The organism is Helicobacter rodentium ATCC 700285, from assembly GCF_000687535.1.
Lineage (GTDB): Bacteria > Campylobacterota > Campylobacteria > Campylobacterales > Helicobacteraceae > Helicobacter_D > Helicobacter_D rodentium.
In genome coordinates this window covers 1-57,671 of sequence record NZ_JHWC01000001.1, presented here as the reverse complement: position 1 = coordinate 57,671, position 57,671 = coordinate 1, and the positions used below count along the sequence as shown (strand labels likewise).

The following is a 57,671-nucleotide window of genomic DNA, read 5'->3' as shown; positions in this document are numbered from 1 at the left end:
CTGCTCCGATTAAACAAATCTCTACAAATGCAGGTTTTGATGATGGCGTAGTTGTGAATAATGTAGAGAAAGATTCCAATGCAAATCACGGATTTGACGCTTCTAATGGCACTTATGTGGATATGTTTGAAGCTGGAATCATTGACCCGCTAAAAGTTGCAAGAATCGCATTGCAAAACGCTGTGTCTGTTTCTAGTCTATTGCTTACAACAGAAGCAACAGTGCACGAAATCAAAGAAGATAAACCCGCAATGCCAGATATGAGCGGTATGGGCGGAATGGGAGGTATGGGCGGAATGATGTAATTTCGCTCCTCTTTAGGGATTCTTTAAGGAATCCTTAAAGGCTCTCTCCTTTTAATTTGTGTAATTTTATCCCTCTTGTATTAAATTGATAAAATAATGATTAGAATTTTAAGCCCACTCTTTTTCTTGTTTGCTTTATTAAATGCTGACGATGTAGTATTGGAAAGAGTTTTTAAAGATTTTAATATTAAGGGAACTTTGGTTATTGCAACGCTTAAGAGCGACAAATTATATGTTTATAACCAAAAAAGAGCAAATATGCGATTCTGTGCCGCTTCAACTTTTAAAATACCCCATACTTTAATTGCGTTGAATGAAAATATTGTTATATCAAAAAACGATAGGATAAAATGGGACGGAATCGTAAGGGGATATGCGCTTTGGGACAAGAATCAAACATTGCAATCCGCAATTCAAACAAGCTGTGTTTGGTGTTATCAGAAATTTTCACAAAAAATCTCCAAAGAAAAGTATGTCAGTTATCTTTCAAAATTTAACTATGGAAACAAAAGGGTGGGGAAAGATAAATCTGCTTTTTGGCTGAATGATGATTTGAAAATATCCGCCTTTGAACAGATAGAATTTTTAAAAAAGTTTTATAGTGAAAATCTCCCAATCCCTAAAAGCAATATTGACATAGTTAAGGATATGCTAATTATAGAGAAAAATGAACTTTTCACGCTTAGGGCTAAGAGTGGTTGGAATGGAATCCTTGGTTGGTATGTAGGTTATGTGGAAACAAGCAAGGAAGTTTATTTCTTTGCCTTAAATGCGGATGTTAAAAAAGAGGGGTTGCATTTAAGAAAAGAGATTGTTTATCAAGCATTAAAGTCTAAGAATATTTTATAAAACAAAGTGACCTCTTTATATTTTTTATATGTTTGGATACTTTTCTTTTAGATGCTTTATGCCATTGTTTTTTAAACACGCAGGGCAAGTTTTAGCCACTTATCAAAAGCTTTTATGGTAAAATTCCAAAAATTTAAAGGAAATATGATGTCTAATACACAAGATTTATGGAATCTCACCGCACTATTTAAAAATAAAGAATCCTTGCAAAATGCGATTGCAGAGAGTATAGAGAAAGCAAAAGCCTTTGAGGAAAGCTATAAAGATAAAATTGCTAGTCTGACGCCTACAAACTTTTACCAAAGTCTGCAAAACTATGAAAAGATTTGCGAGGAGCTTTCGCGCGTGATGACTTATGCCTTTCTTTGTTTTGCTTCCAATACCAAAGAGGGGGCATTTTATGCAGAATGTGAAATGCAAATCAATAAGGCACAAGAATCGCTTTTGTTTTTTGATTTGGAGTTTAATGCGCTAGATTCAGCATTGCAAGAGTGCTTTATCCAAAATGCCAAAGAATATCGGTATTATTTGGAGCTTTTAAGCAAGGATTCTAAGCACCAATTAAGCTTACAAGAGGAAACTATTTTGCTAAAAATGCAACCTGTGGGTGTGGATAGCTTCAAACGGCTTTTTGATGAGCATTTAAGCCATTTGCGTTTTAATATTTCTTTGAATGGCGCACAAAAGGAAGTAGGGGAGGAGGAAGTCTTAAGCCTCTTGTATGATAAGGAAAGAGAAGTGCGCAAAATGGCGCAAGAATCCTTAAGTGCAGGATTAAGGCAGAATCTTGATTTATTAACTTATGTTTATAATGTCGTGCGCAAAGATTTAAAAATCACCACGCAGCTAAGAAAATACGCAAACTTGGAGGAATCCCGACATTTAGATAACCAAACTACACAAAAAAGTGTGGATTCTATGGTGAATACGATTAATGCAAATGTTGGAATCGTGGAGGAGTATTACACCCTAAAGGCGAAAATTTTGGGCTTAGAAACGCTTTATGATTACGACCGCTATGCGCCTTTACCTTGCAAGGAGGAGGTGGAATTTAATTATCAAGATTCCAAAGCAATCGTCTTGAAAACCTTTGAGGATTTTTCACCCAAGTTTTATGCAATCGCACAACGCGCCTTCAAAGAGGGTTGGGTGGATTCTCACCCAAGAGAAAACAAACGCGGCGGGGCTTTTAGCCATAGCGCAGTGCCGAGTGCTCACCCTTATTTAATGCTTAATCACACCAATCGCAGACGCGATGTCTTTACGATGGCGCACGAATTGGGGCATACGATTCATCAAACTCTTTCTTATAGGGTTGGGTATCTCAATGCCGATACGCCTTTAACAACCGCAGAAACCGCTTCAGTGTTTGCGGAAATGCTATTGTTTGAGAAAATGAAAGAAAATCTAAGCAAGGAACAAAAAATTGAGCTTTATGCAGGGAAGCTAGAAGATGTGTTTGCGACACTTTTTAGGCAAAATGTCTTTACGAATTTTGAACGTTTGGTGCATCAAAAAGAGGGTGAATTAAGTAGCGAGGAGCTTAGCAATCTTTGGCAGGAGGAGAATCAAAAGATGTTTGGCAAAAGCGTAGTTTTGACGCCGAATTATCGCCTTTGGTGGTCGTATATTCCACATTTTATTCACACGCCTTTTTATTGCTATGCGTATAGCTATGGGCAACTTTTGGTTTTTGCGCTTTTTGGAGTTTATCGCCACAATAAAGCAGATTTTGTGGCAAAATACGAGGAGTTTTTAAGTCTTGGCGGTAGCAAGTCTCCCAAAGAGTTGGTGGGGATTTTTGGCTTAGATATTGAGAGTGATGATTTTTGGAATATTGGTATGAATGAAGTGCGGCTGTTACTAGAGGGCTTAAAGGGGCTTTTATAAGGAGGAGAAATGGAAGTTTTGCTGAAGGATAAGAAGTTTAGAGAATTATTGCAAGGGCATTGTTACGCTATCTTAGAATACTTAATTCACAAAAAAATTAATTTTTCTATTGTGTGTAATGTATCCCGTGTTAAATTTGAACCCGAGCTTCCGGATTCTATTAGGGGTTCTTTTAGTGATTTGACATTGTTTATCTTGGCGGGTTATACTTTTGAGAGTTTGGAGTTAGATTCTAAAAACTTATATTTTGAAGCAGGATTTGGCGAGGAGAATTTGGGCAGTTTTGTAACAACACCTCTAAATTCTATTGTGCAAATTTTATTACCCAATGATGAGGATTTACGTGCAGATTTTTGCGTCTATATAAATCTTTTAGCAACTTTTATGGGGGCAGAATCTAGTAAGGAATATGAAGAAGAGGGGATTCATAGTTCAATGAAAGCACTTTTAGCCAATCCAAAAAATAAAAGGTTTAAAAAATAATTTGCTATACTTCAAAATTTAGCATTTGAGTAATGGAGAAAAAATGGATAAAAAGATTAATTTAGAGTTATTCCGATTTGATATAAAAACAGACTATCTACCTTATTTTGCAAAATTAATTGTAAAAATCAATCCGCAAAAGTCATTATTGGATTTGCTTAAAATCATTCAAGAAAATGTAATGGAATATGGTTATAATGCCTATGGGTTCAAAATTAATGGTGTAGTAGTCTTTGATTTTGCTTTAAAAATTGAGGATTTGGTTAAGAATTTTGGTTCTGATTGGAAAATAGAGCCGCTGAATCCACATCTTGCACTAAAGGATTTAATCATCAATGTTGAGCCATTTTTGCAAAAAATAGAATCACTAAGAGAGGTTGGGCTTGATGAGTTAGCACAAGATGAAGTGCAAAGCGTCCTAAAGGATATAGAATTTAGAGGATTGGAATCTTTAGAAATAGAAACACAAAAGATTAAAAATGTCTTTTTACTTTCTTTTTTGCCTTTTGCTTATGCTACGCCTTTGAGCGTTGAGAATCCAGAATATTTGGGTGAAGCTTATTTTATTTTAGCAGCTTCTTTGTATGCAAAACATAAAACACAAAATATTTTAGAGGCAGTATGTGATTTAAAGAATGGAATCTTGAATGCACAAAGTTTGCAAACTTATTTGTTTCCTCAAAATGCAAAGTTTGATAGATGCATCAATGAATTAAAGATGATTATTTTTGAAATGAGTGAAAATCCAGAGATTCAATCTTTTAAATCAAAATTACTCAAAAAAGCTAATTTTTAAGGAGAGAAAGTGGAATCGCTTATCTTATTGCATAATAACTTATATCCGAAGTCTTCATATATTTTAATGCAAAACATTCAAGAGCTTTTGCAGAAATTACAAGTCCCTGTGGAAAAATCCTATAATCTCACATTGGAGGAGAAATTTTTACCTTTTATGGAGAGGGTAAAATATTATAAAAAATTATTTCTTTTGTTTTTGGAAGCGGAGAATCATAAAATCTTAGTGTGCGATTCTCAAAGTTTGTTAGAAATTGGACGATTTTTTCAAACCCTTTATGAGGAAACAGAATTAAGAGAGATTCTCTTAAAAGAGTGTGGAGCAGAAGTAGATATTCTATCCTTAGAAAATCGTTTTATTTTTGCCCCAGAAATTATCTTTAATGCACTCAAAACATTCAATTTTAAAAGACGTTGGGAAGGATTCAGATGTGCTTTTTTGATAGATAGAAAGCTTGAAAAATTAGTAATAGAATCCCAAATTATTCCAACATTAGAGGATATAACAGGTTTAAAAATCCTGCCATTTTTTAAAGAAAGTTATGCGTATTTGCTGCAAACCAATCCGCAATTAGCCTACAAAATGGGTGGAATGGATTATTATGAAATGATGGATAGCGGTGTGGATTTTATTTTAACCCCAAATATTGGAAACTTTGAATTAATGGATAGACATATCAAAAACTTGCAAGATTCTATGGGCAGGGATACTGCAGAGATTCCGTTGTTATTTATCCCACAAGTGATTTTAGCCTTATTCAATGAAACGACAAAAGATACCTTGCGTTTTGGAGAGCATATTATTTTACCTAGAATGCTTTAAGGATTAAAATGGTTATAGCACTAAAAGTGATTGTTTCACTTGTCATTGCGATGGCTTGGTATAAACTAACCTCAAACCAAGAAACTTCCATTTTCTTTTTTGTGTTAATGTTGATTATATTTTTTATCCGCCCTATCGCTTATCAAAGCCCAACCGAACGCGAAGAGTATTTAGAAAAATTTAAACGCTCCAAAGAGCGTCAAATGAATTTGGAAAGAATGCGCCGTGATGAAAAGAAAAAATCCGCAGAAGAGAAAAAAAAGAGAATGGGTGTGAAAGATGAGTAACAAAAAGCAATTAATGTTGCTTCAAACAACTACCACGCGATCAAATGCTACTCTATTAATTCAAGTTGCTTTGGAATCCAGACTTTGCGCTTGTGTCCAAGAAACCAATATCCAAAGCCATTATTTTTGGCATAATGCACAGAATCCAAAATTATTAGAAATTTGCAATGAAGAAGAGATTTTGCTTACTTTTAAAGTGTTTGAGAAAGATTTTAAAAGTTTGCGTAGGCTTATTTTGCAAAATCATAACTATGAGATTCCAGAAATTATTGGAATTAAACTTTCTAAAGTTTTGAAATCCTATAAAAAGTGGTGTGAAGAAATAAAAGTTAAATAATAATTTGGTGGAGCTGTGGGGAATCAAACCCCAGTCCAAAACTCAAATCTGCAATAATTGATTTACATACTTGCTTGGATTTTAAATCTTTCTTTATTAAAGAGAACTTCCAAAAACACTTTAACAAAGGCAACCTAAATCTTAACCTTGCGTTTGGTAGCACAAAGCGCATCTAGCTAGAATGATGTTCTTAAGAGAGTAGCTAGAATCCTAACTAAGAACAGCTCCAAAAGCTAATTAAACTTACGCAACTTTAGCGTAAGCAGGAGCGTAATTCGCGTTGTTTGCGTTTATATTTATGAACCAGTTTTACGACTTAGCACAAGTCGGTATGCAACTAAAGAAATTCAAATCCTGTCGAAATTCTAATCAGCCCCAAAAATTAAAGGTTTGGATTATACCATAAAAAAAGAAAATATAGTAAAATTAGCTAAAAATTTTAATGGAATGAAAATGAGCATACAAAACACAATAAAATCTATGACAACAACACAGATTCTCAAAAAAAAGGGCGTGGAAAAAATCACAATGCTTACCGCTTACGATGCGTTAATGGCAAAAATCTTTGATGGTGAAGTGGATATGATTTTGGTGGGCGATAGTTTGCAGATGAGTTTTTTTGGAGAGAGCGACACGCTAGGTGCGACTTTAGAACAGATGATTTACCACACAAAAGCCGTGTGCAGGGGTGCAAAAAGTAGTTTAATCGTCTGCGATATGCCTTTTGGTAGCACGACAACACCAGAAATTGCATTGAAATCCGCAATCCAAATCTATAAGGAAACCAAAGCACAAGCCATAAAGTTAGAAGTTGGATTTGAGGGGCTTCAAAGCATTCAAATGCTAGTAGAAAATGGAATTGCAGTAATGGCGCACATTGGATTAAAACCGCAGTTTGTCCGCAGTGAGGGAGGATACAAGGTGCAGGGAAAAACGCAAGAAAGTGTGGAATCGCTCATAAAACTCGCAAAAGACATTGAACAAAAGGGTGCATTTAGTATTTTGCTAGAGGGGGTGAGGGCAGAGGCGGCTAAAGCAATTACGCAAAGCGTTGGGATTCCGGTGATTGGAATCGGGAGTGGAGCAGATGTAGATGGGCAGGTGCTAGTGTGGAGTGATGCTTTTGGATTCTTTGAGGAATTTAAGCCCAAATTCGTGCGTCAATATTTAAAGGGTGTGGAGCTTTTGCGTCAGGGTGTGCGTCAATATGTTAAAGATGTCAAAAGTGGTGCTTTTCCAAATGAACAGGAAAGTTATTAGGGGGAGATTTGGAACGCATTGTAGAGATTGAAAAATTAACCCTAGAGAAAGAAGAGGACATTAGGCTTCGCCCAACTTGTTGGGACGATTATATCGGGCAAGAGAAGCTAAAGAAAAATTTGCAAGTCTTTATTGCAGCAGCAAAAAAGCGCGGAGATGTGTTAGACCACCTTTTGCTTTTTGGTCCCCCCGGTCTTGGCAAGACAACTTTAGCGCATATTATTAGTGCGGAAATGCAAACTTCTATTAAGGTAACCGCTGCGCCGATGATTGAAAAAGCAGGAGATTTAGCAGCGATTCTAACCAATTTAAACGACGGAGAGATTTTATTTATTGACGAGATTCATCGTTTAAGCCCAGCCATTGAGGAGATTCTGTATCCAGCAATGGAGGATTTTAGGCTAGATATTATTATCGGGAGCGGACCTGCTGCACAGACGGTCAAAATTGACTTACCGCGCTTTACGCTCATTGGGGCGACAACACGCGCGGGAATGATTAGCAACCCTTTGCGGGATAGGTTTGGAATGCAGTTTCGTATGCAGTTTTATGAGCAAGAGGAGTTAGCGCGTATTGTGAAAATCGCTTCTGTGAAGCTACAAAAGGAATGTTCCGATGAGGGCGCATTAGAGATTGCTAAACGCTCACGCGGAACGCCAAGAATTGCTTTAAGATTGCTCAAGCGCGTGAGGGATTTTGCGGAGGTTGCAGAGGAAGCAATGATTACAAAAGAGCGCACACAATACGCCTTGAATGAATTGGGCGTGAATGAACACGGGTTTGATGAGTTAGATTTGCGATTCTTAAAAATTATTTGTGAGAATCGCGGACGCCCGATTGGACTTAGCACACTTGCTGCGGCGATGAGTGAAGATGAGGGGACGATTGAAGATGTGATTGAGCCTTATTTGCTTGTCAATGGCTACCTAGAGCGCACTGCAAGAGGCAGAATCGCAACACAAAAAACTTACGAATTATTTTCCTTTCGGGAAATTGGGAGTTTGTTTTAGGGATATTGTTTGAAAGGAACGCACTGCGGTTTCTATTTTGCAAAAATTAAATCAAACGATGGAATCTTAAGAATAAGATTGGGTTATGGATTGCCACGAGATTCTAACAATTCTCTCGTAATGAGAAGCAGCAAAACCTTTGCTAGTTTTTGTGATTCTAACTCTTTGACAAATATTTCCTAAAAAGTAGAAACCCATAACAATAAAAATCAATCCTTCATTTTAAAGATGCTTTTATTATCCACCCACAAACTAATAAACCAAAAAGTAGCACAGCAGACTGAAACAAACCATTTCCATAATCAGCAGCAGTCATAATAGTATCTCCTTTTAAAAAGCAAAAATTCCTTGCTTAAATAAGTAATTTAAAATACATAAACCAAAAAAGCACAATTAGCAAAATAAATAGGAATAATTTTTTACCCATTTGCACAACTTGTAAAACCCAATGAGACAATATTTAACGAAATTTTCATTTCTACTCCTTTGTAATAACTTATCATAATAAGTTGAATGTGATTCTACAATGAATAAAACTTAATTTAACTTATTATAAGGTGGTTTAGTTGCCACTTGAGGCTGAAGAGATTAAAGAAATTTATAAACAAATTGGTGCAAATGTTGCAAAAATAAGAAAGCAAAAACATTATTCGCAACTTAAGCTTTCCCTAGCCATAGGGCACAACTCCGTTAGTCTTGTGTCTTTTGCGGAAATTGGGCTTAAAGGATCGCATTTTAATATTGAACATCTTTTGCAAATTGCCAAAGTTTTAGAGGTGGATATTTGTGAGTTTTTTGATGGAATTTCGTTTGATAAAATAGAAGATAAAAAATAAATTACGATTCCATTAGGAATCGTAAGGTGATTTTAGTCTAGCAAAAATAACTCCAAAGGATATTTTTTACCTAAGTCTTTCAAATCCAAATATGCACGCACTTTTAAAAGCTCATTTTGAGGATATGTATTTAAACGCTCTTTAGCCTCATCAATCATTTCTAATTCCAAAAGCACATAAAAGTATGCCATTTCGGCTAACTCATCTTTGTCGGCAAGATACTCAAACAAGCTAACCCAACTTGCAGGTTCATAGCATTCTTTTAGCTTTTGCGCCAAAAGCAAATAATCCCCTTTGCTATATCCTACTTCTGCGCAAAGCTGAGCTATTTCATCGTTGCTGAAATCCATTTTTTTAGAATAGCACATTCCAAGCATTTCACTAGCTAATTCTTTGTTAAATTTTATTTCGCCAATGAATTGCTTAATGGTTTTAATTTCTTCTTGGTTAAGCAGTTTCTTAAAAGCTTCGCGCTTACACTCTTCATCATAGCTTGATTTTTTAAGCACTTCTACAGCAAACTTTTCATCGCTTTGGATTTGATTGAAAATATTTTTACGCATAAAGGTGGATTTTTCATTGGGGTTAAACTTTTTAAGATTTACATATTTGCCCCTTTTCAAATCGCCTAGTAATTCAATGAGCTCATCTAGTCTCGTTTCGCCACTTTTAAGGGCAATTCCATCTTTTACATCTAAAGTAAGATTGCTTAAGAGAATGGATAAACTTTTGTATCTATTCATTGTGGGTTGCTTTATCGGTGTATCTTTGCTTAAAAGCTGATTTTCTATTTGTTCTAAAAGTATTTTATAATCTCGTTTATATTTTGTGCGTTTGCGCCACATACGATAAGAGCCGCTAATCTCTAAAACGCCCACAATGATAAAAAAAACCACAACGGGTATAACAAACCATACCGCAACAGGAAGCGTGATGGTTTGTGTGCTAAATGGAATTGCAAACGCATAACTTTCCCCGCTAAGACTATAAATATAAAGCCCTAAAAGCACAATAAAGACGAATAATGCGCCAATGTAATATTTAAATTTCATTTTTGTTCCTTTGAATCTTTTTCAATAATTTGTCTGCATACTATACAATATTTTGCATGTGGTTTTGCTTTTAAACGTTGAATGCCAATTTCCTCATTGCACATTTCACAGATTCCATAAACACCCCCATCAATTTTTTCTAATGCGTTTTCAATATATTCTAATTCCAAATGATGCCTTTTAAAAATGGAGCTATCCAATACATTTCGCATTTGCATTGCCGCGTAATCTGTCTCGTTGATGTGACTGCTTTGGATATGTTCCATTGTTTGCTTGTGTATAGAGTTATTATCTAAAATTGCCTTTTTTTTAGTCAATAAAATAGATTTAAAGCTCTCTAACTCACTTTGACGCATTTCTTTCTATTCTCCTATTTGTGGTATGGGTGATTATGAATCAAGCAAAGCGCACGATAAATTTGTTCGCTTAATACAATTTTTGCAATTTTATGGCTAAAAGTAAGGGGTGAAAGGGAAATTTGCGTATGGCAATCTTGAGTGAATTTTTCTTCTAAACCATACGCTCCGCCAATAAAAAATGCGATATTAGCTTGATTTTTCAAGATATTTGCAAATTCAAAGGAATCCACTCTCCTAGCACTTGGGCTTAATGCAATTCTGTATTGATTGGGTTTAAAGGTTTTAAGAAATTCTTTTGTGTAAGATTTTTGCGCCTCCATTGCTTCTTGCTTTTGGCTTGAGTGGATTGCTTTGCAAAAGAGATTGATGAAATCTAGGTTCGCTCCAAATTGAGCGCACAATGCAATAAACTCTTTACAGAGTTGCTCACTTAGGTCTTTGTGGTTTTTAGCAATATAATATACAACAATTTTAATCATAGCAATAAACGATCTTTAATATTCTACTTTAAGGTATTGCAGAGCTTTGGCAATTGTTTGTTTGATGTCTTTGCGCTGCACAATCATATCAATCAATCCGTGTTCTAGCAGAAATTCTGCAGTTTGGAATCCTTGTGGTAAGTCTGTGCCAATCGTTTGCTTTATCACTCTAGCCCCAGCAAATCCAATTATCGCGCCCGGTTCTGCCATAATCAAATCACCCAGAAAAGCAAAAGAAGCACTGACTCCACCCATTGTTGGGTCGCTTAAAACAGAAATAAAAGGCAAATGCGCATCATTTAGAATATTTAGCGCAGCAGAGGTTTTTGCCATTTGCATTAGAGAATAGGTGGATTCCTGCATTCTAGCTCCACCGCTTGCGCTGACAATCACAAGTCCTTGTTTGTTTTGTATTGCGCGATGGATTGCGCGGACAATTTTCTCGCCTTCCACAGAGGCGAATGAGCCACCCATAAAATTGAAATCAAACAGAACGATTTGTGCGCCAATGCCATTGATTGTGCATTCTCCGCTTACAACAGAACTTGGACGTCCGCATTTTTTTGCATATTCTTCCACGCGTTTTTTGTAGCTTTTTTTATCCACAAAGTCTAATGGGTCGTTTGGTGCTAAGTCTTTGTCAAACTCTATAAAGCTTCCTTCATCGCACATTAAAGCAATTCTATCTTGCAATCCTATACGCATATGAAAGTTGCATTTTGGACAAGTGTAATGCTGTGCAACTACTTCTTTATAATACATTAACGCATTACAGCTTGGGCATTTTATCCAATGACTTGGTGCTTCTTTTGGCAATGCTCTTTCATCCTTTTTGAAGTTTTTGAAAAAATCTGCAAAACCCATTATGTTTTCCTTAAGTCCAGCTTCCACATTTACATAAAAGTGGAGGGTGTCGTGAGCTTTAAAGTGATAAATTTTGTAAAAATAAGCTCAAATTGTATAAAATTATGTGTTAATTTATACTAAAAGATAGAAAAATATGCAGATTTTCACGAAAGATTCAAGTGTAACCCTCTATAATGCAAGTTTCTGCGAAACCTATCATAATGCACAAGATGGCGCATTGCAAGAAACTTTACACAAACATATCCTCCCAGCCCTTTCTTTAAAAATGCAAGAACCTATTTTATCAGTGCTTGATATTTGTTTTGGGCTTGGATTTAACACCCTGTGTTTAGTGCATACTGCGCGTTCATTGAGATTCAAGGGAAAGATTTTTATTTATTCTCCAGAGTTGGATTTCAATCTTTTGCCAAAACTTCTAAAGCACCCTTATCCTAAAGAATTAGAAAATGAATTGACAATTTTAGAATCCCTAGTTATGCGCCATTATTACAAAGAACAAGATTTGGAGATTGTTTTGTATTTGGGGAATGCGAGAGAGATTTTAAAGTGTTTTCTTGCGAGAGATTCTAAGGACACTCCACACGGAATCGCACAGAATCCAATGTGTTTTAATATTATTTTTCAAGATGCCTTTAGCCCACTTAAGAATCGCACTTTATGGACTTATGAATATTTTAAAACCTTGTATGCACTAAGTAGCGAAGAGGTAATTATCACGACATATAGTCATCATTCTTGTATGTTATATTCCGCTTATTTAGCGGGATTTTACGCTTTTAAACTTCACCAAAAAGATGTGCGGGATTCTATTGTTTTAACCAAAAATGCAAAATTACCAAATATGGAGCTAGATAATGTGGTAAATATTACTGCTATCAATATTGCACACAAAATCAAAACAAATCCAAAACTTTGGGGGTTGTATGATGTATAAAACTTTTATGTTTTGTTTGTATTTTTTAATTTTTAAATAGATTCTCAAGATTTATTATAAAATACAATGAGGCAAAAAGAAAAAGGATAAGGTTTGGAATAAGATTTAAAGCCAGAGCCAAAAGCAAGAAAAGGGATTGACAAGCTTTTATTGTTAGCGGGATTTGAGTTAAAAGATTTTAAGGATTGTGCGGAATCTTGAGGGGGGGGGGTGTAATGTATTGTTAAAGGGAATTTATCTTAGGTAGAAGGCACAAGCGGATTGTATGCTTTTTGTATCAAACAAAGCGTGTGAAATTTATTTCACGGATTCACGCGAACTAAACCCGTGCTCAAGGAGGATTTTTGCCTTTCATGCATAAAAGAGATTTTGGATAGACTTAGCCCCAATTCTTTGCACAAGAGAATTTGGCACCTTTCACCACTAAGCAAAAAAGATTCTAAAAATCTAAGGGTTTGCCAAAAAGATGCCATAGAGGGCTTAGAAAAACTTTTGAAACAAAACAAAGAGTATTAATCCAAATGGCAATAGGTGTGAGCGAAGCCTTTACTATTTGCAATTTTGCTTATCGTCTCCTAAGCATAGTAAAGACAAAGCGCATTTTGTCGCTTATGAATAGAAACAATCTTGGCGAACAATCCAAAAAAAGGATTTGATAATTTCACTCTAGGCATAGATAAGGCAGATTCCTTTGGGATTCTTTGCATTTTTTCATATTCTTTTAAAAGCACATTCAAATTGCCCTCTGGTGTCTCTATATTTGCTAAAATACAAAGCTCTTTGAGGTAATTAAAAAGGTTATAGCTTGTAGCCTTTCTGATAAGCGTGAAATTTCCCCTTTTGTAAGTATAAATTTGTGGATTATTTTTAAATACCACCTTAAGATTTTCATTTTCAAAAGAGCAGGATTTGATCTCTTTGGTTTTATCTTTTCCTTTAAGGAGAATAAAATATTTTTGCGTCATAACTACCCCATTCAATGAAATAGGGTTGGTTAGGCAAGGTGGAAGTTACCAATGAGAAAACAGGAGAAATTAAAATCATTAATGTCAATAACACGCGATTAAAGAGAATCTATAACACCAATATGCGCACGGCAAATGCACAAGGCAGAGCTAAAGCACAATATGCACTAGAAGGGGAGATTTACTTAAGGTATATTGCCTTGCAAGATGGCTTAACGCGTCCCTCTCATCTTAGAATGCACGGAATCACACTCCATAGAAACGACCCCTTTTGGGAGAGGAATTATCCCCCAAATGGTTGGAATTGTAGATGTGTAGTGAGGGCATATAGCAAGAGTGAATGTGAAAGACAAGGATTTGAGATTTCAAAAACACCTCCATTGCCTATTGCAAGTAAGGATTGGAGCTATGATAAGAGAGGATTAAACAAAGACGAGAGCTTGGATTCTGTTTTAGAATCTAAACTAGAGAAGTTTAAAAAGAATCCTGATAAAAGGGCGTTTGTGGAATCCTTACAGGCTACAAAAGAGGATATTGCACAAGTTAAGAAAAACTATCAAGCCATTAAGAATCTTAAACTAGAAAACTTAAATGGCGAGGTAGATAGGAAATTTATTCCTCTTGCTAAAACCACACAAACACTTAAAAACTTACTTAAAACAGAAGCAAAAGAAATCTATTTAAGCGGTTGGACATTAAGAACACATACACATCATACCAATGTGAAAGAGCTAGATTATTCTCTGTTACCTTTTTTAATCAGAGATACCAATGTGTATAAGGTAAAAGAAAGCGGAGAGAATCATATTGTTTATTTTAGTAGGTTTGGGAGTTATTACAAAGCAGTATTCAAAGTAACACAAAATAAAGAAGAGATTTTTTTAGTAAGTCTAAGCAAAGGAAGTAAAAAAATATGAGGTTGCCAACCCCAAACCTAATAGCTAGAAGCCGATTTCTAGCCATAACCCTTTCAGAGATGGCGAATCTCTTAACACGCTCCCGTGCAGACGGCTATTTTTGGATTAAGCAAGATGATTCTACCACAAAGGATTTTAAAATGCAATACACTATAAAGAATCTTAAAACTAAAGGCAAAGAATGATTTTTGCAAATCTTAGTGGTGGGAGGGATTCTAAACACTATGGCTTTATGTAGGAGAAACTATGGCAGAAATTATCCTTAGTATTGAGGAATTACAAGGTAAGCTAGAGAAACTAAGCAAGGCATTAGAGAATAAAACACCGCTTCTAAGGAGAATAGCAAATACTTTACAAAACATTACAGAGGAATCCTTTGATAAACAAGCCTCACCCTTTGGAGAGAAATGGAAACCTAACTCACCTAAAACCTTACAAAAGAAGCGAGGCAATAAGATTCTTATTCAAAGCGGACTTTTAAGTCAATCTTTCACACAAAAAGTTACAGGTTCTAGCGCACAAGTAGGCACGAATAAATCTTATGCTGCCATTCATCAATTTGGAGGAAAAGCAGGGAGAGGCAAAAAGGTAAGCATTCCTGCGCGCCCTTTTATGCCCATTAAAAGCAATGGAGAGATCCCAAAGGATTTAGGGGAGAGACTAGAAAATGAAGTGGTGGATTATTTGAAAAAGGTGTTAAAATCTTAGTTTTAGTGACTTTCTGAACTTTTTTGGGATTCTGTTATGCCGACTTTTTCCATTGCAAAAAATGTCAGTGAAATCCATACAATCTCTAAAATCCTTTTATTGGATAATCCTTTTTAATCTCATTACTTCTAAAAATTGCTTCTTTTTTAAAATTTAAAATCTACAAGATTTTCAATATCTTTGCTATATCTCAATAAAAGCATATTTTATCAAAAAATATAATAAACAAAACACTATTTTGCGAATCTCAATTACAAGGCTTAAATAAAAGCACTTATAAGCAACTTTTAGCTAAGATTGTGCCAAAAATTAACAAATGCGATTCTACAACTTTTAAGGATTCTTTATGCAAGCAAACAATGTCCAAATTTTAGTGTTAGATTTTGGGAGTCAATACACACAGCTTATCGCGCGTAGATTGCGTGAGTATGGAGTTTATACCGAGATTGTCCCTTACTTTGAAAAGCTAGATTCTATTAAGGCAAAGAATCCTAAAGGTATTATCCTAAGTGGCGGACCTGCGAGTGTGTATGAAAAAGACGCCTATAAGCCCGATAGTGCAATTTTTAGGCTTGGGATTCCAATCTTAGGAATCTGCTATGGTATGCAGCTTATCGCCCAACATTTTGGAGGGCGCGTCATCAAGGCAGACGCACAAGAGTTTGGCAAGGCGGTGCTAGAGATTATGGAATCCTATGCGGATAAAGATTCTAAAGTTTCATCTTATCTCACATTTCAAGGCGCACAAGTGCCGATGAACCTTTCTTTTACGCTTTTTAGTCAAAGCAAGTTTCCTCAAATGCTAACAGCCTTGCTTGATTTATGGGAAGATTCTGTGCGAGTAAGCCACACTTTTTTAACTAAGCAGCACATTGCAGAGATTAAGCCAGAAGTCAAAGTAGCACTCAAAAGCTCCCAAAATATCATCACTGCGACAGATAAAAAGGATTTTTTGGGCTTTATTGGCGTGGAAGACAATAAGATTGAAATGCTTTTTGTTGCTTCAAAATCTTTTAGAAAAGGTGTGGGCAAAGCATTGCTCAAAGAAGCATTGGAGCGATACTTGAAAGATTATCCTGACATTTTAGTAGATTGTAATGAGCAAAATACGCAAGGTTTGGCATTTTATGAATCTTTGGGCTTTGAAAAAATAGGAATGAGCAAAAAAGATTCTGCAGGGCGAAACTTCCCCATTGTGCATTTAAAAATAGACAAGGCAACATTAAAAAAAGCACTTGAAAGAGAAACTAGCGATTCTGCGGCAAATGCTTTTGTGTGTGAGAGTGAGCGTGTCTTTTTGCGTCCTTATACACAGGCGGATTTTGCGGCACTGCATAGAATCCTAAGCGACAAAAAGACGATGTATGCGTGGGGGAATGGCTTTAGCAAGAAAGAAAGTCAAGAATGGCTAGAGAAGCAATTAGCGCATTATCAGCAATGTGGCTTTGGAATCTGGGCGATTGTGGAGAAGCAAAGTGGTAAGATTATCGGCAATGCGGGGCTAAACCATACAGAGATAAGTCTAAAGGGCAAAACTCAAGAAGTTGTAGAAATCGGCTATCTTTTACACCGCGATTTTTGGGGCAAAGGCTATGGAAGCGAAGCGGCTAGAATATGCGCAAAATATGGTTTTGAAACTTTAGGATTAGAGGAGGTGTATTGCCTTATTAAAGAAGATAATCTAAGCTCTCTTAAAGTCGCAAAAAAGCTTAGTATGCAAAAAGTGGGGGAATATCTTAAGTCTTACAAGGGCAAAAAAATCAATCATTTTGTTTTTAAACTTGACAAAAAAGTATGGCAGGGATTAGAGAATAGCACGAATACGCAAGGGCTTGGAGCAAACACACTCTTTAAAAATGTGAAGCAAGATTCTATCGTATGGATGAGCCACGCGGATAAGGTAGAATCTATCCCACAAGGATTTAAAGAACTTGCAAAGTCTGGAAATACACATTATTGCGCGATTGCAGATTTTAAGCGCAAGATTTATGCGTTGCAGTTTCACCCTGAAGTTGTGCATAGCGAATGCGGAGGGCAGATGTTGCAAAACTTTGCAGTAGGGATTTGCGGGGCGGATACAAGCTGGAATATGCGGAATTTTGCACAAAATGAGATTGCAAAATTGCGCCATATTGTCTATGGGGACAAGGCGCATTGTGAAAGCCCTATGATCTTTATGCAGATTCAGGAAGCCTTTAAGCATATTGGCAAAGTGCAAAGCATAGAAAAGCTTATTGAAATTTGGGAGCAGGGCGCAAGAGCCACCCACAAAGATTTAAGCGAAGATGAAATTGCGGGTATGAGAGAAGAGATACGGGAGGATGTTTTAAAATCCAACAATCTACTTATAGCGCAAAAAAATGGGGAATGGCTAGGCTTTATTGCAGTAGAAAAAAATGAAATTATATTGCTTTTTGTCGCTCCAAAAGCCTTTAAAAAAGGTATAGGCAAAGCACTACTCAAAGAAGCATTTACGCGATATTTAGGCAAATATGAAGTGATAAAGGTAGCAAGTTTAGAGTGGGCTTTAGGATTCTATCAAGCTTTAGGATTTACAAAAACAGGAGAGAAACCTATTCCTGCTAGGAGTGCTGGGGAATTTTCACCCGAGCTTATCCCTCTAAAAATTTCGAGTGAGAGTTTGCAAAAGTCTTTAGGGTTTGAGATGCAAGATTCAAATGAGGGTGTGCGTGAAAAGGTGCGTTGCCCTTGGGCTACCGATAAGGACGAGGTGGCGCGTAAATTGTATGAAAACTACCACGATTGTGAGTGGGGAGTGCCACTCCACGAGGATAAAAAACTCTTTGAGTTTTTGATTTTGGAGGGCTTTCAAGCGGGGCTTTCTTGGATTACGATTCTTAAAAAGCGCGAGAGTTTTAGGGTAGCATTTGATGACTTTGATTACCAAAAAATTGCCGCTTATAATGAAAGTAAAATAGAATCTTTAATGCAAAATGAGGGGATTATCCGCAATCGTGCCAAAATAGAAGCCGTGATTATCAATGCTAAGGCGTTTATGGCTGTGCAAAGGGAGTTTGGAAGCTTTGATAAGTATATTTGGGGCTTTGTGGGAGGTAAGCCGATTATGAATAATTTTAAGAGCATAGCAGATTTACCTGCTTCCACACCGCTTTCGGATACAATCGCTAAAGATTTGAAAAAGCGTGGGTTTAAGTTTGTCGGCACTACGACTATATATGCGTTTATGCAGGCTATTGGAATGGTGAATGACCACCTTACCTCGTGCTTTAGGCGCAATTCGTCTTTGGGTATGCAATGCGATAAGGTTTTGGATTTTTCGCAAGGCACGGACGCCAAGTCCGCTAACCTTACAAAAAATCCAAAAAACTTACACAGCCACACTGCAAATACTAGAATTGTGGATTCTCAACATACAGAATCTAGCGATACTAAGATGCAAAGTCATTTAGAATCTAGTGCAGATTCAGGTTTGGCAGTATCTTTGAGGGATTTTAAGAGTTGTGAAGGTGCGACACGAGGGAGTTACCTTGAGGGTAATGACCAAGCACCGAGCGAACAATCCGCTAAAAGCACCAAAAAGCCAACGCCTTCTAAGGTTTTGTGTGCGGTGAGTGGAGGGGTAGATTCTAGCGTTGTCGCTGCGTTGCTTTATCGTGCCATTGGGGACGACCTTATTCCTGTGTTTGTAGATACCGGGCTTTTGCGTAAAGGTGAGAGAGAGGCAGTGGAGAAAATGTTTAGAGAGAATCTCAAAGTGCCACTAATCACTGCAGACGCTAGTGCGTTGTTTTTAAGCCGCCTTAAAGGTGTGATTGAGCCAGAGAAAAAGCGTAAAATCATCGGTGAGACTTTTATTGAAGTCTTTGAACAAGAGGCAAAAAAGCATAATACCAAAGGCGAGATAAAATTCCTAGCACAAGGCACGCTTTATCCTGATGTAATAGAATCTGTGAGTGTCAAAGGTCCCTCTAAGACGATAAAAAGCCACCATAATGTCGGTGGGTTGCCGGAGTGGATGAGATTTGAACTCATTGAGCCTTTGCGGGAGCTTTTTAAAGATGAAGTGAGGGCGTTAGGTAGAGAACTTGGAATGCCCGAATCTATGCTAATGCGCCATCCATTCCCGGGACCCGGGCTTGCCATACGCATTATGGGAGAGGTGAATAAAAGAGGTTTAAATTTGTTGCGCGAGGCGGATTCTATTTTTATAGAGGAACTGCACAAGCAAGGCTATTATGATAAAGTGTGGCAGGCGTTTTGTGTGTTACTCAATGTGCGGAGCGTGGGGGTAATGGGCGATAATCGCACCTATGATAATACAATTTGTGTGCGTGCGGTGGAGGCAATTGATGGAATGACAGCGACTTTTGCGCATTTGCCCCACGATTTTTTAGAATCTGTGAGTAATCGCATTATCAACGAAGTAGAGGGCATTAACCGCGTAGTGTATGATATAACTTCTAAACCCCCAGGCACGATTGAGTGGGAGTAGGGAATGAGTGAAAAAACTACATTACCCAATCTATTAAGTAACATTGTAGATTTTCTTAAAAAACAAAATCCACAACTAAGCAATCAAAGTTGTGATGGGCGGATAAATTTAGCTTTTAATGAAGATGAAATCTTGAAACTTTTAGAATCAAAATTTACAATAAAACACCCAAAGATACGTGATTGGGTGGATTTTAGCTTTTATGAAAATAATGTATTTTGTCCTGTAAATATTAAAGTTAGCACGACAAAAACAACTGATAATCTCAATTGCAAACTTGGAATTTATTATGCTTTAACAGGTAAAATTCCGCCTTTTGATAATAGTGTAAGCTGGGAAATATATTTTAAAACTTTAAGTGAGAACCTAGAACCAAATAGTAAAGATTATTATTTTTTAATTATAAATAAAGATAACCCTAGTGATGTGTTTGTTACTTCGTTAAAAAGTTTAGAATCTATTTTGCCAAATGGTAATAATCTCCCCTTTCAAGCTAAGTGGGATAATAATCGCCAACTTATTAATAGAGATTTTGGAAATGCAAAAGCCTTTTTACTTGGAACTTTTGAGGAATCTTTAAAGCTTCGGGCTGATGCTTATTTGCATTTTAGGACATATTTTTATGAATCTTAATGTAGTAAATCTTGGACAGGTTTTTACCCCACCACATATTGTAAGCGATATGTTAGCCCTTATTCCAAGCTTTTTGATTCTCGCTCAAATCTCTATCTTTTTTTCATTTATAAGTGTATTTTGCACTTGAAAGAGGGAGGAGAGTTGATTTTTATTACCCCAAGAGATTTTTTAAAATTAACCTCAAGTGTGAGTTTAAACGAGTTTTTGTTTTATCGAGGCAGCATCACGCATTTTATTGATTTGGGCGATAAAAAGATTTTTGATAAAGCCCAGCCAAATTGTGCGATTTGGAGGTTTGAAAAGGATAATTTTACGCGTAAGACGCAGTGTTTAAGGGAGTTTTCTTGTATCAATGGACAGCTACTTTTTACTAAAAAAGCCTACACGATTCCTTTTAAAGATTTATTTTTTGTCAAAGTTGGAGCAGTGAGTGGAGCAGATTCTATCTTTGCGAATGAAAAATGGGGTAATATGGATTTTGTTTGCTCACAAAGTGCTAAAAGTGGCAAAACGAGAAAAATGATTTATGGAATTTATGGCAAAGATTGTGCATATTTGCAAAATTTTAAAGAACAGCTCTTGAGGAGGAGGATTAAAAAATTTAATGAATTAAATTGGTGGGAATGGGGTAGAGACTATTATAAAAGTGAGAATCCTAGAATCTATGTTAATACTAAAACACGAAACAAAAAGCCTTTTTTCTTACATCCTTGCAATGTTTATGATGGTTCTGTTTTAGCAGTTTTTCCAAAATTTAAGGTGGATTCTATAAGATTGGGGATATTATGTGAGAGGCTTAATAATGTGGATTGGGAGGAACTTGGATTTGTGTGCGACGGGCGATTTTTGTTTTCACAACGAAGCTTAGAAAATGCAGTGCTAGATTCTAGTTTTTTAGAATTTGCAAACAATAGAATCATCAACGAAGTAGAGGGCATTAACTGCGTGTAGCATAGTAGTATCACTTTCAAACTTTATTAAGTAAAATTAAGTTAGCTTTCAGATAGAATTTCTATACACTTTTTATAAATATCGGGATTAATAATAATCAACTTAAGTTGTTTTCTTACTCTTGTTAGGGCTTGAAATAGTGTTTCTAAGGGATTATAATAAGCTCTAGCTTTATAGCTTAATCTACCTTCTTCTGTATAGTAGAAATCTTCAGTAATTATTTAACAATATTATCCCATTCTTGTCCAATAGCTTGATGAGAGCTTGTGTCTGAAGAAAATTTAACCTGGCTTAATTTTTCTTGTGTATGCAAACTAGTGGAGAGATAAATATATTTCCATTTTTCTTTAATTAAAAAATTAACATATTCTTGCGTATCTTGTAAGTTATTTGCGTAGTATAAGGATATATTCTTGAATTCCTTTGGTTTTGAATCTTGAGATTCTTTATTTTTTGGATTAAATATTTTTTTAATGAAATAAGCAATTTCTTTATTGTGTCTAATTTTATTATTTAATTTATAATCAGTTTCTTTTGCAGCTTCTTGAATCGTCTGCGTTACTTCCTTTGCTTCATTAGTTCTGTTAAGTCTTTGATGAACATCGTGAGAAAAAATTAATATTCCATTTTCTCTTACTTGCAGTATTTCTTCTAGCTGTTTAACGCTTATTCTTTGAGATTCATCAACAATAATAATATCGGCTTGAATTTGTTTAATATGATTAAAATCTTTGATTGGGTAAATATTCCACTTCAAATCTCTAAGTTTATATATTCCTTCATTAAGACTTGCACAATGCACAATTACAACTTTATAGCCTTGTTGCATTAATTTTTTTTGCAATGTGATATGTTAGCAGAGTTTTTCCTGTTCCAGCTTGACCAGATATTGAAAATATATAATGACTTTTTTGATAAATCTTTTCTAATATCTCCTTACAGATTTGTTCTTGATAGTTGGTTAAAAAATATTGTTCATCAATAAATGATTGTGTATTGTTAAAAGGAGAGATTAAATAATTAATTGGGGCAAATAAAGTATCTGGATGTCTTTGTTCATTTTCAAACTCTCTAAGTTCTTGGAGTAAGTTAGGTGTTTCAATTTCTTTAAGTTCTCCCTTGAAATATTTATAGAGTTTCTTTTGGGTGGCCACAAAGGTATAACAATGAATCTCTTTGTTAAGAGGAGAAAAATAGTGATAATTACACTGAAGTTGTTTAAGAATTTTATCGGTTGCAATCTCCTCAAATTTTAACTCAATATTAATAATTTTATTCTTTTCAAATCTAACTAAATCAAATTCTTTTCCAATTTGTGGAATAGTGTAGTTAATGTAATAGCTCGCAAAAACATTAAAATTTTCATTTTTGAATTTTTTAAACTCTTGACATAAAAGACATAAACTTTGAATCTCGTGTTTTTTAACATTTTGAATTTGTAGAAATTCTTTAATATGTTTGTCCGATAGTAATTCTTCTTCTTTAAAAAGATTGCAAATTTCCAAAAGATTTACAGTTCTTTGCATAAAGATTTTTTCCTCACTTGGTAAAATGAATTTTTATGTGTGATTGTATCATGATTGCTTTTAGATTTTATCACAAGATTTTCTAAAGCTCCCATTACGCAGAGAATTGCAAGGGAATTACAATCAAAAAAAAATACTTATTTTTAACAAATAACCTCAATGCTATGCAAAATCTCTTGCAAAATAAAGATTTTAACAATGAAAAGACTTTTAAAAATAGTGTAGATTTAGTCTATATTGACCCTCCTTTTGTTGCAAACTTCATATTTACCCCCAAAACCTCTTGCTTAAAAACTAAAATAAGACAAATAGACTCGTTAAAAAAATAATGATAGTTTAAATAATGAAATCAAAGCAAAATTTGATAAAGTTTTTGATAATGAAGAAATGCAAAAATATTTCAAAGAAAAAATACATTGGAGCAGACAAAACGAGAGAGATATAAATTTTTACGAATTATAATGACAAATCTTGTAGCAATGCGTGAAGCTTATTGTACTCTCCACGTTCTAAAAATCTTACCTTTTGGCAAGGTAGATTATTTAAATGCACAAACCCATACGCAATGCGCTTCAAATCCAACACCTCTAAACCAAAATGTGCAAAGAATCGGCGCAATTCTCGGTTTTTGCCCTCTGTGATAATGACTTTAATTTTGGAATATTTAGGTGTGTTTTTAATGCAAGTATAACCCGCAAAGGGCGCAAAATCCATTGCCTTAATCTTGCTTTTACTATGCCCTCCCGCACTAGCGTCCTCCAAGCTTAGCCCAGATTCCATTGCGTCAAACACGCAATCCTTGATCATTCCTGAAAGCTTAATTAAATACACACGTTCTAGCCCGCTCTCCATAAGGGTGCGCACGACTTTAGCACTATCACTAAGCAGTAGCAATCCCTCACTTGCAAAATCCAGCCGCCCTACAGGCATAAAATGCGCGAATTTCTTAGGCAAAGAATCATAAATCACACGCCGCCCTCTATCGTCCTTTTTGCTGACAATCTCGCCCTTTGGCTTATGATACGCAATCACGGAGTATTGCTCCTGCTCCCTTAGGGGTTTGCCATTAAGATAAACTTTTGTTTTGCTATCCACTTGATAAGAAAAATCTAAAATCACTTCTTTATGGATACTAACCTTTCCCTCTGCGATGAGCTTATCCGCCTCGCGTCTTGAATATTTTGAATGGTGTGCTATGTATTGATTGAGTCGCATTTTCACTTCTTACATTATTTTTTAAATTTAAATTTTCGCGCCTTTAAAAGTGTCTTTAACGCTTCTTTATGTCGCCCTTGCAAAATGAGCCAAAACCCCTCTGCGCTTTGTTCTAAACTACCTCCACAAGAGAGTTTCTTCTTTGTCTCTTTTAGAATCTCTTGCATTGCTGTTTTGCTTTCAAAAAAGATTCCACATTTTGTAATATCCTTGCCACTTGCCTTTTCCTCATTAATACCCAAAAAATAAGAATCACGCTCCTTTATGGTGTGCAAAGTAGCGCAAACGCAGGCACTTTGCAATTCCCCACATTTTTTGCAGATTGTATCCACATTGTCAGTAAATTTCGCTTCCATTAAAGCTTGTAAATCGCTTAATTTTGCCATTGTAATTGGTTCAATTCCCCTTTAATATCGCTATGCACCTGCAAAGAACTTATCATTTCTAGCTCCTGCGTTTGCGTTCTAAATAGAATCCTAAGCTCCCGTTTGCCTTGATGTCTCAAGGCTGCTTCTTTCAAAAGTCGCACAACCTCTGCATTGGTGTGAATGTCTAGCACAAGCGTTAGAGGCTCGTTTGTGTCTGCTTTTTGAATCACAAAATCCACCTTTTCCTTTTTAGCCTCTCCTAGCTCTAAAATTTTTTCCGCTTTTAATTTTTTTGTCTCATCTTGCTCTTGCACAAGGCATTTAATCGCGATGGGCTTTTCCTTGTCCATTGTTTCAAGCTGTTTTAAGGATTGCTCAAAAATCGTTAGTTCCACGCTTCCATACAAATCTTGTATCTTTAAGATTCCATAGGGTTTGCCACTTTTGGAGAATTTTTTGATAATATCCTCAATCTTGCCCACAATGAGAATGCGACTATTTTCTGCAATATCCTTGATTTGGTTTGTGGGTGTGTGTTGAATGGATTTAAACTCCTCTTTATACGCATCAAGCGGGTGTCCAGAGGCGTAGAATCCCAAACTTTCTTTTTCGAATTCCAACACTTCTTTTTGACTATATTCTCCTAAATTTTTTAAATGCAGTTGCACACGCGTAAGCTCCTCGTCATCGCCAAAGAGTGATCCCACCGCCTCTTTTTGCGCAGTTTGTGAGAGTTTTGCTGCTTCTGTTAAATCTTCCACTTGCTCCAATAGGGTTTTGCGCGTATAGCCAAAGCAATCCATTGCGCCGCTTTTTATAAAGGATTCTAGGGATTTTTTATTCACTTTTTGTGGGTCAATGCGCTTTAAGAAATCCTCTAAATCCTTAAATTCCCCATTATTGTTGCGTTCCTCTAAGGCGATATTAATTGCCACTTCTCCCGCGCCCTTAATCGCTCCAAGCCCAAAGAGAATGCAACTTTCATTATTCACTTCCGCAACGCTAAATTCTAATTCTGATTTTTGAATATTTGGCGGAAGCACTTGAATCCCCATTTGCTTAGCTTCCTCAATGTATTCTACAATTTTATCCGTGTTGTTTTTTACGCTCGTTAGCAAGGCTGCCATAAACTCTTTGGGGTAATAAGTCTTTAAATACGCGGTTTGAAAGGTTATCATCGCATAGGCTGCAGAGTGGGATTTATTGAATCCATATCCAGCAAACTTTACGATTAACTCCCATAATTCCTCCGCCTTTGCCCTATCAAAACCTTGCGCTACCGCACCATCGGCAAATTTGCTTTTATTATCTGCCATAATCTGTGCGTCTTTTTTCCCCATAGCACGGCGGATTAAGTCCGCTCCACCAAGTGAGAATCCCCCGATTCTTTGCACAATTTGCATTACCTGTTCTTGATAAACAATCGTGCCATAAGTAGGGCGCAAAATAGGCTCTAACTCTGGAAACATATATACAATGGGTGCTTTGCCGTGTTTGCGGTTAATAAAATCATCTACCATTCCCGATTCCAAAGGTCCCGGGCGTCCAAGCGCAATAAGGGCGATAATATCCTCAAAAGTGCTTGGACGCATTCGCTGATTCATTCCTTGAAACATCTTAGATTCTATTTGAAAAACTCCAAGCGTATCGCCACTTTGCAAGGTTTCATAGACTTTTTTATCATTTACATCAATGTTTGAAAAATCAATGGCGATTTTATGGCGATTCTCAATGAGTTTTAGCGCGTCATCAATGAGCGTGAGTGTGTTAAGCCCCAAAAAGTCAAACTTGATTAAATCCACATCCTCAAGAAATTTCATAGAATATTGTGTTGTGATGATTCCATCGCGTTGGGAATAGTAAAGCGGGGCTTTGTTCCATAATTCCTGCTCGGAGTCAATCACGACTGCCGCTGCGTGTGTGCCGGGATTCCGCTTTGTCCCCTCTAAAATCAACGCAAACTCCCATACTTGCTTAGCAAGTGGGTCTTTTGCAAGGAGTTCAGCGATTTTTGGCTCTTTGTTATATGCGTCCTCTAAGGTAATTTCTAGCTCTTTGGGGATTAGTTTCGCAAAAGAATCTGCGTCATTATAAGGCATACCCATTACACGCGCCACATCGCGAATCACCGCCTTTGCTTTCATCATACCAAAGGTAATGACTTGCGCAACATTATGGCGTCCGTATTTTTCGGTTACATAATCCAAAATCTCCCCGCGCCGACTTTGGCAAAAGTCCATATCAATATCGGGCATACTCACGCGTTCAGGATTCAAGAATCGCTCAAAGAGTAAATCATATTTCATAGGATCAATATTGGTAATCTCCAAACAAAAAGCAACCAAGCTTCCCGCCGCACTTCCACGACCGGGACCTACCGGGATTCCGCGTTCCTTTGCTGCACGCACAAAATCCCAAACAATTAGCATATAGCCCGGAAATTTCATTTTATTGATAATTTCAATCTCGCGTTCCAATCGTTCCTTATATTCTTGATGACGACTTTCCTCCACATTTAAAAGCCGTTTTTTCAAGCCTTCGCGGCACTTGTAGGTGAAGTATTCACTATCTTGTGTAAAAGTTAGTCCTTCGGATTCTGCATATTCTTTTGTAAATTTAAAACTCGGTGGCGTGGGGTCTCCTAAATGCAATTCCAAATCGCATTTATCGGCAATTTCTTGCGTATTTGCTAAGGCTTCGGGTAAGTCCGCATAGAGTTCTGCCATTTGCGCGGGTGTTTTGATATAAAATTCCTGCACGGTATGGTGGAGGCGATTGGGGTCATTAAAGTCTTTTCCAAATCCTATATAAAAAGCAACTTCTTGTGCGGTAGAATCACTTTGGTAAGTGTAGTGTGTGTCATTGGTTGCGATGATTTTAATGCCTGTTTCAAGGGATAATTTTAAGAGTTGGTTGTCTATACGTTGTTGCTCCTCAATTCCGTGTCGCATAAGCTCCAAATAAAAATCCTCTCCAAAAATCTCCTTATATTCCAACGCAACTTCTTTTGCCCTCTCATAACCCTTGCGTCCTTTATTGTCATTTTTCATATTTAAATGCCATTGCACTTCGCCATTAAGACACGCGCTACTGCAAATTAACCCCGCACTATGCTCTGCTAACATTTTCTTGCTAATGCGCGGCTTCATATAGAATCCATATAAACAAGCTTGGGAGCTTAGATACATCAGATTCTTATAACCCTCCAAGTTTTTTGCATACAAGCAAAGGTGGAATCGCTGATTGTTTTTTTCGCTAATATCCTCTGCATTATGCAAATAGGCTTCCATACCCAAAATAGGCTTGATTCCCTCTGCTTTCATTGCCTTATAAAACTCTATTGCGCCAAACATATTTCCGTGGTCGGTAATCGCCACGCTATCCATTCCATATTCTTTGATTTTTTTTGCCAATGTTTTGACCTTATTCAAGCCATCAAGCAAAGAATATTCGGTATGTAAATGCAAATGTGTAAATTTTGGTGTTTGACTCATGGGCTACCTTATTTGTAATGATTGCAATAAAATTGCGATTCTAACTTACAATTACTAATAAAGCCATTAACTTTGGTGTGGATTGTAAAAATTTAGCTTTGAAGAATCTTGCAAGAATCTTAAATGATTCTTGCAAAAAAGAAGTTTTTATTTTGCTAAAAGCACGGATTCCATTTGATTTTCTCCATAAATAGGAGCAAGCGTTTGATTGTAGGCTTCTTTCATAAAACCATTTTCATTTAATGTTTTTATCTCCGAATTTAGCCACTCCAATAACTCCTTATCTCCCTTTTTAACTGCGGGTGCAATGACATCTTCTTCGCCTAGTTTTCCGATTCCAACTTTAAACTCTGGATTTTCTTTTGCCCAAGCAAAAACAAGTAGATTGTCGTGTGCTAAAGCTGCACCCCTTCCGTCTTTAAGAGCTAAGAAAGCCTCTGTGTTTTGGTCGTATTTCAAAAGCTCAATCTCTGGGTGATTTTTTGTAAAATAAAAGTCTGCAGTTGTGCCTTTGTTGAGGATTAATTTTTTACCTTTTAAATCGTCTATGCTTTGAATCTCTCCATTTTTAGATACAACTCCAAGCGCAACTTTCATATAAGGAGTAGCAAAATCAACGACTTCAGCGCGTTCTTTTGTCTGTGTGAAGTTCGCCATTATCACATCTACTTTACCGCTTTTTAGAAATTCTACACGACTTGCTGCTTCCACTAATTCAAATTTAACTTTGCTCTCATCTCCCAATAAATCTTTTGTAATTTGGCGAGAGATAACAACATCAAATCCATCATTCTCTCCCTTATCATTAATAAATCCAAAAGGTGGCTTATCGCTGAAAACTCCGATGGTAATTACACCCTTTTGCTTGATGGATTCCAAGCCATTACTTGCTTTTTCTGTATTTGCGCTATTTCCGCATCCTACGAGCAATGCCCCAAACACAAAAGCTAAAAATAGTTTCAAAAACAATTGCTTCATTGATTTTTCCTTAAAAATTATTTTGCAAAAATGCGCGTAATTTTAGCAATAAAACCTTAAAAAATGTAACCATATTTTAATTTTCAATCTATCTATCGTTTTTAAGTTTTCGTGTTTTAAGCTACAACTCTAAAAAGTAAAACTCTATTGCAAGAATAAAAAGCTTACCATTGTCATTGTGAGAATTGATTGATTCGTGGTTATCCACAACTTGACATAAAGCAAACCTCCATAATGGAATCTTAAAGGTTAAATTTCGCATTATAGATTGCTCCGCAAGTTTGAAAATCTGCTCACAATGATGATGAATCTCATACTTATCGCATAAAAAGCAAGTTTAAATTTTCTCGCAGTATTCTTTGAGTCTTTGAATCCCTTTTTCAATGCTATTTAAATCTGTCGCGAAAGAGAATCGGAAATATCCATCCATTCCAAAACCAATTCCCGGAATCACGGCAACACCTACTTTTTCTAACAAATCTTTGCAAAACTGCATTGAATCTTTAGAAACATCTGCGCAATGCACAAAAAGATAAAATGCACCATCGGGTTTGCTTACCTTTAATCCCTTGATTGCGTTGAGTTTCTCACACGCAAAATCCCGTCTTTCTTTGAAAGCTAGGCGCATTGTTTCTATATCTTTATCTGCACTGCCATTTAGTCCAACAATTGCAGCTTTTTGCGTGATAGAATTAATATTTGAAAACGACTGACTTTGGAATCCATTGATGAGTTTGCATAATTTTTGGTCTTTTGCCGCTAAGTATCCCATACGCCAACCCGTCATAGCAACAGCTTTGCTTAAGCCATTAATTGTAATTGTGCGTTCAAGCATATCCGCACTAATACTTGCAGGAGAGACAAAAGTGCCTTCATACACGAGTTTTTCATAAATTTCATCGCTTAAAACCCAAATATTTGTTCCTTTTAGCACTTCTGCAATATCTTCTAATTCAGCTTTAGAATAAACCATTCCTGTGGGATTAGAAGGTGTTGTCAGCACTAGCATTTTAGTTTTTGGAGTAATGGCTGCTTTAAGCTGCTCTTTAGTAATTTTAAAATGATTTTCTTGCGTGGTTTGAATAAAAACATTCTTACCATTACTAAAAGTAACAAGTTCGGGATAGGTTACCCAATAAGGGCTAGGGATAATGACTTCATCGTCTTTATCAATAAGGGCTTGGAAGGCATTAAAAAGAGAATGTTTAGCACCCGCGCTTACGATAATCTCCTTTGTAGAGTATTCCAAATGATTATCGCGTTTAAGCTTTTCGCTAATCGCACTTAAGAGTTCAGGGATTCCAGCAACAGCAGTATATTTAGTAAAACCCTCATTGATTGCCTGAATTGCTGCGTTTTTAACAACTTGTGGTGTGTCAAAATCTGGCTCTCCAGCCGAAAAAGATAAAATATCTTTGCCTTGTGCCTTAAGTTCTCTTGCTAATGTGCTAATTGCAATGGTAATGGATTCAGATAAAGCAGTGATTCTGCTTGCATAATGTGCCTGCATAGTAAGTTCCTTCTTTCTAAGGTTTGGGTAGATTGAAATGTAATAATAATCTTAATTTATTAAAAATTTTATAAAAGCTAAAATTATTATCTTTTTAAAAGTCTTAGAACATCTCATATCCTAGCAAAATACATTTATCAAAGTAGGGCAAAACACACATTGCCTTGATGTCTCCGCCAATTCCAATATCGCGTAAAGTCTCATAATAGCGAATATCAAATTGCAAATAGCTTCCAAATACCGCTCTTGCATCTAGTAAAGGCGAGTTGGTGGTGGTTGCGATTCCAACTCCGCTTTGCTCATTAAAATAAATAAACCAATCAATCTTGCTAAACACAAGCACGAGAGCGTGTATTTGGTTTAGAACCTCTTTTTCTTTTAGGGTAAGCAAATGATAACCCTCACGACTTACAACAATCCTATGACGAAAGCGCACGAAATTGCGCTCTAGCGTCTGCTTATGCACTTGCGCATAAAAGGAATCAAAATCCATTGCAAAAGCACAATGTGTGCTAAATAATACAAATAACGCCAATTTGCAGCAATGTTTCCAAAAAGTGTATTTTTTATTCTTTAGCATTTTAATTTTAATTTCAGCCTTTGCATTTGGTTTGTTTTTAAAATTATAGATTGCTTCTCTAGCGTTTGCAATGACAAGGCGAAAATTCCTCAAGCAAGTTCAGCATTGTAGATTGCCACGACTTCTTACGAAGTATCGCAATGACAAAAGCCTACCACCTCGTCATTGTGAGAAAATTTGAAAAATTTTTGTGGCACACAATCCGCAAGAATTTATGCAAGTTTGGGTAAGTTACTAACGCAACATACACCCACACTTGCAAATCTGTAATCCAAAATCTTGCCTTTACGATTCCATTGCCTCGCTTTTCTGAAGTGCGTTATTAATAGGTTGCCACGAATACCACGCATTCTCGCAATGACAAGGTGGAAAGCTTAAAACAATCCAATTAAATGGATTCCATTATTGCATCAAATCTTTGATAAAAGGTTGCTTTTGCTTCTTTTAGGGACATTGAAACTGCACCAATCTGAATGGAATCTCCACCGAGTGTGGCGACTTTTGTTAAACTCAAATTAGAATTTTCAAGCAAAGCCTCTAGCGCACTTACATTTTGCGATTCTAAAGCCACCAAAATTTGTGTGGGTGCTTCCCCAAAAAGCATTGTAAAATCCAAATTTTCCACACTCTTAACACCGACATTTCCACGCACACAAGCCTTTGTGAGTGCCATTGCTAAACCGCCTTGATAAATATCCACTGCCCCCTTGAGGATTCCGCGTTCATTTGCTGCATTAAGCACACTCCATAAAAAAAGCTCGTCTTGCAAATGAATCGCCGACACCTCACTTTTAAAGGAATTGCCCAAATATTTTGCCACCAAACTTGCCCCAAATTTTGGTTTAGAATCCTTAGAGGCTAGGCGATACACTTCTAATCCCGCTTCTTTAAAATGCGATTGCAAAACATTGTTTATATTATCTAGCACACCCACCCCCGCAATACTTGGTGTGGGATAAATATCCTTGCCATTGGTTTGATTATATAAACTCACATTTCCGCTTACCACAGGGGTATTTAAGGCTTTACAAGCCTCTTTAATTCCCTCGCAAGATTCCTTGAATTGCCACATTACCTCCGGATTCTCTGGGCTTCCAAAGTTCAAACAATCTGTAATCGCAAGGGGGCGTCCGCCACGCAAAGCAATATCGCGTCCGACTTTTGCCACTGCTTGTTTTGCGCCTTCTTTTGGGTTAAGATAGCATAGGCGACTTGGACAAGCGACACTCATTCCTAAGCCCTTGCCATTTTCCTTGACACGCATTACACTCGCCCCTCCTGCACCGCTAGGAATGATTGTGTTGGTTTGCACACTAGAATCGTATTGTGTATAAACCCAAGCCTTATCACAGATTTCAGGCGTATTAAGCAGTGTTTCAAAGACTTCCTGCACATTTTGCGATTCTAATTTTTCTTTCTCTAAGAAAGCAATGGAATCCAAATAGGTTGGATTCTCGCTCACGGGACGCTTAAGGATTGGTGCTTTTTCGCTTAGAGGCGCAATAGGAATCTCGGCGCATTTTTGCTTATGCCAAAACAATTCCATTTTACCGCTATTAGTAACTTCCCCAATGATTGCGCAGTCTAGCTCCCATTTTTTGAAAATTTCTATGATTTTTGCCTCACAGCCTTTTTTTGCACAAATGAGCATTCTCTCTTGACTTTCACTTAGCATTAACTCATAGGGCGTCATTCCACTCTCGCGCATTGGCACTTGATCTAGGTGCATTACCATACCACTTCCGCTGCGCCCTGCCATTTCAAAGCTAGAGCTTGTAAGTCCTGCCGCACCCATATCTTGGATTCCAACAATTAAATCTTGTTTAAAGAGTTCCAAACAAGCTTCTAAAAGTAGTTTTTCTGTAAAAGGATCTCCCACTTGCACCGTTGGACGCAAGGATTTGGAATCTTCATTAAAGGAATCACTACTCATTACCGCGCCACCCAAGCCATCGCGTCCTGTTTTAGAGCCGACATAAATCACAGGATTCCCAATTCCCTCTGCCTTGCCATAAAAAATTTCATCACTCTTTACGATTCCAAGCGAAAACGCATTGACTAAAATATTGCCCTCATAACTTGGCTCAAAACTCATTTCACCCCCAAGCGTTGGCACACCCATACAATTTCCATAACCACCAATTCCCGCAACAACACCACGCAATAAATAGCGGTGCTTTGCGCCTATGGAATCCTTTTTGGTAATATCGCCAAAGCGGATAGAATTAAGACTTGCAACAACCCTTGCACCCATTGTAAAAATATCGCGCATAATACCGCCCACGCCCGTTGCCGCACCCGCGTAAGGCTCAATGAAGCTTGGGTGATTGTGCGATTCCATTTTAAACACCGCACCATAACCTCCGCCAATATCAATGATTCCGGCATTTTCTCCCGGTCCTTGAATCACCCAAGGCGCACGGGTGGGGAATCCATTAAGATAGATTTTACTAGATTTATAGCTACAATGCTCACTCCACATTGCCGAAAAAATACCGAGTTCTACAAGGTTTGGTTCTCTATTTAGAATCTTTAGGATTGCATTATAATCCTCCTGTGTGAGTTTATGCTGTGCTAAGACTTTTTGCAAGTTCTCCATTTTTCTTACCTTAGTGTGTAAAATTTACAAAATCAATGAAAGTTTATCAAATGACGCATAAAGTATAGATAAACTAAGATTGCAATAAAGTTAAATTAAGTAGAATATATGCGTTTTATTTTATAAAACAATTATTTCAAGGAGAAATTTAAGATGAAATACATCAAGTTTTTCAAAGAGTTAAACAACAAAGATGTCCCGATTGTTGGGGGAAAGAACGCAAGTATTGGAGAGATGTTTCAAGAGCTTGTGCCAATGGGGATTAAAGTTCCCAATGGGTTTGCAATCACAAGTGAGGCATATTGGTATTTGCTAGATAGCGCAGGAATTAGAGAGAAAATCAAAGAATTGCTTGACGGGATTGATGTAACAGAAATTGATGTATTGAATGTGCGCTCCAAAAAAATCCGTGATATGATTTTTGGCACTCCCTTGCCTAATGATTTGCGTGAGGAGATTTTAGAGGCGTATAAAATCTTGAGCGCAGAATATAAAATGGAGGAAGCCGATGTTGCCGTTAGGAGTTCTGCAACAGCGGAGGATTTACCCGATGCGAGTTTTGCAGGGCAACAAGATACTTATTTGAGTGTGCAAGGGCAAACCGAGTTGATTCACTATGTGAAATCTTGCTTTGCTTCTCTCTTTACTGATAGAGCGGTAAGTTATCGTGCTTCAAGAGGATTTGATCACTTTAAAGTAGCACTCTCTGTGGGTGTGCAAAAAATGGTGCGCTCTGATAAAGGAAGTTCTGGTGTAATGTTTAGTATTGACACAGAAACGGGCTTTAAAGATGCGGTTTTTATCACTTCTAGCTGGGGGCTTGGAGAAAATGTTGTGGGCGGAACGGTGAATCCTGATGAATTTTATGTCTTTAAACCCTCTTTGGAGTTGGGAAAACGTCCTATCTTGAAGCGTCAGTTAGGATTTAAAAACATTAAAATGGTGTATGCAGCTCCGGGCGCAAAACACCCAACAAAAAACATTGAAACAACCGAAGAGGAACTTAAAAGCTTTTCACTAGAAGATGATGAAATCTTAACCTTAGCGCGTTATGCAATCTTGATTGAAAGGCATTATTCCAAAGAAGCAGGGGAGTATCGCCCAATGGATATGGAATGGGCAAAAGATGGCAATAGCGGAGAAATTTTCATCGTCCAAGCGCGTCCTGAAACCGTGCAGAGTCAAAAGATGAAAAAACAAAGCAACACGCTTGAAAAATATTTCTTTAAAGATAAAGAAGAAAAAGAGATTCTACTTATCGGAAAGGCAGTGGGTGGAAAAATCGGTAGTGGGAAAATCCGCGTGATTGATAATATCTCCAATATGGGAGAATTGAAACAAGGGGAGATTCTTGTTACAGATAACACAGACCCTGATTGGGAACCTGCAATGAAAAAGGCTGCGGCTGTGATTACGAATCGGGGAGGGCGCACTTGTCACGCCGCGATTGTTGCGCGTGAAATTGGTGTGCCTGCGATTGTCGGTGCAGTGGGTGCAACAGAGAAGCTAGAAACAGGAATGGAGGTTACCGTTTCTTGTGCGGAGGGCGAAGATGGTTTTGTCTATGATGGTATTTATGAATATGAGATAGAAAAGATTGATTTAAATACACTAGAGCAGCCAAAAACTAAAATCTATATGAATATTGGGAATCCCGAGAAAGCCTTTGCATTCTCTATGATTCCAAACAATGGCGTGGGGCTTGCTAGAATGGAATTTATTATTAATAATTACATTAAGGCACACCCTTTAGCACTCATTGATTTACACAATGGCAACAAGGAGTTTGATGGTGTAGAGGGCGTGAAAGAGATTATGTCTGGATACGCAAACCCCAAAGACTTTTTTGTTAAAAAAATCGCAGAGGGCGTGGGAATGATTGCCTCTGCATTCTATCCTAAGCCGGTGATTGTGCGCACAAGCGATTTTAAATCCAATGAATATTGCCGAATGGTGGGTGGCAAGGATTACGAGCCACACGAAGAGAATCCAATGATTGGCTATCGTGGGGCAAGTCGTTATTATTCCGAGCAATACCGCCAAGCCTTTGAATGGGAATGCGAGGCACTTGCTATGGCTAGAAATGAAATGGGATTTTCTAATATGAAAATTATGATTCCATTCTTAAGAACACCCGAAGAGGGACGCAGAGTGTTAGATATTATGCGTAAAAATGGATTGGTGCAAGGCGAAAATGGCTTAGAAATTTATGTAATGTGTGAATTGCCTGTGAATGTCATTTTGGCTGATGAATTTTTACAACTCTTTGATGGATTCTCCATTGGTTCTAATGACTTAACGCAATTGACGCTAGGAATTGATAGGGACGGGGAGCTTGTTAGCCATGTAGGAGATGAACGCAATCCTGCGTTGCTTAAAATGTTTAAAATGGCTATTGAGGCGTGCAAAAAGCATAATAAATATTGTGGAATCTGCGGACAAGCCCCAAGTGATTATCCAGAAATTGCAGAATTTTTGGTAGAAAATGGCATTACTTCTATTTCTTTGAATCCAGATTCTATGATTGAAACTTGGGATAGAATCGTTCAATTTGAAAAGAAACTCGGAATTTCTTAAAAAGCTAATTAAAGCAGAGTTTTTACTCTGCTTGGCTTTAAAAAATATAAAAAAATAAATTAAATTTTTTGTTTGAAATACTTTTATATTTTATCATTGTATAATTTTTTAATATTTTTTAAAATTTTAAGGATTTTTTTGAAACTCGCAGTGTTTGATTTTGATTCCACTTTAATGGACGGAGAAACAATTAATTTATTAGCAGATGCCAATGGTAGCGCAGAAAAGGTAAGTCAAATCACCAAAGAAGCAATGGCGGGTAAATTAGAATTTTATCACAGCCTACAAAAACGCGTGGAAACTCTAAAAGGTATGCCTTTAGAGAAAGTTTATGAAGTGTGTAACCATTTCAACTACAATCCCGGAGCGCAAGAATTAATTACCGGGTTAAAAAAACGCAACTATAAAGTAATAGTCTTTAGTGGTGGTTTTGATGAGGGAGTGAGTGCTGGACAAAAAGTATTGGGTTATGATATGTATTTTAGCAATACTTTGCACCATAAAAATGGAATCTTAACAGGTGAAGTAGGCGGTGAGATGATGTTTGCATATTCCAAAGGGCGTATGCTTGAAAAGCTCCAATCTCTATTGAATGCAACCTATGAAACCACAATAGTCATTGGGGATGGCGCAAACGATATTTCAATGTTTAAATATGCAAGTAAGAAAGTTGCATTTTGCGCAAAACCTATTTTAAGAGAGGCTGCAAATATCGTCATTGATGAAAAAAATTTAATGTTAGTAGAAAAATATCTTGACTAAGGAGAGGATATGCAAGAAAATACTTCACTTTCGCTTTGGTGTGATTTTATAGAAAGGGATTTCCTTGAAAATGATTTTGTTAAGATGATTGAGGGAGATTTAATAGAAGGCGCGACAAGCAACCCATCTATTTTTCAACAAGCCTTTTTGGGCGAAAGTTATCAAGAGCAAAAAGATTCTTTAAAGGGCAAAAGCGCAAAAGAAATTTATGAATCACTAGCCAAAACAGACATTCAACGCGCAGCAGAGCTTCTTAAACCCCTTTATGATGCAAATCCTAACAATGGCTACATCAGCATTGAAGTAGATCCTAATTTGTGCGAGGACGCAAAGGCAACAATTGAAGAGGGAATCCGCTTGTTTAACGATATTGGCTATCCCAATGTGATGATTAAGATTCCAGCTACAAAGGCAGGTTTTAGCGCAATGGAGGAGTTGATTGCGCACGGAATCTCTGTGAATGCAACTTTAGTTTTCAATAAAGAACAAGTAGTGGGTTGTATGGAATCCTTTAAAAAAGGCTATGAAAAGTTTAAGCAAACAAGCAAGAAAGACATTAAAGACTATCCAAGAGCGGTTGTGAGCGTATTTGTTTCGCGTTTTGACCGCAAATGTGATTCCATCTTGAAAGAACACGGAATCCCTGCTGCAACATTGGGAATCAAAAATGCACAATATCTTTACCAAGTTTTAAACTCTTACACGCTCCCAGCAGTGCGCATTTTATTTGCAAGCACAGGCGTCAAGGGCAATGAATTAGAACCTGCCTATTACATTAAAGAACTCTATCACCCTTATGCAATCAATACGGCACCGCTCACGGCTTTAAATGCGTTTGTGGAACTAGAAAACATAGAGGAAGCTTATTTGCCAAGCCTAGAGGAGCTAGAGGAGTTTTTTGCAAGTGTTAAAGAAGCAGGAGTGGATTTAAATGCAGTCAGCAAGGAGCTTTTAGAGCAAGGGTTGGAGGATTTTAAAGTCGCATTTTCCAAAATTTTAGAAAGTTTATAGAAAGATTAAACATATTTTTTGCAAAAAGTGCTATAATAGCGACTTTTATTTTAATTTTTAAGGATAGCTTATGTTAAGTGGAATAATTAGAGAGAGTATTTCTAAGTCTGACGCAAAGACTTTAAGAAAAAATGGTTATCTAATTGCCAATATCTATGGAAAAGGCAAAGAGAATATCCATTGTGCGTTTAAACGCAACGACTTCATTAGAGAAGTTAAGAAAAAAACAGATTTAATCTTTGAAGTAGAAGTTGGCGCACAAAAATATCCTGTGGTGATTCAAGAATACCAAAAAGATCCTGTTACAAGTGAAATTATCCACGTAGATTTGATGTTAGCGCAACAAGGTGTGGTGGCAAAATATTCTGTAAAAGTGCGCACGATTGGGACACCAAAGGGGCTTAAAAATAAAGGTGTTTTAATGATGTCCAAAAAACGCATTAAAGTAAAATCTGCACCAGAAAATTTACCCAAAGACTATGAAATCAATGTGAGTGATTTAGATGTAGGTGATGTTGTGCTTGTGCGGGATTTACCAGCATTTGATGGAGTAAAAATCGTAGAACGTGATGATGTTGCAATCGTTGGTGTGATTAAATCTCGCTAAAATGTTTTTGATTGAATGTTTTTGATTGTAGGCTTAGGGAATCCGGGAAAAGAATACCAAAACAACCGCCACAATATCGGGTTTAAGGTTGTGGATTCCTTAATCCAAACGCTAGGTGCTATGAAGCAAAGTAGCAAAAACTTCCAAGGGGAGCTTTATAAAAGCTCCACGCTTCTACTTTTAAAACCCTCTACTTTTATGAATTTATCGGGAGAATCTGTGCAAAGTGTGCTGAATTTTTATAAAATCGCAGATTTTTTAGTGATTCACGATGAGCTAGATTTGCCTTTTGGAGCGGTGAAATTTAAATTTGGTGGAGGGAATGGCGGACACAATGGCTTAAAATCCATTGATTCTTTGTGTGGCAATGCGTATTATAGAATCCGCTATGGAATCGGAAAACCCGCTATTAAAGCACAAGTGATAAATTGGGTTTTGCAAGACTTTAGTGCTTTAGAGGAAGAACAAAACCAAACATTGATTGCGCATTGTGCTAAGGCAGCTTTAGAGATTGCAAAGTTAGAATCCTCCAAAGAATTAGCCAATAAAGTTTCTAGCATTTTTACTTTGGTACCAAAATTGCAAAATGAATCTCCAATTCAAAATTTGGACAAAGATTTTATAAAATCGCGTTTTAAAGAAACCAAATGAGTTTATTTTTTCGTTATATTGGACTTTTATATTTGAAATATTTTTGTATTTTATTTGTTTCGCTAGAATGTTTTTTTGTTGTTATTGATTTGGTAAAATATTTAGATGATTTGCCTAATTCTGCAAACCTCATTATTCTTTTATTGATTTATGACTTTATGTATGCTAGTCAGTTTATTTTACCTCTTTCATTGATTTTAGCACAAATTGTGCTTGTCATCGTTCTGCTTAAAAGCTCACAATGGACTGCGTTTTTAGCTCTTGGTTATTCAAAATTTAAAATCTTTTTACCGATTTTTGCTCTTAGTTTTTTGATGAGTTTTATTTTTATTGTGTTAAATGCAACTCCTTTTGCCTATGCAAAAGAGAGGGTGGATTTGATCATTGATGAGGGTTTTTTGGGGAATTTTAAAAATGATTTATTCGTAAAATACAATAATACATATATCTATTTTGAAAAAATTTTTCCATTATTGCAAAATGCAGAGGGGGTTTATGTGTTTGAATTTAATGCGGATAATCATTCCATTTTGCGCATTGTAGAATCCCGAAAAGCTATTTTTAATGGAGAGGAATGGGAATTACAAAATGTTGTGATTACAAATTTTGATCATCATCTGCAAATTGGACAAAACCCTTTAGATATTCAAAAAAGAGAAACCTATGTAACCTTGTCTGGATTTAAGCCAAAAATTTTAGAAAATATCTACGAAAAAAAGGGGAGTATCTCTATTATGGACGCTTATGAGGCAATTTCACTTTTAAAAGAGCAGGGAATCAATACACAAAAAATTCGTAGTTTGCTTTATAATTTAATATTTTTTCCGCTTTTTGCTCCTTTGATAATGATTTGTCTTGCTGATTTTACTCCAAACTCCAATCGTTATGCTAATTTAGGCTTGGTTACAATGGGTATGATTTTGGTGGTATTGACGATGTGGGGGATATTTTTTAGTTTTTCAAGATTATCCATTAGCGGCTTTTTACAGCCTGAATTTAGCATTTTGATACCCATTTCAATATTATTTTTGGTAAGTTTTTGGACATTATCAAGAATGCAAAAGCATTAATTTATATCAAGGAGTAAAAGATGACAGCACTTTTAAGCGTGAGTGATAAGAGCGGAATCGTGGAGTTTGCGGAGGGCTTGGTTACATTAGGATATACAATTCTATCCACAGGAGGAACTCTAAAAACCCTTCAACAAAGCGGAATAGAGGCTTTAGATGTGAGTCAATACACACAAAGCCCAGAAATGTTTGATGGGCGCGTCAAGACTTTGCACCCCAAAATTCACGGCGGGATTCTTTATCGGCGCGGGAATACAGAGGATAAAAGAATCGCAGAGGAGTTTGGAATCCGCGATATTTCTCTAGTCTGCGTCAATCTTTACCCCTTTAAAGCCACCATAGAGCGCACAGACGACTTTGGTGAGATTATTGAAAATATTGATATTGGCGGACCTTCAATGGTGCGTGCTGCGGCAAAGAACTTTGAATCCGTGCTAATCCTCACAAATCCTGCGGATTATAATGAAGTCTTAACGCGGCTTCAAAACAACCAAAATACCTTGGAATTCCGCCAAAAGATGATGATTAAGGCTTACGAGCATACCGCGCATTACGATTGCACCATTGCAAACTATATGAATAAGCGATTCAATGGTGGCTTTGGAGAATCGCATTTTATTAACGGAAAGCTTGTCGCACCCACGCGTTATGGAGAGAATCCACACCAAAAAGGCGCGTATTATGAGTTTGGGGATTTTTATTCCAAGACTTTTCAAACGCTTAAGGGCGAGATTAGCTTTAACAACCTCACAGACATTAATAGCGCGGTGAGAATCGCCTCTAGCTTTGGTAAGCGTCCTTGTGTCTGTATCGTCAAACACGCTAACCCTTGCGGATTCGCACTCAAAGACACTTTGTTAGAATCCTACATACAAGCATTAAAGTGCGATTCTATCTCTGCTTTTGGTGGTGTCGTGGCAGTCAATGGAATCGTGGATTTAGAACTAGCCCAAGAAATCAATAAGATTTTCATTGAAGTGTTGGTTGCCCCGCAAATCACACAAGAAGCCTTAGCACTCTTTGAAACAAAGAAAAAAATCAAACTTTTTATCTGCGGTGGAGAGCATTTGCAATTCCCCAAAGATGCGCAGGATTTCAAACACATTGAGGGTGGGTTCGTCTTACAGGATTCCGATTCCATTACAGAGGGCGAAGTCAGAAACGCTAAATGTGTGAGCAAGACACAAGCGAGCGCATCGCAAATGCAGGATTTGGAGATTGCCTATAAAGTCGCGAGTTTTGTGAAGTCAAATTGTGTCGTGTATGTCAAGGATTCCGCAATGGTTGCGGTGGGTATGGGAATGACAAGCCGCGTAGATGCCGCAAAAGCCGCAATTAAAAAGGCACAAGAAATGGGGCTAGATTTAAGAGGTTGCGTGTTGGCAAGTGAGGCGTTTTTTCCTTTTAAGGATTCCATTGAGGAGGCGCATAAAGTGGGCGTGAGTGCGGTGATTGAACCCGGTGGTAGCATTCGTGATGAAGAGGTGATTGAATGCGCAAACACAAATGGAATCGCACTTTATTTCACGGGCAAGCGGCATTTCTTGCATTAAAGGAGTAAGAGTGCAAAACTATCCGATTCTTTTAATCGCCACCGAAAACTATGTGCCTTTTGCTGCTTGTTTAATGACAAGCATTATCCATAATACGCATAATAGTGCAGGGGGGGGGGCAGAATAAACCTTATTGCTTCTATGTTTTAAGCGATTCTCTTTGTGCCACCACACAAGAAAAACTCCTTAGGCTTCAATCTAAACTCTCCGCAATCTATCCTTGCGAGATTTTTATTCATCTTTGCAAGGATACGAAGTTTAGCGCAAAACAGCTTCCTGCACTCAATGGAAATTATGTAGCGTATTATCGGCTTTTCTTTGAAAAATTTTTCCCAAAAACTGCGCAAAAAGTATTGTATTTAGACATAGATATGTGTGTTAGGGGATTTGCGAGAGATTTTCACTATGGATTTAGGAGATAAAATTTGTGGTGTGATGCTAGACTTTTATAGTGCAAATCGCAGATTAATGCCAAAATACCCAACTTGTCCGATTCTCAACCTCTCCCAATCCTATTTTAATTCTGGATTGCTTTTAATTGATTTAGAAAAATGGAGAACGCAAAACACAGAATCGCAAATTGCACAATCCCTTGATTCTTATCATTTTAAGGAACACGACCAAAGCATTTTGAATTTTATCTTACAAGACAAAGTCAAGATTCTACCTTTGCAATGGAATCTCTTGGTTTATCATTATGCCAACTCTAAAGCTTACGATGAGGGAAAGAAATATAATGTATCCTATACGCGCGAAGAACTTCAATGTGCTTTAGAGAATCCCAAAATTCTGCATTATTATTTAGACTACAAACCTTGGAGGGACGATAAAATCTATGTGGATACTAAGGGTGAGTTTTTAGGCAAGTATTGGTGGGATATTGCGCAAAAGACACCTGTTTTCACAGAGGAGCTTATGCAACTGAAAGAATCCGCTAGTCAAGCGAAGGCTTTTCAAGCAGCTTTGGGATTCCTTTTGTTAAAATTTGCGCGTTTTGGACTTTATTTCTTGCTTCCTATTTTAAGCTATTGGGCAATGAAAAAGGGTTTGAATCATCAAGCTTCACAAGAGATTCCGCGAGGCGACTATAACCTTTCCATAGAAATAGGCAAAGAGGCAATCAAAGCCTACAATAAAGGCAAGGGTAGATTGCTCACCCTGCCTTTTAGAATCCTCAATCTACAAAAGAGATTCCAACTTGCTAGAAAGAGGCTAGGGGATTAAAATGTATCCTTTACTTTTATGCCGTCCTTGCGTCCTCCTCATTGCGAGGAGCGAACGCAGTGAGAGACGAAGCAATCCATAAGCATACTTATAAATTTCACCACCTCGTCATTGCGAGGCGTTAGCCAAAGCTATCTATAATCTTGCAAACCAAAGATTCTACCATTTTGTCATTGCAAACGAAGTGGAGCAACCCCTAACACAGAATCTTGCTTAAACTCTATAACTTCAAGCTTTCAAAGATTCCATTGTTAAATCTAATTTTTGCTTGATTATAGATTGCCACGATTCCACAAGTAGAATCTCGCAATGACGAAAAGCAAACTACCTCGTCATTGTGTCTCCCACTCCTATCATTGCGAGGCGAAGCCGAAGCAATCCATAATCTAATATACAGAAAACATTGCAATGAAATCCTTAAAGAATGCGAGATTTTAGATTGCCACGATTCCACAAGTGGAATCTCGCAATGACGGAATCAGCAAGTAAGATTCTGTATTGTAGATTGCTACATTCCGCTAATACTCTGTTTATAATGACGCAGTAAAATGCTTTATTAAGACTCCTCCTCAAAATCATTCTTGCCTCGTGCGATGAAAATCACACGCGTTCCACTAAAATCAAATTTCTCTCGTAAAAAATTTGCCAAATACCGCTTATAACTAAAGTGCAAAGAATTAGGGCGATTCATAATCAGAGCAATTTGTGGCGGTTTGCTATCAAATTGTGTCGCATAATAAATTTTTACAATCTTTCCGTGATCGCTTGGGATTAAATGCCTAGAAGTTGCTTCTTTGATGATTGCATTGAGCTTTGCAGTTGGAATCCTAAAGTTAAAATTTTGATACACGCGTAAAATCTCTTCTTCTAATTTTTGGATATGTCGCCTATTTTTAGCCGATATTGTGAGGGTTGGAGCATATTCTAAAAACTTAAAACGCATTTTAAAATCCTCCATAATGCCCTTAAAATCTTTGTGTGCAATATCCCATTTATTCAAAACTACAATCACTCCAAGTTTAAATTCATCAATCAACCCTGCAATCTTTTCATCTAGCTCTACAAAAGGAGCGGACGCATCAAGCACTAAAATTGCTATATCTGTGCGTTTTAACACTTCGCGTGTGCGCTGCATTGCAAATTTTTCTAAGCCCTCAATTTTTCCTCTTTTGCGAATCCCAGCAGTATCCACAAAATTCACTTGACGCCCTGCAATTTCTCCTATTTCATCAACAGGGTCTATTGTAGTTCCTGCAACATTGGATACTACCGAACGCTCCTCTTTTAACAACGCATTTAAAAGTGAGCTTTTACCGACATTTACGCGCCCAATGATTCCGATATTAATCCTAGATTCCTCTTGTGATTGCGCAAGAGGATTGGATTCTAAAAACTCCTCCAAATCCTCCTCTTGCTCTGCGTTTAAAAGCTGTTCTAACGCTTCATTTTTAAGTGCAGAAACGATAGCATTTTCAAGCTCTAAAATTCCACGATTGTGTGAAACAGAGATGTAAAAAATTTGCTTTGCACCAAACTCCATAAACTCCCACGCATTTTGCTTTTCTTTATCATTGTCAATTTTATTGACAACTAAAAAAATGTTTGGATTTTTGCGCTCTAGGGAATAAAAAATCTCTTTATCTGCCTCTTGTGGGGGGATTTTTCCATCTACTAAATAAAGGATTAAATCTGCATTTTCACTTGCTTTTATGGATTGCTTAAAGACATTAGCAAACAAAGAATCCTTGTCGTCTAATCCTCCTGTATCCAAAAGCAAAAAGGGTAAATTTTGCAAAAAGATAGTTGCCTTTTTCACATCACGAGTCGTGCCTGCAATCTCTGAAGTAATTGCGATTCTCTGTTTGCAAAATCGGTTGAATAAGGAGCTTTTACCCGCATTGGGTCTCCCGATAATTGCAATATTTCCATAAATTTTATCCATATTGGTAGCCTTTTAAATTTAAAGTTTGATTTTACTTGAAGCTTTTGTCTTTGTCAAATCTTTATCTTAAATTTAAGCAATAAGATTTTACGATTACAAAAAAATAGGGAATCAAAATGGAATCCAACAAACAAGCAATCATTGCGATATTCCTTGCAGCATTGCTTTTTACTGCTATGGGAATGTTTGTCAAAGTGCTAACCCCAAATTTACCCGTGATAGAAGTTGCATTTGCGCGGAATTTTTTTGGATTGCTTTGGATTATATGTGCTTTAATGTTGAATCCTCCAAAATCTCAACAAGGCGGTAAGCCCTTTATTTTGTTTTTTCGCGGATTTGCAGGTGGAAGCGCGATGATGGCGTATTTTTACAATATGTCTGTAATGTCTTTAGGTACTGCTTATGCTTTTTCTTATACCTCGCCAATCTTTTTAGCCCTTTTAAGCGTCCTCTTTGTGCATAAACGCGTTTCTTTAAAAACTTGGATAGCAATTTTAATGGGTTTTAGCGGAATCCTATTAATTTCAAACCCACAAGGCACAGATTTAAGCCTCTTTGGATTCCTTATTGGGATTTATAGTGGAATCGGTGCAGCCCTTGCATATCTCTCTATTGCCGAACTTGCTAAAAACTATGACCCAAGAGTGATCATTGGTTCTTTAATGTTTAATGGCTCTATCCTAGCACTTCTGCCACAACTTGTATCTTATCAAGATTATCCCATTGCTTTATTTGAACCCTTTGTAATGCCTAATTTCAAAGAATGGCTTTTAATCATTGCGCTTGGGGTTGTCTCTACTTATGCGCAAATTTATTTAACCAAAGCTTATAGCTTAGGCAATCCCCCAATCATTGGCGCAATCTCTTATATCACAATTTTTATGGCAACTTTAGCAGGTATTATTTTGGGCGACCAAGTGCCACACGGATTCGTAGTTGTTGGTATGATTTTAATTGCTTGCGGAGGGATTCTAGCCGCATTTTCAAAGAAAATAAAAAACTAAACCTCGTTATTGTAAGAGTGAAGCGAACAAAGTTTTAATTTTGCATAAAGAAAATTTTGCAATGGAATCTTTAAGGCGAGATTCCGCATTATAGATTGCCACAAATTCCTAAGATTTTCTCACAATAACACAATAAAGAAATGTAAAAATAGCAAATATCTTGTAAAAATCAAGCAAAAAGCGTTATAATTCAAGCTTTATATTTAAGAAGTATTCTAAAAAGATTAAAAGGAATATCGGTGCCAAAAGACGCACAATATGAAAATTTCACTGAAGTTTTAGAAAAAATCCAAGAACCTATCCGCTATAAAGTTATTTTGTTGAATGACGATTACACAACACAAGAATTTGTAATGGAAGTCTTACAGAGTATCTTTCATAAAAATTTTGAGGAATCGCTTAATCTAATGTTGCAAATCCACCACAATGGCAAGGGAGTGTGTGGAATCTATCCTTATGATATTGCAGAGATTAAGGCAATTCAAGTGCGTAAAATGGCTAAAGAAAAGCAATATCCCTTGCGCGCAATTTTAGAAAAAATATAAGAGTAAAGAAATGTTTGAAATTAGTAAAGAATTAAATCTTGTATTACAAAATGCACAAAAAGAAGCAAAAACAAGAGGACACGAGTATTTGACATTGGAGCATATTTTTCAAGCTTTATTAGAAAATCCAAAAATTATCAAAGCATTGCAAGAATGCGGTGGAAATATTGATATTATGAAACAGCAAATCAAAAGATATTTAGAACACTTTTTAAATGCTTTTCCTGAGTATAAAAACAACAACGAAATGCCACAAGAGACTTTAGCGGTTACACGCGTAATCGAAATGATGATAAGCCACGTGCGTGGCTCGCAGCGTAAGCAAGCCCAAGTGAGTGATTTGCTTGCGGCTATTTTAGAGGAAGAAAAGGCATTTTGCACACAGATTTTAAAGACGCAAGGAATCACGCGTTTAAATATTTTAGAATACATCACAGAAAACCAAGAAGAATTTAATATGGATTCACAAAGATCCGACAACAAAGGAATACTAGATTCCAATGAAAAACAAGAGGAAAAGCCAGAATCCGCACTAGAAAAATACTGCACAAATCTTACAAAAGAGGCAAAAGAGGGCAAGATTGATCCCGTTGTGGGCAGGGAGTTAGAGATTCGCCGCTGCTTTGAGATTCTACTTAGAAAGAAAAAGAACAATCCGCTTTTGGTGGGAGAACCCGGAGTGGGTAAAACAGCGGTTGCAGAGGGATTAGCTCTAAAAATTGCGCAAGAGGATAGCCCTTTAAGTAGCAATGAAGTTTATATGCTGAATATGGGCGCACTTGTGGCAGGAACGAAATATCGCGGGGATTTTGAGAAGCGCATTAAAACATTAAGCGATGAAGTGTTGGAGCGAGGCAATGTGATTTTATTTATTGATGAGATTCATATGCTAATTGGTGCGGGAGCTACAAATAGTGGCAGTATGGACGCGAGTAACTTGCTAAAGCCAATGCTTGGGAATGGGAAGTTGCGTTGTATTGGAGCAAGCACCTATGCAGAGTATCGCACCTTTTTGGACAAAGACAAAGCACTCTCCCGCCGCTTTGCTAAAGTAGAAGTGAAAGAACCTAGTGAGGAGGAGAGTGTTTTAATCCTAAAAGGAATCAAGAAATACTACGAACAACACCACAATGTGCATTATAGCGATGAAGCCATTGCGCTGATGGTAGAACTCTCAACGCGTTATCTGCACGAGCGATTCTTACCGGATAAAGCCATTGATATAATGGACGAAGTGGGTGCAAGTTACAAGCTAGACAATAAAAGCGGAAAAGTCAGTCTGCAAAGCATTAAGCAAATGGTGGCAAAAATGGCTAAGATTCCAGAGATTGAGGCAACAAAAGACGATAAAAGTCTGCTAAAAAACCTAGAAAAGCATTTAAAAAGCAGAATCTTTGGGCAAGATAATGCGATTAGCGAAGTTGTGAGTGCATTAAAACGCAATAAAGCAGGGCTTGGCGCACCCAATAAACCCATTGGTTCTTTTCTCTTTAGCGGTCCAAGTGGTGTAGGAAAGACAGAGTTAGCAAAGGAGATTGCAAAATCTTTAGGTATTAACTTTGAACGTATGGATATGAGTGAATATATGGAGAGAATCTCTAGCTCCCAACTTATCGGTGCTTCTGCGGGATATGTGGGATACGAAAAAGGTGGAATCCTAACCGAGATGATTAAGAAAAATCCGCACACTCTGCTACTATTAGACGAGGTGGAAAAGGCGCACCCTGATGTGCTGAATATCTTTTTGCAGGTAATGGATTATGGAAAATTAACGGATAATAATGGGCAAAGCGTAGATTTCTCCTCTGTGATTTTGATTTTAACTTCCAATGTGGGTTCTAAGGAAGCCCCCGTGCTTGGCTTCAAACAAGATACTTCCTTGCGTTTTTCTAGTGCCATTAAGGATCATTTCTCTCCAGAATTTAGGAATCGCTTAGATGCCATTATTGCCTTTAATCCGCTAAGCCCGAAAGAGATTCTACAAATTGTGGATAAAAACATTGCGGATTTAAATGCACAAATTGCGCCAAAGGGTGTGGAAATTGTTTTAGAAAAAAGTGCGCGGGAGCATTTAGCGCAAAGTGGCTTTAGTGCAGAGCTTGGAGCGCGTCCTCTTGCGCTTGTGATTCAAAAAGAGATTAAAAATGCTTTGAGCGATTTAATGCTTTTTGGTGCGCTTAGTAAGGGTGGAATCGTGCGTTTTGCCTACACAAAAGAGAAATTTACCTACAAGGTGGAATCCCAAAAGATAAGACTTGCGGATTCTAAAGATTCTAAGTCCCAAGCGCAAAAAACACACAAAACACCCAAAAATTTAAAGAATCAAGGCGATTCCAAAGAAAAGACAAAAGCACAAACAAAGGCAAAAAATGCCTGATTTATCGTGGGATTTGGAAGCGCATATCGCTGCAGTATATCGTAGAAGTGGGTATTTGCACGGAATCGCAGAGACAGAGCTTAGCGCAAAACCTTTGGAATCTTTCGTGGGATTGAAAAAGGAGATTGCGCTTCTTTGTGCAAATACAGAGGTTTTTTTGCGTCAAGGTTTAGGCGTGAATGTGTTGCTTTGGGGAGCAAGAGGGAGTGGCAAGAGTTCTCTTATTCTTGCTTTGCTTTTGCGATACTATAAAGAGAATTTAAGAATCTTGCAAATAGATAAGGAATTTTTAGAGATTCTGCCCGAAATTTTTGATTCTTTACGCACGAAAACTTATTCATTCATTATTTTTTGCGATGATTTGAGTTTTGAGAATGATGAGAAAAGTTACAAAGGTTTAAAGAGTGTGTTGGAGGGTGGATTGGAATCGCAGCCTAACAATATTAGAATCTATGCGACAAGCAATCGGCGGCATTTATTGCCGGAATTTCACGATGAAAACGAGATTTTTGGGTATGAGGGCAATGAGGATAAAATTGCCCTAAGCGATAGATTTCCTCTCTGTATTGGATTCTATGCGCACGGAAGCAGCGAGTATTTAGAGGTTTTGAAGCAGTATTTTCTGCAAAATCAAGCATTGCCACAGAATTGGGAGAGGATTTGCCAAAAGGCAATGCAATACGCGGGACAAAAAGGAACGCGCAATCCTCGCACTGCCGCTCAATTTTACGCACTATATCAAAGTGGCTTGATGGATTATTTATAAAAGGAGAGAGAATGATTAGAAAATGTTTATTCCCGGCTGCGGGTTATGGCACACGATTTTTACCCGCTTCCAAAGCGATTCCAAAGGAAATGTTACCCATTGTGAATCGCCCCTTGATTCAATATGGCGTAGAAGAGGCAATGGAGGCTGGAATCTTTAATATGGCGATTGTTACAGGGCGCGGAAAAAGGGCATTAGAAGATCATTTTGATATTGGTTTTGAGCTAGAATCTCAACTCAAAGGCACAAGCAAAGAGAATCTCTTAAAAGACATTCGTCATATTTTAGAGACTTGCAACTTTTCTTACACGCGTCAAATGGAGATGAAAGGCTTGGGACACGCGATTTTGTGTGGGGAAAATCTCATCGGTAATGAACCTTTCGCGGTAATTTTGAGTGATGATTTATGCGACAATGCAGGGGAGGGCGTGTTAAGCCAAATGTGTAAAATCTATGCAAAATATCGTTGCTCCATTGTTGCGGTAGAGGAAGTCGCACAAGAGGAAGTGAGCAAATATGGGGTGATTGCGGGACGCAACATAGATGAGAATGTATTTGTGATTGATAATATGATTGAAAAGCCAAGCATAGAGGAAGCTCCGAGTAATTTAGCCATCATTGGACGCTATATCTTAACGCCGGATATTTTTGAGATTCTACACCAAACAAAACCCGGCAAAAATGGGGAGATTCAAATCACAGACGCACTTTTGGAACAATGCAAAAAAGGAATGGTGCTTGGGTATAAATTCAAAGGAACGCGCTATGATTGCGGAAGTGTAGATGGGTTTGTGAAAGCGACCAATGTGTTTTATGAGAAATTCTTAAAAGGCAATAAAGAATAATGTATAGCTTCAGCTTTTACCTTTTTGTTTTTTTGCTTTTATCTATTTTGATGCTCCCATTCTTTTTGCTTGCGGGAGGATTTATTATTTACGAAAGAATACAAGCTTATCTTGCGGTATTAAGGGGAAGAGAGAAAAAATTTCAAAATATTAATTACCTTATTTCAATTTTTAAAGATGAAAATTCCGAGCAAGAATTGTTAGAGGAAGCCTTAGAATCGTTCAATAAGAATTTTTTGCACTTTGGAGACATTAACAAAGAGAGTAAAGAATATCAAGAGCGCATTGATTTTATTGGTGCTCTTTCTTGGTGTCCTAAAATGGATATTGATAGGGTTGTAAGCTATCGGGAGGAGATTGTAAAAGCGAATCCAAATTATAAAAAAGAAATAGAAACGGTGATTGGTTCAGCATTAAAGAATCGTGATGAGAAAAAAGGTAAAAAGAAATAAATATAAAAGAATAGGGAGGCAAAATGGATTATCTGGCATTACAAGGCGGTGTGCGATTAAATGGAGCAATTAACATTGCAGGGGCAAAAAATTCTGCTTTGCCCTTGATTGCTTTTACCTTGCTGACTAAAAACAAGATTACACTTGAAAATCTACCCAATGTCGTGGATATTAAAACTTTTTTTAATCTACTAACCATGCTTGGTTGTGAGGTTAGTAAGATAGATGACCATACAACGTGTGTAGAGATTTCTAAACTTAATAGCACAAAAGCCACCTATGAAATTGTGCGCAAAATGCGTGCGTCTATTTTGGTGTTAGGACCGCTTTTGGGACGATTTGGGCATTGCGAAGTGAGTTTGCCCGGAGGCTGTGCGATTGGTGCTAGACCCGTTGATTTGCACATTAAAGCCTTAGAGAAAATGGGTGCAGAGATTAGGATTGAGGGGGGTTATATTGTCGCAACCGCGAAAAATGGGCTACAAGGTGCGACAATCAATTTTGATAAAATTACGGTTACAGGCACAGAAAATATCCTAATGGCAGCGGCAATGGCAAAGGGTAAAACAACCATTATGAATGCAGCAAAAGAACCCGAAGTTGTGCAACTCTGCGAAGTTTTGCGCGATAGCGGTGTAGAGATTAGTGGAATCGGAAGCGATACGATTGAAGTGTATGGCACAGAGGGAGAAGGGCTAGAGATACCTACAAACATTAAGGTGATTCCAGACCGCATTGAAGCAGGAACTTATTTATGCGCGGGGGCGATTACAAATTCACAAATTACTCTACATAGTGTTGAACCCAATCACTTGGGCGCAGTGATTGCAAAGCTAGAGGAAATTGGATTCCGCTTGACTTTCAATCAAGATTCCATTACCATTTATCCGACAGAGAAGCGCAATGCCTTTACGCTCTCCACAACAGAATATCCGGGATTCCCCACTGATATGCAAGCGCAGTTTATGGCGTTAGCGACACAATGTGAGGGGAGCAGTATTATTGAGGAGAGGCTTTTTGAGAATCGCTTTATGCATGTAAGCGAGTTGCAAAGAATGGGAGCAAATATCTCTTTGCGCGGAAATACCGCAACGATTGATAGAAGCCATTTGATTGGAGCAGATGTAATGGCGACTGATTTACGCGCCTCTAGCGCGTTGGTTCTTGCGGGTTTAATCGCTAAAGGCACAACCAATATTCACAGAATTTATCATTTAGACCGTGGTTATGAGGATTTGGAAGCAAAACTCACAAAACTAGGTGCTCAAATTTCTCGCTTAGAAGAATAGGTGCTTATGGAGATTCCGCATATTCCTGTTTTATTGGAGCAAGTTTTGGAATCCTTTGACGCACCTTTGGTGCAAGAGGGTGGGGTGCTACTTGATTGCACATTGGGCTTTGGCGGACATAGTGAGGCACTTTTAAAAGCTTATCCCAAGTTGCGCATTATCGGCATTGATAGGGATTGTGCTGCGCTAGAGTTTGCAAAGAATCGGTTAAAAGGCTTTGATGGGAGATTTTCTTGTCGGCTAGGAAGTTATAGTGCGGTGGTGGCGGAGCTTTTAAAAGATTTAGATTCAAAACAAGAAATAGTTGGAATCCTCGCAGATATTGGTGTATCCTCAATGCAGTTTGATAATAAGGAACGTGGATTTTGTTTTGATTCAGAACAACTAGATATGCGAATGAATCAAGCACAAATTTTAAATGCTAAAGAGATTGTCAATACCTATTCTCTTGGTGAATTGGAGAGAATTTTTAGAGATTTTGGAGAGATTAGAGAGTATAAAAAGTTAGCGCGTTTGATTGTAGAATCAAGAAAAATAGAGAAATTTACAAGCGCAAAAGCCCTAAGTACTCTGATTGCAAAACACTTTAAACACCCCAAGATTCACCCCGCCACACAAGCCTTTCAAGCCTTAAGAATCGCAGTCAATGATGAGCTAGGAGAGTTGGAGCGGTTATTAAAAGCCATAGAGGAGAATCCTTTGCGTAAAGAGGCTAGGGTTTGTATCATTGCATTCCATTCTTTAGAGGATAGAATCGTTAAAATGGCTTTTAGAGAATGGGAGAGGGATTGCATTTGCGATTCTAGTGTAATGCGCTGTGTATGTGGGGGAGGGCATAGAAAAGGGCGTAATCTCTATAAAAAGCCACTTAGTGCAAGAGAAAATGAATTGCAAAGCAATCCGCGCTCACGCAGTGCAAAGCTAAGAGGCTTTGAGTTTGGGGGATAGTGTGGAATCATTTGAGGATTTGCGCCTAGAGAAAAAGGACAAAATACAAAAGCGTGGGTTTTTGGAAAGATTTTTTAAGAAAGAAAGTAATATTTCTGAAGAAAATTTGGATTTTTTGGAGGAGCGATACACGCAGGCTAGTAAGGATTCCGTTCAAGAGGATTCCAAATTACAAAAACACGATAAGGAAATTGCGCTATTAGACGATTTATCGCTTAAGCCAAAAGAGGGGAATTTTACACAAACGACACAATTTGTGGGTTTGAATCCAGACGAAAAAGAAGCAGTTTTAGAGGTAGATTTAAACTTTAATGAGATTCCATTTCGGAGCGTATGTCTCGTATTTGCGCTTATGTTTGTGGCTCTTCTAATCTTTGTGCCAAAAATTTATATTCGCAACAATATTTATTATACGAGCCGCAGTCTTGTTCAACTTCAAGTGCAACTAGATTCTTTAAGCGAGGAAAATAAGCATATCAAAAAGCAATTAGAATATATTAAATTCAAGAATCTAACGCACGAACTAGATTTTTAATAAAACACACAATCAAATAGAATAGGGCGGTGCAGAATCCCTTTTCTTAAGCTTCAAATTTGAAAGAAGCACTCTTGGACGAATTATACTCCCGTAGGTTAGATTCGGAATTATCAAGCTTTTTGCCTATCCATTGTGCGCTATATTGTTCATAAGAAGCGGTGATTGTAAGCGCATTTGAGCTTTTGAGCCAATCTTTAGTGGCGGGATTGTTTTGCTCATTGTTTGGAATCCCAACAAACATTGAAAGACTAGAATTAAGCTTATTTTGCAAATCAGCAAAAAGTGCAGACATATCCCCTTGTGGATTCTTTGCGTTTGCTTTTTGTATATTTTGCAAAGCTTTGGATATGGAATCTCCCGTGCTTTCAAACAAGAAAAGCATATTGTCAAGCCCGCTTTTCAAGCTTTCTCCAAAGTCGCTAAAATTGCCATCAAAATCTACATTAAAAATTTGTCTTGCAAAGAAATTTTTAAGAGCAGAAGCGATGGATTCTTGCCCATTTGTAAGCTGATTTTCAAGGTTTTTGCCCAAAGCGAGTTGGTTTCGTGTTGCCATTTTATTGCCATTTTTGTCAGTAAATTCTGCATTAAAAGTTACAGCAAAGGAAGTGGAATATTGCAGAGTTTGTGTAGATTCTCCGCTTGAATTATTACTTAAGGTTAATTTTAAGTTTTGCGTAGATTCAAAACTTGTAGTATTAAAGAGTGATCCTATATATACGCCACCTTTAGAACCGCCGGGTGCATTAGCGGCTGAAGCGGGTAATTGGGAGTTTTGAATAATAGTTTTTAGCATCATATCAGCATATTCATTGTATCCGCCCTCCAGTGCGTCTGCTAGATTCCTTAACATCACATTGGCTAGACTATTATGCGCCTTATCTATGGGGGTGATATTTAGCAGACTTTGCTTAATTTCGCTCTCTATCGTTGTTGTTTTGGTGTCTTGAGTATTTGCTTTAGCGTTCTTACTTTCTGTGTTGTCGCTATTGTTGTGCTCTTGATTTACTTTTGGTTTAAGATTCTCAAACGCACTTGAGGCAAAAGGGTTTTTAAAGGGGTTGGTTTGAAAAGAAACAGCCATTAGATTCTCCTTATAATTTCGTATAATATCGTAAAATTTTTAAGAAACTTTAGAGTAAAAACAAAAATAAGAAATAAAAATGCTAGATAAGCCATTTTAGTTTTTATTGCAATCAAATTTTATACTCCTGTTTGCGTTTGATATTCCTAAAGCCAAAGATTAAAGAATTGTAAAGAATCTTGGGAGTTAAATTTAAATTCTTGCTTAAACATACTTAACCATATACAATTTTTCCAATAAAACCAAAAATTAAACAATTCTTAAAAATAGGAGGATTTATTTAATATTTTGTATTGAAAACTACAATTTTCAAACTTTTTTATCCCATTGAGTTACTTTGCGCAAATATTTTTCTTAAGTAGATTTACTTATTCCTCTATTTTTTATATAATGCCAAGGAATAAAATTTAAGGAGTTTTATGCGCTATCCTCTTGACTTTAAAGATGATTTTCCTCTGAATTTATTATTCTGGATGGAACGTTTTATTTACAGCAAACTTAATAGCTTATCCAATCATCAAGTAAGTGACAAAAAAGAAATTATAAACGCCTTAAATAGCTTAAGGCGTGGAATCGCAGACATTAAAGACTTAAAAGAAGTTTGTAGGCAATGCCGAAACGCTGGATTGATTGGCATTAATACTTATATCCAACCGCTTTTGAAACTTTATGACTACTTAACTTATTTGGGACTTGCAAGCATCAAAGAAGTAGATGAGGAAATGCTGAAAGAATTTTTAACCATTCATACAAGCGCACTTTCAGACGCAACAAAGAAAAACTATCGTATGACACTGCTAAACTTTTTTGGCTTTATTGACAAGCAAAACGAAGATGATGAGGGAGCTTCTTATAACTTCCACATTGAGCTTAAAAATTGGGGTGGATTGCGTGGAAAGAGTGGAAAAAAATTACCCTCTTATATGAATGAGAAAGAAGTACATCGCTTCCTTAGCGGGATTGATTCCTTTCCGTTTAAGCACGAATCTTTAGGTGCGCGCAACCGCTTAGTATTAAAAATTATTATCTACACAGGAATCCGCGTTAGCGAAGCATTGAATCTTAAAATCAAAGATATTATGTTAGATGGAGATTTTTTTATTATTCAGGTGCGCGGTAAAGGCAATAAACCGCGCGTTGTAATGATAAAATCAAAAAATATTCATTATGATTTTTCAAATTGGATAAATTCTCGTCCCAACGAAGTGCAAGATGATTTAGTTTTTTGCAACCAAAAGGGCAAAAAACTTACCCAAGCTTATGTTAGCCGCATTGTTGAACAGGTTTTGCTCACAAATGGAATCCGCAAAGAAAAAAATGGTGCGCATATGCTTAGACACAGCTTTGCCACCCTACTCTATCAAAAAAGCCAAGATTTAGTATTGGTTCAAGAAGCACTTGGACACGCTAGTTTAGATACTTCACGCATTTATACACATTTTGACAAGCAAAAACTAAAAAGCACAACCGAAATAATGAATTAAATTTAAAAAACGATTATAAAGGTTATTTTTTGCAAGATTATAGATTGCTTTGGCTAACGCCTCGCAATGACGAGATGGTGGAAATTTCATTATTGTCCTGCTTTTTGTCATTGCGAGAAAAGCTTTAGCTTTTCGTGGCAATCCACGCTCTCCACTGCGTCATTGCGAGATTCCACTTGTGGAATCGTGGCAATCTATAAGTTTGGATTGCATACCAAGTTTCACTCACCTTAGCATAAATCCACAACGCACAACGATTTAAGAATTCTTTAAACGGGGGGTAAAATTTATATTTATTTGCAATAAGGAGCAGACAATGAATGCGATTAATTCAAGCTATGGCTACCAAATGGCACAAGCAAATGCAAAAGCGCAAGGTGCGAGACTCGTAAGCTACACCAAGACAGAGGATATGGCGGTAAGCACGATTACAAACGATGCTAAGAAGCCACAAACCTTAGAGGAATTACAAAAGGAGCTTATGGCAAAATATGGCGTCAATCAGGCGGGTAAGACCATTGAAGGAATCCCAGCTTCCATTAGCGTGTCTCCCGCTTTCTTGCAAGAAGCACTGAAAAATCCGGAAAAAATGCAATGGCTAGAGGAGAATTTAGAGGCTATGCAATCCCTCAATACAGGAATGTTTGCAGGAACTCTCACGCAGGTGAGTTATAGCATAGACGCCAAAGGTGAAATCACGATGATAGGAAGCGGCACAAGCGACCCTGATGGCAGAATCGCAAGGGAAAATGCAAAGCGCAAACAAGAGGAGGAAAGATTAAAGGAAAAGCAAGAGAAAAAGCGGTTAGAGGAGCAAAAGGCGTTGGAGGAATCGCTATCTAAAGCGCAAGAGGCGCAAAAGGGCGATTTGCATTTCACCTTTAATGTGAGCGGGGCAAATATGGAAACAATCCAAAACAAGATTCAAGAATCCCTGCAAAGCAATATGCAAAGCCATTTGAATGTGCAGGTATAAGGAAGCAGTTTCTGTTATTACGAGAATATGTAAAACAAATATTCGTCACTGCGTCATTGCGTCCTCCCCTGTCATTGCGAGAAAATTTGAAGAATTTTCGTGGCAATCTATAATGTAGCATACTTTAGGTTTTGCAATGGAATCTTAACTCTATCTCTTATATTCCTCTTTTAACTTACGCGCTTTGCGTATAAAGGTAAGAATCCCCCCTCCCCCGCAGAGATAGAAGTAAGGAAGGCTTCTCCTAGTTTATAAGAGAAATAGTTTTTGATTTTTAAAGATTCTTTATAATCTGGATAAGATTCTAAAGGAGGAAGTTTGAGGTGAGGATTGTTTTTGATATTTGTTTGGTATTGTTTTTGTTTGTTTTTGTGTTTTAGAATTGTAAGTAGAATCTTAAAAGGAAGTTTAGAGATTCCAAAAAGAGATTTAGAATCTTGGATAAGGATTTGTCCTAGTTGGTAGTTAAGATGATTTTG

At 37.2% G+C, this 57,671-nt stretch carries 56 protein-coding genes, 1 other RNA gene and 3 pseudogenes (1 of these 60 running past the window's edge); 40 read left to right on the top strand and 20 right to left on the bottom strand.

Annotated features, from left to right (window positions below):
- The 8 genes from groL to cutA form a co-directional block, all read left to right on the top strand.
- Positions 1-305, top strand: partial view of a chaperonin GroEL gene (gene groL / locus BS85_RS0100305; RefSeq protein WP_026943031.1) — the final stretch only. It extends 1,336 nt beyond the left edge of the window; 305 of the gene's 1,641 nt are visible here — the last part of the coding sequence; its start codon lies off the left edge, out of view; its stop codon occupies positions 303-305.
- 96 nt (positions 306-401) lie between these two features.
- Positions 402-1,154, top strand: coding sequence for a class D beta-lactamase (gene blaOXA / locus BS85_RS0100300; protein WP_026943030.1), 753 nt, complete (start codon positions 402-404; stop codon positions 1,152-1,154).
- Between the two features lie 147 nt (positions 1,155-1,301).
- Positions 1,302-3,044, top strand: coding sequence for a M3 family oligoendopeptidase (locus BS85_RS0100295; protein WP_026943029.1), 1,743 nt, complete (start codon positions 1,302-1,304; stop codon positions 3,042-3,044).
- A 9-nt stretch (positions 3,045-3,053) separates the two neighbouring features.
- On the top strand, positions 3,054-3,527 hold the full coding sequence (locus tag BS85_RS0100290) for a hypothetical protein (protein ID WP_026943028.1): 474 nt from the start codon (positions 3,054-3,056) through the stop codon (positions 3,525-3,527).
- Positions 3,528-3,570: 43 nt separating this feature from the next.
- Entirely contained in the window at positions 3,571-4,323 is a 753-nt protein-coding gene (locus tag BS85_RS0100285) for a DUF5644 domain-containing protein (RefSeq protein WP_026943027.1), read from the top strand.
- A gap of 9 nt (positions 4,324-4,332) precedes the next feature.
- A complete protein-coding gene (locus tag BS85_RS10770) occupies positions 4,333-5,145 on the top strand; it encodes an HdrB C-terminal domain-containing protein (RefSeq protein WP_026943026.1) in 813 nt (270 codons plus the stop codon).
- Between the two features lie 8 nt (positions 5,146-5,153).
- A complete protein-coding gene (locus BS85_RS0100275; protein WP_026943025.1) occupies positions 5,154-5,432 on the top strand; it encodes a hypothetical protein in 279 nt (92 codons plus the stop codon).
- Positions 5,425-5,769, top strand: a complete 345-nt coding sequence (cutA, locus tag BS85_RS0100270) for a divalent cation tolerance protein CutA (protein WP_026943024.1) — start codon at positions 5,425-5,427, stop codon at positions 5,767-5,769. Before BS85_RS0100275 ends, cutA begins: the two co-directional genes overlap by 8 nt.
- A 5-nt stretch (positions 5,770-5,774) precedes the next feature.
- On the opposite strand, the gene ssrA is transcribed toward cutA, so the two are convergent.
- Positions 5,775-6,146: a transfer-messenger RNA gene (gene ssrA, locus BS85_RS11020) on the bottom strand.
- 76 nt (positions 6,147-6,222) lie between these two features.
- On the opposite strand from ssrA, the gene panB reads away from it, so the two are divergent.
- From panB to BS85_RS0100240, 4 genes are all read left to right on the top strand, one after another.
- Positions 6,223-7,029 (top strand): 3-methyl-2-oxobutanoate hydroxymethyltransferase, encoded by an 807-nt coding sequence (gene panB, locus BS85_RS0100260; RefSeq protein ID WP_026943022.1) that lies wholly within the window; start codon positions 6,223-6,225, stop codon positions 7,027-7,029.
- A gap of 8 nt (positions 7,030-7,037) precedes the next feature.
- Complete coding sequence (gene ruvB / locus BS85_RS0100255) at positions 7,038-8,039, top strand: Holliday junction branch migration DNA helicase RuvB (protein ID WP_026943021.1); 1,002 nt, start codon at positions 7,038-7,040, stop codon at positions 8,037-8,039.
- A gap of 9 nt (positions 8,040-8,048) precedes the next feature.
- Complete coding sequence (locus BS85_RS11155; protein WP_156937990.1) at positions 8,049-8,222, top strand: hypothetical protein; 174 nt, start codon at positions 8,049-8,051, stop codon at positions 8,220-8,222.
- A gap of 383 nt (positions 8,223-8,605) precedes the next feature.
- Positions 8,606-8,875, top strand: coding sequence for a helix-turn-helix domain-containing protein (locus tag BS85_RS0100240; protein WP_026943020.1), 270 nt, complete (start codon positions 8,606-8,608; stop codon positions 8,873-8,875).
- Positions 8,876-8,907: 32 nt separating this feature from the next.
- Here BS85_RS0100240 and BS85_RS0100235 read toward each other — a convergent pair whose 3' ends face one another.
- From BS85_RS0100235 to accD, 4 genes are read right to left on the bottom strand one after another with little or no spacing between them, the layout of a single operon-like run.
- On the bottom strand, positions 8,908-9,927 hold the full coding sequence (locus tag BS85_RS0100235) for a hypothetical protein (protein ID WP_026943019.1): 1,020 nt from the start codon (positions 9,925-9,927) through the stop codon (positions 8,908-8,910).
- Positions 9,924-10,283: an RNA polymerase-binding protein DksA gene (gene dksA, locus BS85_RS0100230; RefSeq protein ID WP_026943018.1), complete on the bottom strand. Its 360-nt coding sequence runs from the start codon at positions 10,281-10,283 to the stop codon at positions 9,924-9,926. Before dksA ends, BS85_RS0100235 begins: the two co-directional genes overlap by 4 nt.
- A 14-nt stretch (positions 10,284-10,297) precedes the next feature.
- Positions 10,298-10,762, bottom strand: a complete 465-nt coding sequence (locus BS85_RS0100225; protein WP_026943017.1) for a 23S rRNA (pseudouridine(1915)-N(3))-methyltransferase RlmH — start codon at positions 10,760-10,762, stop codon at positions 10,298-10,300.
- Between the two features lie 18 nt (positions 10,763-10,780).
- On the bottom strand, positions 10,781-11,629 hold the full coding sequence (gene accD, locus BS85_RS0100220; protein WP_026943016.1) for an acetyl-CoA carboxylase, carboxyltransferase subunit beta: 849 nt from the start codon (positions 11,627-11,629) through the stop codon (positions 10,781-10,783).
- A gap of 136 nt (positions 11,630-11,765) precedes the next feature.
- On the opposite strand from accD, the gene BS85_RS0100215 reads away from it, so the two are divergent.
- Positions 11,766-12,566 (top strand): MnmC family methyltransferase, encoded by an 801-nt coding sequence (locus BS85_RS0100215; RefSeq protein ID WP_026943015.1) that lies wholly within the window; start codon positions 11,766-11,768, stop codon positions 12,564-12,566.
- 575 nt (positions 12,567-13,141) lie between these two features.
- On the opposite strand, the gene BS85_RS0100205 is transcribed toward BS85_RS0100215, so the two are convergent.
- A complete protein-coding gene (locus tag BS85_RS0100205; RefSeq protein WP_026943013.1) occupies positions 13,142-13,531 on the bottom strand; it encodes a hypothetical protein in 390 nt (129 codons plus the stop codon).
- Positions 13,532-13,569: 38 nt separating this feature from the next.
- On the opposite strand from BS85_RS0100205, the gene BS85_RS10765 reads away from it, so the two are divergent.
- The 6 genes and pseudogenes from BS85_RS10765 to BS85_RS09935 form a co-directional block, all read left to right on the top strand.
- Positions 13,570-14,448, top strand: a complete 879-nt coding sequence (locus BS85_RS10765) for a phage head morphogenesis protein (RefSeq protein WP_026943012.1) — start codon at positions 13,570-13,572, stop codon at positions 14,446-14,448.
- Positions 14,445-14,633 carry a hypothetical protein gene (locus BS85_RS0100195; RefSeq protein ID WP_026943011.1) on the top strand — a complete coding sequence of 63 codons (189 nt, stop codon included), beginning with the start codon at positions 14,445-14,447 and terminating at the stop codon, positions 14,631-14,633. Before BS85_RS10765 ends, BS85_RS0100195 begins: the two co-directional genes overlap by 4 nt.
- A 61-nt stretch (positions 14,634-14,694) precedes the next feature.
- Positions 14,695-15,156, top strand: coding sequence for a phage virion morphogenesis protein (locus tag BS85_RS0100190; RefSeq protein WP_026943010.1), 462 nt, complete (start codon positions 14,695-14,697; stop codon positions 15,154-15,156).
- A gap of 346 nt (positions 15,157-15,502) precedes the next feature.
- Positions 15,503-19,630 (top strand): glutamine-hydrolyzing GMP synthase, encoded by a 4,128-nt coding sequence (gene guaA / locus BS85_RS12130; RefSeq protein WP_342665504.1) that lies wholly within the window; start codon positions 15,503-15,505, stop codon positions 19,628-19,630.
- Between the two features lie 3 nt (positions 19,631-19,633).
- Complete coding sequence (locus tag BS85_RS0100180; protein WP_026943009.1) at positions 19,634-20,263, top strand: hypothetical protein; 630 nt, start codon at positions 19,634-19,636, stop codon at positions 20,261-20,263.
- 66 nt (positions 20,264-20,329) lie between these two features.
- Positions 20,330-21,217, top strand: a pseudogene (locus tag BS85_RS09935) (Eco57I restriction-modification methylase domain-containing protein); the annotation flags it as partial.
- A 217-nt stretch (positions 21,218-21,434) separates the two neighbouring features.
- Here the strand turns inward: BS85_RS09935 and BS85_RS0100165 are convergent.
- From BS85_RS0100165 to purL, 10 genes are all read right to left on the bottom strand, one after another.
- The gene (locus BS85_RS0100165; protein WP_156937989.1) at positions 21,435-22,046 is read right to left on the bottom strand and encodes a hypothetical protein; all 612 of its coding nucleotides are present in this window, start codon (positions 22,044-22,046) and stop codon (positions 21,435-21,437) included.
- Positions 22,030-22,722, bottom strand: coding sequence for a hypothetical protein (locus tag BS85_RS0100160; RefSeq protein WP_156937988.1), 693 nt, complete (start codon positions 22,720-22,722; stop codon positions 22,030-22,032). The genes BS85_RS0100165 and BS85_RS0100160 overlap by 17 nt, the downstream gene beginning before the upstream one ends.
- Before the next feature lie 477 nt (positions 22,723-23,199).
- Positions 23,200-23,958, bottom strand: a complete 759-nt coding sequence (locus BS85_RS0100155; RefSeq protein WP_026943006.1) for a pseudouridine synthase — start codon at positions 23,956-23,958, stop codon at positions 23,200-23,202.
- A 14-nt stretch (positions 23,959-23,972) separates the two neighbouring features.
- Complete coding sequence (locus BS85_RS0100150; RefSeq protein ID WP_026943005.1) at positions 23,973-24,344, bottom strand: SUI1 family translation initiation factor; 372 nt, start codon at positions 24,342-24,344, stop codon at positions 23,973-23,975.
- Positions 24,332-27,820, bottom strand: a complete 3,489-nt coding sequence (gene dnaE, locus BS85_RS0100145; protein WP_026943004.1) for a DNA polymerase III subunit alpha — start codon at positions 27,818-27,820, stop codon at positions 24,332-24,334. The genes BS85_RS0100150 and dnaE overlap by 13 nt, the downstream gene beginning before the upstream one ends.
- Positions 27,821-27,967: 147 nt before the next feature.
- Positions 27,968-28,798, bottom strand: a complete 831-nt coding sequence (locus BS85_RS0100140) for a cysteine ABC transporter substrate-binding protein (RefSeq protein ID WP_026943003.1) — start codon at positions 28,796-28,798, stop codon at positions 27,968-27,970.
- A 121-nt stretch (positions 28,799-28,919) separates the two neighbouring features.
- Positions 28,920-29,060 (bottom strand): hypothetical protein, encoded by a 141-nt coding sequence (locus BS85_RS11145; RefSeq protein ID WP_156937987.1) that lies wholly within the window; start codon positions 29,058-29,060, stop codon positions 28,920-28,922.
- A gap of 75 nt (positions 29,061-29,135) precedes the next feature.
- Positions 29,136-30,308: a pyridoxal phosphate-dependent aminotransferase gene (locus BS85_RS0100135; RefSeq protein WP_026943002.1), complete on the bottom strand. Its 1,173-nt coding sequence runs from the start codon at positions 30,306-30,308 to the stop codon at positions 29,136-29,138.
- A gap of 103 nt (positions 30,309-30,411) precedes the next feature.
- A complete protein-coding gene (locus tag BS85_RS0100130; RefSeq protein ID WP_245596244.1) occupies positions 30,412-30,981 on the bottom strand; it encodes a hypothetical protein in 570 nt (189 codons plus the stop codon).
- A gap of 295 nt (positions 30,982-31,276) precedes the next feature.
- Positions 31,277-33,487, bottom strand: a complete 2,211-nt coding sequence (purL, locus tag BS85_RS0100125; RefSeq protein ID WP_026943000.1) for a phosphoribosylformylglycinamidine synthase subunit PurL — start codon at positions 33,485-33,487, stop codon at positions 31,277-31,279.
- 153 nt (positions 33,488-33,640) lie between these two features.
- Here purL and ppsA point away from each other — a divergent pair, with 153 nt between their 5' ends.
- From ppsA to BS85_RS09930, 8 genes and pseudogenes are all read left to right on the top strand, one after another.
- Positions 33,641-36,064 (top strand): pyruvate, water dikinase, encoded by a 2,424-nt coding sequence (ppsA, locus tag BS85_RS0100120; RefSeq protein ID WP_026942999.1) that lies wholly within the window; start codon positions 33,641-33,643, stop codon positions 36,062-36,064.
- 138 nt (positions 36,065-36,202) lie between these two features.
- On the top strand, positions 36,203-36,826 hold the full coding sequence (serB, locus tag BS85_RS0100115) for a phosphoserine phosphatase SerB (protein ID WP_026942998.1): 624 nt from the start codon (positions 36,203-36,205) through the stop codon (positions 36,824-36,826).
- A 9-nt stretch (positions 36,827-36,835) separates the two neighbouring features.
- Positions 36,836-37,837: a transaldolase gene (locus BS85_RS0100110; protein ID WP_026942997.1), complete on the top strand. Its 1,002-nt coding sequence runs from the start codon at positions 36,836-36,838 to the stop codon at positions 37,835-37,837.
- 70 nt (positions 37,838-37,907) lie between these two features.
- Complete coding sequence (locus tag BS85_RS0100105; RefSeq protein WP_026942996.1) at positions 37,908-38,444, top strand: 50S ribosomal protein L25/general stress protein Ctc; 537 nt, start codon at positions 37,908-37,910, stop codon at positions 38,442-38,444.
- A gap of 15 nt (positions 38,445-38,459) precedes the next feature.
- Complete coding sequence (gene pth, locus BS85_RS0100100; RefSeq protein WP_026942995.1) at positions 38,460-39,095, top strand: aminoacyl-tRNA hydrolase; 636 nt, start codon at positions 38,460-38,462, stop codon at positions 39,093-39,095.
- Positions 39,092-40,165: an LptF/LptG family permease gene (locus tag BS85_RS0100095; RefSeq protein ID WP_026942994.1), complete on the top strand. Its 1,074-nt coding sequence runs from the start codon at positions 39,092-39,094 to the stop codon at positions 40,163-40,165. Before pth ends, BS85_RS0100095 begins: the two co-directional genes overlap by 4 nt.
- 20 nt (positions 40,166-40,185) lie before the next feature.
- Positions 40,186-41,718 (top strand): bifunctional phosphoribosylaminoimidazolecarboxamide formyltransferase/IMP cyclohydrolase, encoded by a 1,533-nt coding sequence (gene purH, locus BS85_RS0100090; RefSeq protein ID WP_026942993.1) that lies wholly within the window; start codon positions 40,186-40,188, stop codon positions 41,716-41,718.
- 104 nt (positions 41,719-41,822) lie between these two features.
- A pseudogene (locus tag BS85_RS09930) lies at positions 41,823-42,942 on the top strand (glycosyltransferase family 8 protein).
- Between the two features lie 220 nt (positions 42,943-43,162).
- Here the strand turns inward: BS85_RS09930 and BS85_RS11140 are convergent.
- Entirely contained in the window at positions 43,163-43,351 is a 189-nt protein-coding gene (locus tag BS85_RS11140) for a hypothetical protein (protein ID WP_156937985.1), read from the bottom strand.
- 15 nt (positions 43,352-43,366) lie between these two features.
- Here BS85_RS11140 and BS85_RS11975 point away from each other — a divergent pair, with 15 nt between their 5' ends.
- Positions 43,367-43,489, top strand: coding sequence for a hypothetical protein (locus BS85_RS11975; protein ID WP_281173546.1), 123 nt, complete (start codon positions 43,367-43,369; stop codon positions 43,487-43,489).
- Between the two features lie 9 nt (positions 43,490-43,498).
- Here the strand turns inward: BS85_RS11975 and der are convergent, their stop codons facing one another.
- Positions 43,499-44,884, bottom strand: coding sequence for a ribosome biogenesis GTPase Der (gene der / locus BS85_RS0100075; RefSeq protein ID WP_026942992.1), 1,386 nt, complete (start codon positions 44,882-44,884; stop codon positions 43,499-43,501).
- Between the two features lie 116 nt (positions 44,885-45,000).
- On the opposite strand from der, the gene BS85_RS0100070 reads away from it, so the two are divergent.
- The 9 genes from BS85_RS0100070 (at position 45,001) to BS85_RS10995 (ending at position 53,645) form a co-directional block, all read left to right on the top strand.
- Positions 45,001-45,888, top strand: a complete 888-nt coding sequence (locus tag BS85_RS0100070; protein WP_026942991.1) for a DMT family transporter — start codon at positions 45,001-45,003, stop codon at positions 45,886-45,888.
- Between the two features lie 239 nt (positions 45,889-46,127).
- A complete protein-coding gene (locus BS85_RS0100060; protein WP_026942990.1) occupies positions 46,128-46,433 on the top strand; it encodes an ATP-dependent Clp protease adaptor ClpS in 306 nt (101 codons plus the stop codon).
- 10 nt (positions 46,434-46,443) lie between these two features.
- Positions 46,444-48,810 carry an AAA family ATPase gene (locus BS85_RS09925; protein WP_084310095.1) on the top strand — a complete coding sequence of 789 codons (2,367 nt, stop codon included), beginning with the start codon at positions 46,444-46,446 and terminating at the stop codon, positions 48,808-48,810.
- Entirely contained in the window at positions 48,803-49,576 is a 774-nt protein-coding gene (locus BS85_RS0100050) for a DUF815 domain-containing protein (RefSeq protein WP_026942989.1), read from the top strand. Before BS85_RS09925 ends, BS85_RS0100050 begins: the two co-directional genes overlap by 8 nt.
- Before the next feature lie 11 nt (positions 49,577-49,587).
- On the top strand, positions 49,588-50,421 hold the full coding sequence (gene galU / locus BS85_RS0100045) for a UTP--glucose-1-phosphate uridylyltransferase GalU (protein ID WP_026942988.1): 834 nt from the start codon (positions 49,588-49,590) through the stop codon (positions 50,419-50,421).
- Positions 50,421-50,873: a hypothetical protein gene (locus BS85_RS0100040; RefSeq protein ID WP_026942987.1), complete on the top strand. Its 453-nt coding sequence runs from the start codon at positions 50,421-50,423 to the stop codon at positions 50,871-50,873. The genes galU and BS85_RS0100040 overlap by 1 nt, the downstream gene beginning before the upstream one ends.
- Positions 50,874-50,896: 23 nt before the next feature.
- Positions 50,897-52,162 carry a UDP-N-acetylglucosamine 1-carboxyvinyltransferase gene (murA, locus tag BS85_RS0100035; RefSeq protein WP_026942986.1) on the top strand — a complete coding sequence of 422 codons (1,266 nt, stop codon included), beginning with the start codon at positions 50,897-50,899 and terminating at the stop codon, positions 52,160-52,162.
- 6 nt (positions 52,163-52,168) lie between these two features.
- Positions 52,169-53,110 (top strand): 16S rRNA (cytosine(1402)-N(4))-methyltransferase RsmH, encoded by a 942-nt coding sequence (rsmH, locus tag BS85_RS0100030; protein WP_026942985.1) that lies wholly within the window; start codon positions 52,169-52,171, stop codon positions 53,108-53,110.
- Position 53,111: 1 nt separating this feature from the next.
- Positions 53,112-53,645, top strand: a complete 534-nt coding sequence (locus BS85_RS10995; RefSeq protein ID WP_026942984.1) for a hypothetical protein — start codon at positions 53,112-53,114, stop codon at positions 53,643-53,645.
- A gap of 46 nt (positions 53,646-53,691) precedes the next feature.
- Here the strand turns inward: BS85_RS10995 and BS85_RS0100020 are convergent, their stop codons facing one another.
- Positions 53,692-54,732, bottom strand: a complete 1,041-nt coding sequence (locus BS85_RS0100020; protein ID WP_026942983.1) for a hypothetical protein — start codon at positions 54,730-54,732, stop codon at positions 53,692-53,694.
- A 419-nt stretch (positions 54,733-55,151) separates the two neighbouring features.
- Here BS85_RS0100020 and BS85_RS0100015 point away from each other — a divergent pair, with 419 nt between their 5' ends.
- The 3 genes from BS85_RS0100015 (at position 55,152) to BS85_RS09920 (ending at position 57,192) form a co-directional block, all read left to right on the top strand.
- Complete coding sequence (locus BS85_RS0100015; protein WP_026942982.1) at positions 55,152-56,216, top strand: tyrosine-type recombinase/integrase; 1,065 nt, start codon at positions 55,152-55,154, stop codon at positions 56,214-56,216.
- 66 nt (positions 56,217-56,282) lie between these two features.
- A complete protein-coding gene (locus BS85_RS11135; RefSeq protein ID WP_156937984.1) occupies positions 56,283-56,450 on the top strand; it encodes a hypothetical protein in 168 nt (55 codons plus the stop codon).
- An 82-nt stretch (positions 56,451-56,532) separates the two neighbouring features.
- Positions 56,533-57,192: a hypothetical protein gene (locus BS85_RS09920; RefSeq protein ID WP_051604605.1), complete on the top strand. Its 660-nt coding sequence runs from the start codon at positions 56,533-56,535 to the stop codon at positions 57,190-57,192.
- 170 nt (positions 57,193-57,362) lie between these two features.
- Here BS85_RS09920 and BS85_RS11685 read toward each other — a convergent pair.
- Positions 57,363-57,671, bottom strand: a pseudogene (locus tag BS85_RS11685) (alpha-2,3-sialyltransferase); the annotation flags it as partial.

Bases quoted from the DNA above. Each gene is read 5' to 3' on its own strand.
- ppsA (WP_026942999.1), top strand. From the start codon at position 33,641: ATGAAATACATCAAGTTTTTCAAAGAGTTAAACAACAAAGATGTCCCG.
- BS85_RS0100205 (WP_026943013.1), bottom strand. From the start codon at position 13,531: ATGACGCAAAAATATTTTATTCTCCTTAAAGGAAAAGATAAAACCAAA.
- dksA (WP_026943018.1), bottom strand. From the start codon at position 10,283: ATGCGTCAAAGTGAGTTAGAGAGCTTTAAATCTATTTTATTGACTAAA.
- BS85_RS0100190 (WP_026943010.1), top strand. From the start codon at position 14,695: ATGGCAGAAATTATCCTTAGTATTGAGGAATTACAAGGTAAGCTAGAG.
- BS85_RS0100285 (WP_026943027.1), top strand. From the start codon at position 3,571: ATGGATAAAAAGATTAATTTAGAGTTATTCCGATTTGATATAAAAACA.
- panB (WP_026943022.1), top strand. From the start codon at position 6,223: ATGAGCATACAAAACACAATAAAATCTATGACAACAACACAGATTCTC.
- BS85_RS0100235 (WP_026943019.1), bottom strand. From the start codon at position 9,927: ATGAAATTTAAATATTACATTGGCGCATTATTCGTCTTTATTGTGCTT.
- BS85_RS0100140 (WP_026943003.1), bottom strand. From the start codon at position 28,798: ATGAAGCAATTGTTTTTGAAACTATTTTTAGCTTTTGTGTTTGGGGCA.
- BS85_RS11145 (WP_156937987.1), bottom strand. From the start codon at position 29,060: ATGCGAAATTTAACCTTTAAGATTCCATTATGGAGGTTTGCTTTATGT.
- BS85_RS0100070 (WP_026942991.1), top strand. From the start codon at position 45,001: ATGGAATCCAACAAACAAGCAATCATTGCGATATTCCTTGCAGCATTG.
- murA (WP_026942986.1), top strand. From the start codon at position 50,897: ATGGATTATCTGGCATTACAAGGCGGTGTGCGATTAAATGGAGCAATT.
- BS85_RS09920 (WP_051604605.1), top strand. From the start codon at position 56,533: ATGAATGCGATTAATTCAAGCTATGGCTACCAAATGGCACAAGCAAAT.
- guaA (WP_342665504.1), top strand. From the start codon at position 15,503: ATGCAAGCAAACAATGTCCAAATTTTAGTGTTAGATTTTGGGAGTCAA.
- der (WP_026942992.1), bottom strand. From the start codon at position 44,884: ATGGATAAAATTTATGGAAATATTGCAATTATCGGGAGACCCAATGCG.
- BS85_RS0100165 (WP_156937989.1), bottom strand. From the start codon at position 22,046: ATGCAACAAGGCTATAAAGTTGTAATTGTGCATTGTGCAAGTCTTAAT.
- BS85_RS0100020 (WP_026942983.1), bottom strand. From the start codon at position 54,732: ATGGCTGTTTCTTTTCAAACCAACCCCTTTAAAAACCCTTTTGCCTCA.
- BS85_RS0100135 (WP_026943002.1), bottom strand. From the start codon at position 30,308: ATGCAGGCACATTATGCAAGCAGAATCACTGCTTTATCTGAATCCATT.
- BS85_RS0100195 (WP_026943011.1), top strand. From the start codon at position 14,445: ATGAGGTTGCCAACCCCAAACCTAATAGCTAGAAGCCGATTTCTAGCC.
- purH (WP_026942993.1), top strand. From the start codon at position 40,186: ATGACAGCACTTTTAAGCGTGAGTGATAAGAGCGGAATCGTGGAGTTT.
- BS85_RS0100215 (WP_026943015.1), top strand. From the start codon at position 11,766: ATGCAGATTTTCACGAAAGATTCAAGTGTAACCCTCTATAATGCAAGT.
- dnaE (WP_026943004.1), bottom strand. From the start codon at position 27,820: ATGAGTCAAACACCAAAATTTACACATTTGCATTTACATACCGAATAT.
- BS85_RS0100105 (WP_026942996.1), top strand. From the start codon at position 37,908: ATGTTAAGTGGAATAATTAGAGAGAGTATTTCTAAGTCTGACGCAAAG.
- BS85_RS0100290 (WP_026943028.1), top strand. From the start codon at position 3,054: ATGGAAGTTTTGCTGAAGGATAAGAAGTTTAGAGAATTATTGCAAGGG.
- BS85_RS0100040 (WP_026942987.1), top strand. From the start codon at position 50,421: ATGTATAGCTTCAGCTTTTACCTTTTTGTTTTTTTGCTTTTATCTATT.
- BS85_RS0100095 (WP_026942994.1), top strand. From the start codon at position 39,092: ATGAGTTTATTTTTTCGTTATATTGGACTTTTATATTTGAAATATTTT.
- BS85_RS09925 (WP_084310095.1), top strand. From the start codon at position 46,444: ATGTTTGAAATTAGTAAAGAATTAAATCTTGTATTACAAAATGCACAA.
- rsmH (WP_026942985.1), top strand. From the start codon at position 52,169: ATGGAGATTCCGCATATTCCTGTTTTATTGGAGCAAGTTTTGGAATCC.
- BS85_RS0100015 (WP_026942982.1), top strand. From the start codon at position 55,152: ATGCGCTATCCTCTTGACTTTAAAGATGATTTTCCTCTGAATTTATTA.
- BS85_RS0100180 (WP_026943009.1), top strand. From the start codon at position 19,634: ATGAGTGAAAAAACTACATTACCCAATCTATTAAGTAACATTGTAGAT.
- galU (WP_026942988.1), top strand. From the start codon at position 49,588: ATGATTAGAAAATGTTTATTCCCGGCTGCGGGTTATGGCACACGATTT.
- cutA (WP_026943024.1), top strand. From the start codon at position 5,425: ATGAGTAACAAAAAGCAATTAATGTTGCTTCAAACAACTACCACGCGA.
- BS85_RS0100155 (WP_026943006.1), bottom strand. From the start codon at position 23,958: ATGCGACTCAATCAATACATAGCACACCATTCAAAATATTCAAGACGC.
- BS85_RS0100050 (WP_026942989.1), top strand. From the start codon at position 48,803: ATGCCTGATTTATCGTGGGATTTGGAAGCGCATATCGCTGCAGTATAT.
- pth (WP_026942995.1), top strand. From the start codon at position 38,460: ATGTTTTTGATTGTAGGCTTAGGGAATCCGGGAAAAGAATACCAAAAC.
- BS85_RS0100275 (WP_026943025.1), top strand. From the start codon at position 5,154: ATGGTTATAGCACTAAAAGTGATTGTTTCACTTGTCATTGCGATGGCT.
- accD (WP_026943016.1), bottom strand. From the start codon at position 11,629: ATGGGTTTTGCAGATTTTTTCAAAAACTTCAAAAAGGATGAAAGAGCA.
- blaOXA (WP_026943030.1), top strand. From the start codon at position 402: ATGATTAGAATTTTAAGCCCACTCTTTTTCTTGTTTGCTTTATTAAAT.
- BS85_RS11135 (WP_156937984.1), top strand. From the start codon at position 56,283: ATGACGAGATGGTGGAAATTTCATTATTGTCCTGCTTTTTGTCATTGC.
- BS85_RS0100295 (WP_026943029.1), top strand. From the start codon at position 1,302: ATGTCTAATACACAAGATTTATGGAATCTCACCGCACTATTTAAAAAT.
- BS85_RS11975 (WP_281173546.1), top strand. From the start codon at position 43,367: ATGCGAGATTTTAGATTGCCACGATTCCACAAGTGGAATCTCGCAATG.
- purL (WP_026943000.1), bottom strand. From the start codon at position 33,487: ATGGAGAACTTGCAAAAAGTCTTAGCACAGCATAAACTCACACAGGAG.
- BS85_RS0100150 (WP_026943005.1), bottom strand. From the start codon at position 24,344: ATGGCAAAATTAAGCGATTTACAAGCTTTAATGGAAGCGAAATTTACT.
- BS85_RS0100110 (WP_026942997.1), top strand. From the start codon at position 36,836: ATGCAAGAAAATACTTCACTTTCGCTTTGGTGTGATTTTATAGAAAGG.